The following is a 57,671-nucleotide window of genomic DNA, read 5'->3' on the forward strand; positions in this document are numbered from 1 at the left end:
TTTGTTGCAGAAAAATAGAAGAATGACGATTTTAAAGGAAGGAAGTGAAGAAGATGCAATGGTTAGAAGTCGCGAAAATCGCGAATACACACGGTCTAAAGGGAGAATTGAAATTACTTGCGAGTACAGATTTTCCGGAAGAACGCTTTAAAGTCGGAAATGACGTATTTCTCGAGACGGAGGGGACGTATGTACCGCTGACGGTGAGCAGTTACCGGAAACATAAACAATTCGTCATGGTGACCTTCAAAGGAATGCATCACATCAACGACGTCGAAAAGTATAAAGGGATGAAACTTTTCGTGCAGCCGGAAGTCTTACAAGAGCTTGCGGAAAATGAATATTACTACCACGAAATCATCGGTTGCGACGTCTATGACGGAGATGAGAAAATCGGGGTCGTCTCGGAAATCTTAGAGACCGGAGCAAACGATGTCTGGACGATTAAACGTCCGGGAAAAAAAGACGTCTTGATTCCGTACATCGAACAAGTCGTCGCGTCGATCGATGTGCAAGAAAAGCGGATTCAAATCACACCATTACCTGGATTGATTGAAGGATGAACATCAAAGTCTTGACGCTTTTTCCGGACATGTTCACAGCACTCGATCATTCAATCGTCGGACGGGCACAAGAAGATGCGCGGATACATCTCGAGTATATTAACTTCCGAGACTATTCGACGAATCGACATGGGCGTGTCGATGATTCTCCTTACGGGGGTGGTGCAGGGATGTTGTTGACGCCGCAACCTGTTTTTGACGCTGTTGCGGCCTTGCCGAAAGCGAATCGTCGCATCGTTGCGATGACACCGACAGGGCAGCGTTTTGATCAAGCAGTAGCAGAAGAATGGGCGCAGGAATCGGAACTTGTTTTCTTATGTGGACATTATGAAGGGTTTGATCAACGGATTCATGACGAACTGGTGACGGACGAGGTGTCGCTTGGAGACTTCGTTTTGACGGGAGGGGAATTAGCTGCGATGACGATGATTGATGCCGTCGTCCGTTTGTTACCTGATGTCCTCGGCAAGTCGGCCAGTCATGAAGACGATTCATTTTCGACCGGATTGCTCGAATACCCCCATTATACCCGTCCTGCCGACTATAACGGATCAAGGGTACCGGACGTCTTATTATCCGGGAATCATGCAAAAATCGAGCAGTGGCGAAGACAGCAAGCCTTGAAGCGGACGCTCGAGCGACGCCCTGATTTACTCGAGACAGCCGACTTGTCCGCAAGTGATTTAAAGTACCTCCAGTCAATTTCAGGATTGTCAAAAGAATGAAATTGTGATAAGTTAAAACATGTGGCAAAAGCCACCTATTAACGATGTTCCGCTGTTGGATGCAATAAGCAAATGAAGATAAGAACATTGGTGAAAAAAGGAGAAATCATTCATGAACACACAACAATTGTTCCGTGAAATTACACAAGAACAAATCAAGTCAGACGTCCCTTCGTTCCGTCCTGGGGATACAGTCCGTGTACACGTTAAAGTCGTCGAGGGTACGCGTGAGCGGATCCAGCTTTTCGAAGGCGTAGTCATCAAACGTCACGGTGGCGGCATCAGTGAAACTTTCACAGTCCGTAAGATTTCTTACGGAGTTGGCGTAGAGCGTGCTTTCCCGCTCCACTCACCACGTGTTGCACAAGTCGAAGTCGTTCGTTACGGTAAAGTCCGTCGTGCGAAACTTTACTACCTCCGTAACCTTCGTGGTAAAGCGGCGCGTATTAAAGAAGTTCGTCGTTAATCATGTGAAAAAGTGGCTTGTCCTCGGACAAGCTTCTTTTTTTTATCGTTTATGCGTATACTAAGTCTAGGTTAAAGATTTAATCAAAGGAGTGGAACGCGTGAAGGAGTTATTTAGTTGGGTAAAGGCGCTTGTCGTAGCGCTCGTGATTGCGTTCATCATCCGAACGTTTCTATTCGTCCCGGTCATCGTGGACGGCGAGTCGATGATGCCGACACTGCACAATTCAGACCGGATGGTCGTCAATAAGGTTCCCTATTACTTTAATGAACCAGAGCGTGGCGATATCGTCGTCTTCCATGCGACGGAAACACGTGACTATATTAAACGTGTCATCGCTGTCCCAGGCGATACGCTGTACTACAAGGATGATATGCTGTATATCAACGATAAAAAAGTGGAAGAACCATATTTAAAAGAATTTAAAGCGCAAATGAATGGTGTTCCTTTGACGGAAGACTTTACATTAGAAGAACGGACCGGCGAAACGAAAGTACCCGCCGGTAAAGTATTCGTCATGGGGGACAACCGTCAAAACTCGAAAGATAGCCGTGACATCGGGTTCGTCGATGAAGATCAAATCGTCGGAACGACAAATTTCGTCTTTTATCCGTTCGGTGATTTACGATCAGTTGATTAAAAAATCATGGGCGCGTAGTAAGGTGAGTCTAGCAGAAACAGCTCCATCAACCGTGCGTTTGATGGAACAAGGTCAGGAATTGAGTAGTGTCCGCACGACACTACTTCTTTTCTTGGCTTTTTTTGCGTATACTAAGGGATGGATCGTTTCTTGAGAACGAAGTGACGGTAACTGAAGCAGGTCTTACCGCGTCACACAACATGAAGTTAGCAGTCCAGTAATATGATGAGTTGAGGTGGAATATATGACGATACAATGGTTCCCTGGTCACATGGCGAAAGCACGTCGTGAAGTCCAGGAAAAATTAAAATTAATCGACGTCGTCATCGAATTGGTCGATGCACGTCTCCCGATGTCGAGTCGCAATCCGATGGTCGAGCAAATTACGGCAGGAAAACCGCGGTTAATCGTCTTGAACAAAGCCGATATGGCTGATGCGCGTTTGACGGAGCGCTGGATGAAGGCCCTTCGTAAGGACGGAGTCGATGTCATCGCTGTCGATGCGAAACACAATAAGGGTCTTGGACAAATTCATGAAGGTGCATTACGCCTGATGAAAGAAAAACATGATCGCATGCGTGAAAAGGGACGAAATCCGAGTGCGATTCGAGCGTTGATCATCGGCATCCCGAACGTCGGGAAATCAACATTAATCAATCGCCTTGCCGGACGAAACATTGCCATCACGGGTGACCGCCCGGGTGTGACGAAACGTCAGCAATGGATCAAAATGAAGACGGGTGAGATGGAGTTGCTCGATACACCAGGTATTCTCTGGCCGAAGTTTGACGATCAGTTGGTTGGCTATCGTCTAGCAGCAACAGGTGCAATCAAAGATGATATCTTAAACATCGATGACATCGCGCTGTTTGCCATCCGTGAGCTCAAATCGCGTTATCCGGAGCAATTGATGGAACGCTATCGCTTAGACGATGTGTCCGGTGAAGCCGTTGATGTACTAGAAGCAATCGGGAACAAACGAGGGTTCAATTCAGGTGGATACGTCGATTTCGAACGGACGAGCGAGATGTTGTTACATGAGCTACGGACGGAAAAAGTCGGACGTGTGACACTTGAAACAGTCGAAGAATGGGCAACAACAGCAGAATAAGACGAGCTTGGAACCTTCTCTAGAAGGTCCAAGCTTTTTTCGAAATAGGAGTGAATGTCAGATGAAGATTCAAGACTTAAGAGAACGTCTCAAAGGGATTTCACGCGAACAATTCGCAGCCATCGAACAGGATCTGATGCATGATGAACGAAAAGGGATCAGGCTGTTATTGAAACAAACAAGCCGTCGCCTCGATCTCGAAGAACAATTGCGCCTCAGTTTTATTGAACGCTCGCAGTTCGAAGAAGCTTACCGGGCACAGGGGTGGGAGAAGATTGCTGGTGTCGATGAGGTCGGGCGAGGTCCGCTTGCTGGACCTGTCGTCGCGGCAGCAGTCATCTTACCAAAAGATTTTTATCACCCCGCGTTGACGGACTCAAAACAAATGTCAAAAAAACAACGGCAACTGGCGTATCAGCATATTCGTAAAGTCGCAGAGGTCGCCATCGGCATCATCGAACCAGCAGAAATTGACCGGATCAATATTTACCAAGCCTCGAAACAGGCGATGTTACAAGCGGTGAATGGCGTGTCTGCCGAGGCATTGCTCGTCGATGCGATGGAGCTTGATCTCAATCTACCTCAAACGTCACTGATTAAAGGGGATGCGCGTAGCATCTCAATCGCAGCGGCGAGCGTCATTGCGAAGGAAACGCGTGATGCGATGATGGAGGACTATGCGAAACAGTATCCGGGATACGGGTTTGAGCAACATGCAGGGTACGGGACAGCACAGCATTTGCAGGCACTCGATACATACGGTGTGACACCGATTCATCGCAAAACGTTCAAACCGGTTCTTGATCGACTCTAGGAGGTGAATGCGTGTGCAAATCGAACATCGGGCCTTACTTCCCTTTAAGATTATTGATCAAGCCAACATGCCGTTACGCGAAGGGGCAAATGTCGTCGGGAAAGTATTGAAATTATTGCCGGACGGGTTAATGGAGTTGCAAGTCGGACAACGGGTCCTAACGGCTGGAACAACGGCTGATTTAAAAGAAGGAATGTCGTACCGATTCGTCGTGACGAGCACGGAAGGGCAACCGGTGCTGAAGATTTTATCGGAAGCTCCACAAACTGCGGCGAAACAAATCCTGCCTTCGATGCTTGAAAGTCTCTTGCGACCAGCGTCAGAGGGAGTACCGCAGACGACACGTGCGCTGTTACAACAACTTGGCCAACGCGCGATGGAAGGATCGGGTCAAGTACTCAAACAGACAATTGTTGAGCTCATTCAGTTAGCGCGTACTGCAGAGGCAGATGGGCAAGGGTCCCTTGACCGAAAGACGAGTGATCAAATCTTGACGCAACAACTCGTTCAAGCGACGAATGAACCGGGACGCGGCATCTTTATGTTGCAACTACCACAGTTTGGTCCCTTTGAAGATGTCGATGTGACGATGGAAGCACCGTTCGACAAAAAAGAATTCAATCCGGACCATGCCCGAATCGCTTTTTATCTCAAACTGCCTCAGTTGGGCGAAATTGCGATTGACTTATTAATCACTGATCGAAAGATGGCTGTTTCCGTCTTTCATCCGGATCAACGGATTAGCGCATTCATGGACGCTTATCAACCGATGATGGAACAACGCTTAAAGGAGCAGGGATATGAGTTGATTCGTTTTGAATTGGTCGAACAAACGAAAGAGCGGGTGCCTATCGATTTGACACGTCGGAGTGGAAGGGTGGATTATCAAGCATGAAAAAAGCGATTGCTTTATCTTATGAAGAACAAATGGCAGCTCCAAAAGTCGTCGCCAAAGGTTCCGAAATCGTCGCCGAGCGGATTTTAGAAGAAGCGATCCGACACAACATTCCGATTCGGCAAGATCAGACATTGGTAACATTACTTGATGCAATCGAGGTATCTGAGCAAGTTCCGCCGGAGTTATACGGGGTCATCGCCGAGCTGTTTGCCTTTTTGTATCAGCTCGATCATGAGGGAATCACGAAAAAATAAATGCTTTCGGTCGATAACGATAGACAGCGCTTCCAATTTTAACTACAATGAAAGAGCCGAAACTAAAGGGGTTAAGGGGGATTTTTTCATGAATGTACATGAATATCAGGCAAAAGAGTTACTTCGTTCATACGGTGTACCTGTACCGAACGGAATCGCAGCATTTACGGTCGAAGAGGCTGTCGATGCAGCAGAACAATTGTCAGGCCCAATTAAAGTTGTCAAAGCACAGATTCACGCAGGGGGACGCGGTAAAGCCGGTGGTGTCAAACTAGCAAAATCGCAAGAAGAAGTAAAAGAATTCGCGACGGAGTTACTCGGCAAAACGCTCGTCACGCATCAAACAGGACCAGAAGGTAAAGTCGTTCAACGTCTTCTCGTCGAAGAAGGTTGTGCGATCGATAAGGAATACTATCTCGGGATTGTCCTTGATCGTGTGACAGGTCGTGTCGTCATCATGGGTTCAAGTGAAGGCGGAATGGACATTGAAGAAGTGGCAGAAGCGACTCCTGAAAAAATCATCAAGGAAATCGTTGATCCAGCAGTCGGACTTCAAGCTTTCCAAGCACGTAAATTAGCGTTCGCAATGGGTGTACCCGTTAAACTCGTTAACAAATTCGTTGGTATGGTGACGAAACTCTACACGTTCTTCGTTGAAAAGGATTGCTCAATCGCTGAAATCAATCCACTCGTTACAACAAAAGACGGTGATGTCGTTGCACTTGACGCGAAGTTGAACTTCGATTCGAATGCGTTGTATCGTCATGCGGACATCGTCGCACTCCGTGATGAAACGGAAGAAGATCCACGTGAAGTCGAAGCTTCAAAAAGCGATTTGAACTACATCGCGCTTGATGGGAATATCGGCTGTCTCGTTAATGGCGCAGGTCTTGCGATGGCAACCATGGACATCATCAAACACTTCAGTGGCGATCCGGCCAACTTCCTCGATGTAGGTGGCGGCGCGACGAAAGAGAAAGTAACGGAAGCGTTCAAATTGATTCTCTCAGATGATAACGTCAAAGGAATTTTTGTCAACATCTTCGGCGGCATCATGAAGTGTGATGTCATCGCGGAAGGGATCGTTGCAGCAACAAAAGAAGTCGGCTTAGAGTTACCACTCGTCGTTCGTCTTGAAGGAACAAATGTTGACGCAGGGAAACAAATTCTCAAAGATTCAGGTCTAGCGATTACAGCAGCTACATCAATGGCAGACGGCGCAGAAAAAATCGCTGCGCTCGTGAAGTAAGGGGGAGCTAAGGATGAGTATTTGGGTAAACGAATCAACAAAAGTGATCATTCAAGGAATTACAGGTAATCAAGGGATGTTCCACGGTGAACAAATGATTGATTACGGAACGAACCTCGTCGGTGGTGTTACACCAGGTAAAGGCGGAACAGAAGTGCTCGGTGGCGTGCCTGTCTTTGATACGGTTGCGCAAGCAGTCGCTAAAACAGGGGCAAATGCATCGATTATCTATGTACCACCAGCATTCGCTGCGGATGCAATCATGGAAGCAGCGGATTCAGACATCGCTCTCATCATCTGTATCACAGAAGGAATTCCAGTTCTTGATATGGTAAAAGTAAAACGTTATCTTGACGGAAAACCAGTTCGTTTGATTGGTCCGAACTGTCCTGGCGTTATCACACCGGGTGTCGCGAAACTTGGCATCATGCCTGGTTACATCCACACACCAGGTCATGTCGGAATCGTTTCACGTTCTGGGACATTGACGTATGAAGCGGTGCACCAATTGACGACGGCTGGAATCGGTCAATCGACTGCTGTCGGTATCGGTGGTGATCCTGTCAATGGGACAGACTTCATCGACACGCTCAAAGCGTTCAATGAAGATCCTGAAACAAAAGCGGTCATCATGCTTGGTGAAATCGGTGGTACGGCAGAAGAAGAAGCGGCTGAGTGGGTCAAAGCCAACATGACGAAGCCGGTCATCGGATTCATCGGTGGACAAACTGCTCCTGAGGGAAAACGTATGGGTCATGCGGGTGCCATCATCTCAGGTGGTAAAGGTACGGCATCGGAAAAAATCAAGACACTTCGTGCAAATGGTATCGAAGTCGCAGACTCTCCGGCAGTCATTGGTGAAACGTTAATTCGTGTCATCAAAGATGCTGGTATCTACGATCAATGTGTCACGGGTTCAACGGTCAAATAAAAACGTCGAGAGCTGTCCTGAAGATTCAGGACGGCTTTCTTCTATATAAAAGGAGTGTATGTTAATGGAGCGAGAATGGTATGTCCGATTTGCAGCCTGTCGTGTTCCTTATCCAATCGTCGCCTTAGTAGAACAATACGGTATTTTATCGGTCGCTGATCTTCCGACAAATGCCGAGAGTAAAAAGCGATATCAAGCAGCTCTTTCGCTCGAACACCTCCCGTCTCAGTTACTTGTCCCGACCGATCCCGAGTTCCCGCAACAGTTACTACACATACCACGACCGATTTACGGTCTGTATTACGTAGGTGACCCGTCGCTTCTGCGTCACCCTTTAATCAGCATCATCGGTAGCCGAACCCCATCCCCGTCCCATAAAGAACGTCTATCGTTCTTACGCCCGTTTTTTAATTCCCCTTTCGTCACTGTCTCTGGTGGAGCTTACGGGATTGATTCCCTCGTCCATCGCCTTTCCTTGAAGTATGACCAACCAACCATCGCCGTCATGGCAACAGGACTCGATTCTCTTTATCCGAAGCAACACGCGGCCCTCTTTAATCGCATCGCACAAGCTGGTTTGTTGCTCTCCGAGTACCCTCCCGAGACCCCCATTCAAAAATTCCAATTTTTAGAACGTAATCGCATCATTGCTGGATTATCATCAGCCCTCGTCATCGTCGAAGCAGCGTTGAAAAGCGGAACGATGAACACGGCAGGACACGCTCTCGACCAAGGGAAAGACGTCTATTGCTTGCCGGGTTGTCCGACTGAAAAAATGTTTTGTGGAACGAATCAATTGATTGCGGAAGGGGCGATTCCGCTCCTGAATCCGGAAGAAGTTTCAAAAAGTATCTTGATGGACGTTGACAAATGGGAATCGAGACTACTATGATAAGTGAGATTAAAATACGAGTACGCCTCTAATAGGGAGCGATTGCAATGGCAAAATATTTAGTAATCGTCGAATCACCTGCAAAGGCAAAAACCATCAAACGTTATCTCGGTTCGAACTATACCGTGAAAGCATCGATGGGGCATGTCATCGATTTGCCAAAAAGCCAAATGGGTGTCGACGTCGAACATGACTATGAACCAAAATATATTACGATTCGTGGTAAAGGTCCGGTCTTGAAAGAATTGAAAACTGCTGCTAAAAAAGCACAAAAAATCTATCTCGCGGCCGACCCTGACCGTGAAGGGGAAGCGATCGCTTGGCATTTAGCGAAAGCCCTCGGTGTCGATGAATCGACAGAGTGTCGGGTCGTCTTCAATGAAATCACAAAAGACGCCATCAAGGATTCGTTCAAGAAACCCCGCAAGATCAACTATGATCTTGTCGACGCGCAACAAGCGCGGCGTATTTTGGACCGTCTTGTTGGGTACAGCATGAGTCCGTTACTTTGGAAGAAAATTAAAAAAGGATTGTCTGCGGGGCGTGTTCAATCGGTTGCCGTGAAGATGATTATTGATCGGGAACAAGAAATCAATGCCTTTTTACCAGAAGAGTACTGGACGATTAAACTTGAGCTTGATGCGAACGGTGAAAAACTCGAAGCAAACTTTTATGGCGTCGACGGTAAAAAACGTGAACTCCATTCTGAAGAAGATGTCAACGAGGTGTTGGCAAAACTTTCAGAATCCTTTACGGTCGACTCGGTAACGAAGAAAGAACGCAAACGTAATCCAGCGTTACCGTTTACAACAAGTTCGCTCCAGCAAGAAGCGGCACGTAAGCTTAATTTCCGGGCGAAGAAAACGATGATGATTGCCCAACAACTCTACGAGGGAATCGAGTTAGGGAAAGAAGGGACAATCGGTTTGATTACGTATATGCGTACCGATTCGACACGAACGTCTGAAACAGCGAACCTCGAAGCGCATGGTTTCATCGAAAATGCGTACGGAAAAGAATACATCGCCAGTGAAAAACGTAAAGAGAAAAAAGCGGCCAATTCACAGGATGCGCACGAAGCAGTTCGTCCGACGTCAACGATGCGTGACCCACAACTCGTTAAATCGTATTTGTCGCGAGACCAGTTCCGACTGTATAAACTCATTTGGGAACGATTCGTCGCCAGTCAAATGGCACCGGCGATTTTAGACACGGTCAAAGTTGATTTGAATTCGAATGATGTCATGTTCCGGGCGAACGGTTCGACCGTCAAGTTCCCTGGTTTCATGAAAGTCTACATCGAGGATACAGATGATGAAGCAGTGACGGACGTCAAAGAAGGACTCTTACCACCACTCGAAGACGGTGAAGTCTTGCAACAGGAATCGATTGACCCGAAACAACACTTCACGCAGCCACCGCCACGCTATACAGAGGCACGTTTAGTACGAGCGATGGAAGAACTCGGGATTGGTCGTCCGTCGACATACGCTCCAACACTCGACACGATTCAAAAACGAGGGTACGTGACGCTCGAAGAAAAGAAATTCTTACCGACTGAACTCGGAGAGCTCGTCATTGATATGATTAGTGATTATTTCCAAGAATTCATCACGGTTCAATTCACGGCAGACATGGAAGCGTTGCTTGATGCGATTGAAAAAGGCGACATGCAGTGGACGGAAGTCGTCGATCCGATTTATAAATCATTCGCGAAACGTTTGACGCGGGCGGAAGCAGAAATCGAGAAAATTGAAATCAAAGATGAACCAGCCGGAGAAGATTGCGAAGTATGCGGTCATGCGATGGTCATCAAGATGGGTCGGTACGGCAAGTTCATGGCGTGCTCAAACTTCCCGGAATGCCGAAACACGAAGCCGATCCAAGTCGAGATTGGGGTCAAGTGTCCGACATGTGGTACAGGGGACATCGTCGAACGTCGTAGTAAAAAAGGCCGGTTGTTCTATGGGTGTTCAAATTATCCAGAGTGCGAATTCGTCTCATGGGATAAGCCGGTCGAAGAGCCGTGTCCCGTCTGTAGCAGTATGATGGTACAAAAGAAAATCAAGAACGGTGTAAAAGTAGAATGTACATCTTGTGGACATCATGAAACGCGCATCGATCAAGAGCAAGAGGAGGAGTGACCGTTGAAACGAGTAACGGTAATTGGCGCCGGGCTCGCAGGTTCTGAAGCAGCATGGCAGCTTGCGAAGCGAGGCGTCCAAGTAGATTTATATGAAATGCGACCGGTGAAGCAGACCCCTGCCCACCATACCGATCAATTTGCAGAGCTCGTCTGTTCGAATTCCTTACGTGCGAATCAATTGACGAATGCAGTTGGTGTATTAAAAGAAGAGATGCGTCAATTAGACTCTCTCATCATGAAAGCGGCTGATTTAGCGAGTGTCCCTGCAGGGGGCGCACTCGCTGTCGATCGGCATGACTTCGCAGGCTATGTGACAGAAACACTGAAGAATCATCCGAACGTCACGGTCCATCATGAAGAGCTTGAAGCGATTCCGGGTGGTCCGACGATCGTTGCAACTGGACCACTTACGAGTGCTGCGTTATCTGAATCACTCAAACAGTTCACGGGAGAAGATTATCTGTATTTCTTCGATGCGGCAGCACCGATTCTCGATGGGGATACGATTGATCGAGACAAGGTCTACCTCAAGTCACGCTACGATAAAGGAGAAGCCGCGTACTTGAACTGTCCGATGACAAAAGAAGAGTTTACGCATTTCCATAATGAGCTGATTGCGGCAGAAGTCGTTCCGCTGAAAGAATTTGAAAAAGAAATTTACTTCGAGGGCTGTATGCCATTTGAAGTACTCGCTTCACGCGGACCAAAAACATTGTTGTTCGGACCAATGAAACCGGTCGGTCTTGAAGACCCGAAAACAGGCGAACGTCCTTACGCAGTCGTTCAGCTTCGTCAAGATAACTCGGCTGGAACACTCTTCAACCTCGTCGGTTTCCAAACGCACTTGAAGTGGGGCGAGCAAAAGCGGATCATCCGTTTGATTCCTGGTTTAGAAAATGCCGAAATCGTCCGATATGGTGTCATGCACCGGAATACGTTCGTCAATTCACCGAACTTATTGCAAGCGACGTATCAAACACGGACACGACATGATTTATTCTTTGCTGGTCAAATGACAGGGGTCGAAGGATATGTCGAGTCAGCAGCATCCGGTTTGACGGCAGGGATCAATGCGGCACGGTTAGTGAATGAAGTAGAACCAATCGCGTTCCCGAAAGAGACGATGATGGGGGCGATGGCGCACTACATCACGACGACGGAAGGAAAGAACTTCCAACCGATGAACGCGAACTTTGGACTTGTGCCAGGGCTCGTCGGTCATCCAGTCCGAATGAAGAAACCTGAGAAATATGCGCTCCTCGCAGAACGAGCGTTAGAAGCCATCAAAGACTTTACCGATATGTAAAGAGGATGGGGGAAAAGCCGCAGAAACAGCGGACTTTTCCCCCATTTCTTAATTTTTCATAAAAGCGTGATAATTTCGTCATTTTTTCGGTTTTTGGTCTATTGTCAGACTACTTGCGGTGTGCTATGCTAAGGTCGATTCGAGAACACATGGTCAGGAGGAGGCTCGGAAATGGGATTAGACTCAGAGTTTGAGCGGCTGCGGAAAGACTTTTTGCGGTACGTGCATATCGAACGTCAACTATCTCCGAATACGGGTCGCTCATATGATCAAACCCTTCGACAATACGCCGCTTTTTGCCTCGATCATCAACTACGATCGATTGAATTGGCAACTGCACGGCGTTATTTGTATGCACTCTACGAGCAACAAGCTTCAAAATCGACAATTGCCCAAAAAGTATCATGCTTGAAGCAATTTGGTCGCTTTTTGACGCGCGACACGGATGCAGTCAACCCGTTTGAAGGATTGAAAGCGCCCAAACGTGCCCAATCGTTACCGACCTTTTTAGTTCCATCTGAATACGAACGATTTTTAGAAGCCTTTCGAACGGAAGATACACTAGGCAACCGAAATGTCGCAATGATTGAACTGCTCTATGCGACCGGGATGCGTGTCAGTGAGTTGGCAGGACTAAATCTTCAAGATTTAGATCAAGACTTAGAGTATGTCCATGTATATGGAAAAGGTCGTAAGGAACGCATCACGCCGATTGGTTCTTTCGCTAGACGGACGTTGCAGGTTTACTTGCAAGAGCGTCGAGGAAAAGATGAAAAGGAACAGGCTGTGTTCGTTTCGAAATCGGGACGACGACTGACGACAGACGGTATTCGTAAAATCTTAAAAAAAGGCGATCATTTGCTTTCGAAACATGTGACGCCGCACGCACTTCGACATAGCTTCGCGACAGACCTGTTAGAGAGAGGGGCGGACCTTCGGGCGGTTCAGGAACTCTTAGGTCATGCCTCTCTATCGACGACGGGACAATATACTCATGTAACGACTGAGCGGTTGCGTCATGTTTATCAGCAAGCGCATCCGCGTGCCTAAGGGAGGAAACGGAATGTTTCATGCAACGACGATTTTTGCGATTCAACATAATGGTCAATCCGCGATGAGTGGAGATGGTCAGGTGACATTTGGTAATCAAGTCATCATGAAGAAAAGTGCAAAGAAAGTAAGACGCCTTTATGGGGGAAAAGTGATTGCAGGATTTGCTGGAAGTGTAGCAGATGCCTTTACGCTGTTTGAGAAGTTTGAAGCGAAGCTAGAGATGTATAATGGTAATCTCCAACGTGCCGCAGTCGAGCTAGCAAAAGAATGGCGCGGCGACAAAATGTTACGTCAACTCGAAGCATTGCTACTCGTCATGGACGGGACACATTTACTGCTCGTTTCCGGAAATGGTGAAGTCATCGAACCGGATGATGGAATTCTTGCAATCGGTTCAGGCGGTAATTACGCGCTTGCTGCTGGTCGAGCATTGGCACGTCACGCTGGACAGATGTCAGCAGAAGAAATCGCACGAGCCGCTCTTGAAACAGCCGGAGAGCTCTGCGTGTTCACGAATGATCAAATTGTTTTAGAGACGATTGGAGGAAGTGCAGATGCATGAATTGACACCAAAACAAATCGTAGCCAAATTAGATGAGCACGTCGTTGGACAATCGGATGCGAAACGCGCCGTCGCAATCGCACTTCGTAATCGGTACCGTCGCCAATTACTCGACCCGGCATTACGCGACGAAGTAACACCTAAAAATATTTTGATGATTGGACCGACTGGAGTCGGAAAGACGGAAATCGCAAGACGTCTAGCGAAACTCGTTCGCGCACCATTCGTTAAGATCGAAGCGACAAAATTCACAGAAGTCGGATACGTCGGTCGTGACGTTGAATCAATGGTTCGTGATTTAGTCGAAGCTTCACTCCGACTTGTCAAAGATGAGAAGAAAGAAGCCTTAAAAGATCGAGCAGAAGCCGTTGCGAACGAACGGATCGTGGATGCGTTAGTCGGGAAAAAATCGACGTCGGGTCTTGGTGGTGGAAGTAATCCATTCGAAATGTTGTTTGGTGGTAATCAAGCACAACCTGAACAAGAAACAGCGAATGATACGGCGGACCGCTCAGTCATTCGTCAACAATTAATCAGTGGTCAACTAGAAGACCGCATGATTGATGTCGACGTCGAAGAGCGCCAAATGGATTTATTTTCGGGACAACAAGGGATGGAAGGCTTATCAAACTTACAAGATATGCTAGGTCAAGTCATGCCGAAGAAAACGAAAAAAAGACAACTGACCGTCAAAGAAGCACGACCGATTTTGACTGCTGAAGAAGCGGAACGTTTACTTGACTTAAACGAAGTCCATGACGAAGCCGTTCGACGTGCGGAGCAGATGGGGATCATCTTCGTCGATGAAATCGATAAAATTGCAACGAAAGGTCAAGATAGCGCCGGCGTTTCACGCGAAGGTGTCCAGCGAGATATCTTACCAATCGTCGAAGGCTCGACCGTCGTGACGAAATACGGCTCGGTCAAAACGGACCATATGTTGTTTATCGCCGCAGGAGCGTTCCATATGGCGAAGCCGTCTGATCTCATTCCAGAGTTACAAGGACGTTTCCCGATTCGAGTCGAGTTGGATAGTTTAACGGAAGAAGACTTCGTCAAGATTTTGACAGAACCGAATCAAGCGTTACTGAAACAATACAAAGCGTTGCTTGGAGCAGAACAGGTCCACGTCACCTTTACCGAGGATGCGATTCGTCAAATCGCGCGGATTGCTGCTCAGGTCAATGATGAAACTGATAATATCGGTGCACGACGTTTATATACAATCATGGAACGGGTGTTAGAGGAACTATCCTTTGAAGCGGCAGATATGCCAGAGTCGGATGTTACGATCACACCACAATATGTAATGGACCGAGTTGGAAAAGTAGCAGATGATCGTGACTTAAGTCAGTTCATCTTATAAGTGGAGGAAGAAAATCATGAATTTATTGGCAAAAACACGAAAGCTTAATACGATGTTACAACAGGAAGCTAGTACACATGTAGACTTTAAAATTATGGCGGAACGGTTAAGTGAAGTCATGGAGTCGAATACATTCATCGTTAGCCGCCGTGGGAAATTACTCGGTATTGCCATCAAGCAACAAATTGAGAATGCACGAATCCGTGGATTCCTCGAAGAACGTCAATTCCCAGAAGACTACACAAAACGTTTATTTAACGTCATGGAAACGACAGCGAATATTACGATTGATAGTGAACATACGGCATTCCCGATTGATAATCGTGATACGTTCGAATCATCTAAAACAACAATCGTTCCAATCATCGGAGGCGGCGAACGCTTAGGGACACTCGTCCTCGGACGAATGGTCGATGATTTCGACGAAGAAGATCTCGTCCTAGCTGAATATGGAGCGACGGTAGTCGGTATGGAGATTCTTCGAGAGAAGGCACATGAAGCTGAGGATAAAGCACGTAAAAAAGCTGTCGTCCAAATGGCAATCAACTCGTTATCATATTCAGAGCTTGAAGCAATCGAGCATATTTTTGAAGAACTCGACGGCAATGAAGGATTACTCGTCGCATCAAAAATTGCAGACCGTGTCGGGATTACACGTTCCGTCATCGTCAATGCACTGCGCAAGCTTGAAAGTGCGGGTGTCATCGAATCGCGTTCACTCGGTATGAAAGGGACGTATATCAAAATCTTAAACGATAATTTCCTCTATGAATTAGAACGGATTAAATCAAACTAAACAACGAAAACTGGAATCGATCAAGAAGACCTAGTAAATACTAGGTCTTCTTTTCTTATATAGGTATTATTTATCATTTTTATAAGAAAAGGTAATAAAAAACAGGAATTTAACATCTCATTACCCTGATTTTCAAAAAAGTTCTTTCCAAACATTGACCTATTTGTTTCAATTATTTCAGAAGTGTTACTAATGATTACAAAAAAACTAAATACTCGATATAAAATCAAGTGGAGGTTAAGGGATGAATTGGTTAGGCTCAGATTATTCACTCATGACACAAGCCGTCAATCGGACGGTTGCAGCTCAAAAAGTAATCTCAACGAATATTGCGAATGTGGATACACCCGGATACAAAGCAAAACGCCTCGTTTTTGGTGATGTATTGAATTCAGAGATGAAAATGAGTTTACAACGACATGCGACGATTAATACTTCAGGAACGATCGTCGAACAAAGCACATCGATGCGAAATGATGGAAATGGCGTCGATATTGACCTTGAGATGTCTGAATTATCACGCAATCAAATTGAATATGAAGCGCTAGTCGAACAATTGAATCGTAAATTCTCTGGCATTCAATCTGTTATTCGAGGAGGGCGATAAAGATGACGATGTTCTCAGGATTTCATACATCCGCTACAGGATTAACAGCGCAGCGGCTCCGACTCGATACGGTATCAGCAAACATCGCCAATGCTCAAACGACACGAGGCGAACTCGTGAATGGAGAATGGCAACCGTATGCACGAAAATTAGCCGTATTAAAAGAAACAGGTAACGGCGTCACAGTCAGTGAAATCCGGAAGGATCAAGAGCCGTTTAAATTAGAGTACAATCCAAACCACCCAGATGCAGACGAACTTGGCTATGTAAAAATGCCGAACGTGGATTTATTGAAGGAAATGGTCGATATGATGGGCGCGACCCGCTCGTATGAAGCAAACGTCACGGCGCTGAATGCGACAAAGGCGATGTTAGTAAAAGCGATGGAAATCGGTAAATAACGAGGAGATGACATCATGGCAATTCAACCTATTCAAGGGATGCAACAAATGGTCTTACCATCACAATCAGTCGCTAAGGCGTCCCCAGGAGATTTTAGCGATGTGCTAAGCCAAGCTATTAACGGCTTGAACGACGCGCAACAAGCATCCTCACAAGCACGTGTGGACCTTGCGACAGGGAAGACAACAGATCTACATAACATCATGATTAAAACAGAAGAAGCATCGCTTTCTATGCAACTCGCCATTGAAGTCCGGAATAAGGGGATTGAGGCATACCAAGAAATGATGCGTATGCAACTGTGACTGCTAAGGAAAGCGTGGGAGATGTTTGATGAACGAACGGCTAAAGGCGCGTTTTAGCGCAATCAACACGACATGGAACGAATGGTCACTCACAAAAAAGGCGACCATCATCGGTATTACCTTAATCATTTTATCGGCTCTTATTGCTGCCATCATTTGGTTGTCGACACCGACAATGACGCCCTTGTATTCAAAACTATCACCGCAAGAGGCTGGACAAGTCACTGAAAAATTAAATGAAGATGGCGTTCGTTCGGAAGTTGTGACAGCTTCAGACGGAGTGACGATTCTTGTGCCGGAGGCGAATGCGGAAAATTTGAAAGTAGAGTTGGCTACTGCTGGCATACCGAAGTCCGGTCAAATCGATTATTCATTCTTTAGTGAAAATGCTGGATTTGGTACGACTGACAAGGAAATGAATATTTTAGAGCGCGATACGATGCAGACTGAACTTGAGAACTTGATTACTCAAGTAAACGGGATTGATGCAGCGAAGGTAATGATTACACTTCCTGAAAAAAGCGTCTTTTTATCAGACGCCGAAGAGACGTCAACCGTATCGGTTGTGTTAACGTCAAGCGCTGGGAGTGATTTGAATCAACAGACTGTACAAGGTCTTTACCACTTAATCGCAAAAAGTATTCCTAATTTGAAAGAAGAAAATATTACAATCATGGATCAGTACTTTACGTACTACGAACCGGGCCAGGGAACACAGACGGCTGGGGGCGCAGATCCGATGCAATTAAAGAAAACAACGGAAAATGATTTACGAAAACAAATCCAGCAAATGTTATCCGTCGTTCTCGGACCACAAAAAGCGCTTGTGTCAGTCACGGCAGACGTCGATGTCACACAGCGCCAAGAAGAACAAAAACTAGTCGAACCCGTTGACCCTGATAAAATCGAGGGGATTGTAACTTCGGCAGAAAAGGTTGCCGAAGCCTACACGGGTGCAGCGAATGAAGGAACAGCCGGTACTGGTGAAAATGAGACCATCAACTTCCCGGCCGGTACAGGAACGACAGGTGATACGAGTGAGAAAACGCACGATATCATCAATTATGAAGTAAACCGGATTACGAAACAGATTACGGGAGCACCTTATGAAATACGTGATTTAGGTATTCAAGTCATCGTTGAACCACCAAAAGGTCAAGCTCAAATCGATCCGCAACTTCAAACGGACCTTCAAACGATGCTCTACTCGATTATTCGGACGTCCATCACGAAAACGGATGCAAAAGCGACGTTGACGGATGCCGAATTGACGAACAAGGTCGTCGTCATGTCCCGACCGTTCGCTGAAACACCAACACAAAAAGCGACGACTACAGTCACGCCGATGTGGGTTTGGTTCGCGCTTGGTGCAGCAGCACTGATCGTCATCGGCGCCATCTTCATGATGATGCGACGACGTCGTACGACGGAAGTCGAAGAGTTAGAAGAATGGACACCAATCGAAACAGAGATTCCAGAACTATCGACAGAAGATACGAGTGGCGGAGCAGTCAAACGGAAACAGCTTGAAAAATTAGCATCCTCAAATCCAGATGAATTTGCGAAGTTATTACGCACATGGTTAGCGGAGGATTGATGAGATGAAGAAACTAGATATGAATAGTCGTGAGAAAGCAGCGATCTTGATGATTTCGTTAGGTCCAGAAGTGGCGGCGAACGTCTACAAACATTTGACTGAAGAAGAAATGGAATGGTTGACACTCCAAATTTCGAGCATGAAACGAATTGATCCTGAAGAAAAACTAGAAGTACTCGAAGAATTTCATGAGTTGGCAACGGCGCAAAACTACATTACGCAAGGTGGTATCGGCTTTGCGAAAAATGTGCTTGAAAAAGCATTAGGTGAAGAAAAAGCGATGGAATTGATTCATCGATTAACTTCGACCTTGCAAGTCCGGCCGTTCGAGTTTGCCCGTAAAGCAGATCCGAAGCAATTACTGAACTTCATTCAAAACGAACATCCACAGACGATTGCACTCGTCTTGGCACATCTCGACCCGGGAAAGTCCGGTCAGATTCTTTCGGAGCTTCCAGCTGAGGCGCAATCGGATGTAGCACGACGAATTGCAACGATGGACCGAATGAACCCGGAAATCATCAGCGAAGTCGAACAGATTCTTGAGCGGAACTTATCTCAAGCCGGTATGCAGGATTATGCGCAGTCTGGTGGTATCGAGGCAGTCGTTCAAGTATTGAACGGTGTCGATCGGACGACGGAACGGACAATCCTCGATACGCTCGAAATTCAGGATCCGGAACTCGCCGAAGAAATCAAAAAACGAATGTTTGTCTTCGAAGATATTGTCACACTCGATGCACGAGCAATCCAACGAATCATCCGCGAAGTTTCAAACGAAGATTTGTTGCTTGCGCTTAAAGTCTCGTCGGACGATGTCAAAGAAATGGTGTACCGAAACATGTCTCAGCGAATGGTCGAATCGTTCAAAGAAGATATGGAATTCATGGGACCCGTCAGATTGCGCGATGTCGAAGAAGCTCAAAGCCGAATCGTTGGAATCATTCGTCGCCTAGAGGATATGGGTGAAATCGTCGTCGCACGTGGTGGAGGAGATGATATCGTTGTCTAACGTCATTAAACGACAAATTGTCATCGAAGGTCATCAGCGCACAATTCTTCATCAAGAAGAGCGAGCGATTGAACGGGATGCCGAGCCGAGTATTTCTTATGAGGCGTTGATGGCAAAAGGTCAAAATGAGCTCGACGAGCAACTTCAGCTGATGCGTCAACAAGAAGAAGCGCGTCGACAGGCTTTTGAACAGGAACGTGAAATGGCTTTACAGGAAGCGAAGGAACAAGGCTATCAAGCGGGTTATGAGCGAGGGCAGCAAGACGGACTAGACGCTTATGCACGAAAACTCGAGGAAACGAATCAATTTGCAATGCGTCTTGAGCAGATGCAGACGGACCGCTTGTTAGCGATGGAAGATGAATTATGTGTATTGTCACTGCAAGTGACCCATCATTTTTTAGAAAAATTACATGATACAGATGAGGAAGCACTCTATCAATCGATTCACCAATTGATTATTCAGTTCCGTGACCGTGAAAAGATCATTGTTTACACGTCTGCAGAAGATTTTGAACGGGTTGTATTACTGAATGAACGTCTACATACGATTTTAGGTGGTGCTGCGACAATCAGCTTACGAATTGATCCGGAACTCGCGCCTCGCGATTTCCGTATCGATTCAGAAAATGGAGCGATTACGGGCGGGCTTACTTCTAGTTATGAGGCATTGATTAACCAGGTGACTGAGGTGCTACAAGATGTATAACGTGAAGCAGTTGCAAGCGGCCGTTCGAGATATTCGGACGGATGACTTAGTCCGGCATTCCGGTAAAGTCGTGCAAGTAATCGGTTTAATGATTGAATCACGAGGACCGACGGCAGTCGCAATCGGGGAACGGTGTTTGATTCAACTGCACCGAGGTCAAGAAATCGAAGCAGAGGTTGTCGGCTTCCGAGAAGGGCACGTCTTATTGATGCCTTACGGTGAAACGACAGCAATTGCACCAGGATCAATCGTCATCGCAACAGGAAAACCACTTCACGTACCCGTCGGTGAGGAACTGATCGGGAAAGTATTAGATGGATTAGGTCGAGCACTTGATGGTGAGGAGTTGACTCACCTCCGGACAACATCAATCGTGCGAAAACCACCGAGTCCACTTGAACGACCACGTATCAATGAAGTGTTGTCGACAGGTATCCGCGCCATTGATGGTCTGTTGACAGTCGGTCAAGGGCAACGCGTCGGTTTGTTTGCCGGGTCTGGTGTCGGGAAATCAACACTGCTCGGAATGATTGCAAAACGTTCGACTGCTGACATCAATGTGATCGCCTTGATTGGAGAGCGAGGGCGGGAAGTGAAAGAGTTCATCGAAGCGGAGTTGGGCGAAGAAGGGATGAAGCGTTCCATCATCGTCGTCGCGACGAGTGACCAACCACCGCTTGTCCGTTTAAAAGGAGCCTATACGGCGACAGCAATCGCAGAATACTTTCGGGATCAAGGTAAGAATGTCGTCTTGATGATGGACTCCGTTACGCGGTTCGCGATGGCGCAACGTGAAATCGGTCTAGCGACAGGAGAACCGCCTGCTTCAAAAGGATACACGCCGAGTGTATTCGCTCTACTACCTCAGTTACTCGAACGAAGCGGAAAGACGACAGCCGGGTCGATTACAGCTTTTTATACCGTACTCGTCGATGGAGACGACATGAACGAACCGATTGCGGATGCAGTCCGCGGGATTTTAGATGGTCACTTTGTCCTTGATCGAAGTTTGGCGAACAAAGGGCAGTATCCGGCGATTCATGTTTTACGTTCGATTAGCCGGGTTATGAATCAAATCACATCGACGGAACATAAAGACAGTGCGATCGTCTTTCGGCAATTGCTCTCGACATACTTAGATGCAGAAGACTTGATCAATATCGGTGCATATAAAAGTGGGACAAACCCTGAAATCGATCGTGCCGTCGAAAAATATCCGGAATTAATCGGCTTTTTGAAGCAACGTGTTGAAGAAGGAAGTCAATTTGAAGAAGCCATGAACCGTTTAATCACGACGATTCGCTAAGGAGGAAAAGGCATGAAAACAATATATGAGCGAATCATTCCTTTAGCCGAGGCGGAGAAAGATCGTGTATCGAAACAAACGGCTGAAAAAAAGAAACGCTACGAGATTGAAGTCGAAAAGTTGTATCACCTGCTCGTTCGTTACGAAACATTTTTGAAGGCACAAAATGAGACGGGTACCGTCGAATTACTTGCTTCTCAATACCGTGAACGTGCGCGTGACGTCGTCAAACAGCAAATCGAACGTCAACAATTATATGTCACTCAAGCAAAAAATCAGTATGAACGCGCACAAGTCGATTTAAAAGAAGCGATGATTGAGGAAAAGAAGTTCACGCGTCTTCAGGCGAATCAACTAGAAGAAGCACGGCAAATCAATGCACTACTCGAACAAAATCAATTAGATGAACTGGCACTGTTACAGTTTGGAAGAGGGCGGACATCATAAGTAATTCAAAATCATCGAAACAATGGATTTTACCGTTGTTGATCATTCCCTTGATCTTAATCTTAGGTACAGCCTATCTCGTGCTCAATTATGCTAACGGTCGTCCGATGCTTGCACTCCCGTTTTCGACAGAGGAAACGTCGAAACAAACGACGGGAACGCCTGGTAAGGAAACGTCTGATTTAGAAAGTCGATTAAAAATAGCGAATCAAGAAATTAAAAAATTGCGAAATGAAGCGACGGAACAAGCGGATACACTCAAAGTGAAAGAACAAGAGATTACGCGATTAATCGCGGAGCGCGATCAATTAAAACAAACGCCTTCCCCGGATAAAACAACCGAGGAAGACAAGAAGACAACAAAAACGGCAAGTGTGACCGATGTTTATGCAGAGATGTCGCCTAAGGAAGCAGCGACAATCTTAAATGAACTCAGTCCGACAGAGGTCGTTCCTATCATCGAGACTATCGATGCGGAACAACAAGCAGCCATCATCGCAAAAATGGATGCGAAAAAGGCTGCGGCATTGACGCAACTACTCGCGACGAAATAGAGGTGAGCGAACACGATGAATTTGACAGATGTGCAACAAAATCAAACAGTCAAAGGTACGGCGAAATCAGTCGGCCAAAGTGCTCCTTCGGCTGAAGGCATGGGGAGTTTTGCTTCTTTGCTACAACTGTTCACGACGCCAGAACCGAGTCTTCTGCCTGAGAACACCGTCCCTAGCACGACGATGCCACAATTAAATGAAGGTCAGCTGGTGAAGATGCTCACAGCACAACCCGAACAAGCCTTGCTTTTACTGGATCATCCGCAATTAGAAGCACTAGAGCAGGATCCAAAAGGAATGACGGAGCTCGTACAACTCGTAAAAACGATCCAAGAAGGAGATGCGGAACAAGCGACGGCGATGTTGCAACAATTACCGGCGTCCGTCGGTCAATTGATTACGGCGACAATCGTGTCGATTCTTGGTGTTACAAAACCGGTAGCAGGTCAACTGCAACCAGTAGAAGATATGCCCGTCGGAAAAGGTGTTAAGACAGCGGAAGGTGAATTGAAGACGGGGAGGGTCGTGCAGACGGTTCTTCCGGTGACACGACAAGTCGCCATGGCTCAAACCTTACCGGCTTCGATGAAGTTAGGCGAAGGCTTGACGCGTAGTGAGCCGTTGAAAGGAACAGTTGATTCGGAAGGGACGGCGTTACCGCTCGCCTTTTCATCGACACTGTTCGTGAAAAGCGATCGTACCGTTACGATGCCTCCCCTCGTTCCGCAAAGTAATGTCGATGAACAATTGGCAAAACGAATCGAAGCAGCACTCCAACAAGCCCCGTTCTTAAAAGGAGCAGACGGTTCGACACGAATGTCGATTCGTTTATACCCAGAACAGCTAGGTGAAGTCGTCGTTCAACTCGAGCGAAAAGAAGGTGTGTTGACAGTGAAGTTGTTTGCGGGCACCGAGCAGGCAAAACAACTGATTGAGCAACAGCTAGGTAAATTACAAGGTTCGCTGCAAAATCAAGCGCCGCTCGTTAAAATCGAGACGGGATTACTGGCCTCGACCGTAAAAGAGTTTGATACATCGACACCACAAGAGCGGCAAGAGACAGCGCAAGAGGAACAACCGAAACCTCAAGATGAGGAGTTAGAGGAGGAAGAAGATGACTGATTCCATTAATGCGGCATCGTCCTACCAGTTGCCGGATAAAACGACAGCTGTCCCGAATAATTCGATGGACAAAGACATGTTCATGAAAATCTTGATTGCCCAGTTATCGAATCAAGATCCGACTGCACCGATGGAAGATAAAGAGTTCATCTCACAAATGGCACAATTTTCTTCCCTTGAACAAATGCAAGCGATTGGAAAAGGGATGGACACGATGGTCTTGAATCAACATGCGAATTCCTTGCTGACATACAGTAATTTAATCGGGAAATCAGTTAGTTACGAAACAGATGGAACGGTTGAGGATGCGACGGGAACGGCGACGGGCGCGACGGTCAAGGAGACAGCGAATGTCATAAGCGTCAAGCGAGACGGAATTGACGTCATCGCGGAACTCTCGAACGGGAAGCAAGTCAGTGTCTATGAATTAACGGAGATTAAAACAAAGGAGGAAAAATAATGTTACGTTCAATGTATTCAGGAATCAGTGGGTTAAAGAACTTCCAGACAAAGCTTGACGTCGTCGGGAATAACATCGCAAACGTCAATACGTTCGGTTACAAAAAAGGGCGGGTTACCTTTAAAGATCTCGTTAACCAATCAGTCGGTTCAGCTTCAGGAGCAGGTGGCGGTGTCGGTGGTACAAACCCGAAACAAGTCGGACTCGGGGCATCAATGTCGACGGTCGATAACGTCTACAACCAAGGCGCACTTCAAAACACGGGACGGACACTCGATGTCGGGATTTCAGGCGAAGGGTTCTATCAAGTGCTTACAGCAGATGGCGTTCGTTACTCGCGTTCAGGAAACTTTTACACGGACTTGCAAGGGAATATCGTCACGGGAGACGGGAACTACCTCGTCGGACTATCTGATCCGCCACCAGCGAATCCAGGACAGCCACCAGCGAACCAAGCAAACTTACCGGCAAACCAGTACGATGCACAAGGACAAATTACGACAAAAGTGAATGATGGCTACATGAAACTCCAAATTCCGACTGGCGCGCAGAACTTAGCAATCGGAAAAGATGGATTGGTCACATTCGTTGATGCGACAGGTGCGTTGCAACGCGTCGGTTACGTCTCGATGGCAAACTTTGCGAACCCGGGTGGACTTGAAAAATCAGGGGTGAACCTCTTTTCAGCCTCACAGAACTCAGGGATTCCAGCAACAGGGACGCCAAGCACGAACGGACTTGGGCAACTGACGTCTGGGACGCTCGAAATGTCGAACGTCGACTTATCGGAAGAGTTTACGGAAATGATTATCGCGCAACGTGGATTCCAGGCAAATACACGGATTATTACGACATCCGACCAAATCTTAGAAGAACTCGTTAACTTGAAACGATGATTACACTGACGACGTTACGTCAAGCACCGCTCGTATTGAATGCTATATTAATCGAATCGATTCGATCGACACCAGATACGACGATTCAACTCGTTGGAGGGCAGACATACATCGTCAAAGAATCGTTAGAAGAGGTAAAAGCGGCAACAATCGATTTTTACCGACAAGTCGGACTAGCGGGCTTGAACAGCATTAGGAGGCTCGAAGATGGCAGAAGAAAAGAAGAAGAGTAAGTTAAAAATACCGTTGATCATGGTTATCGTGGCCCTCATGATGATCGGCGCAGGGTATATGCTCACGAAGTATTGGTTAGTCGGAGATGAGACGGAAGCAAAAGTTGAACAACCGACAGGTGCCGAGCTCGAAGAACGAAGTTTTCAAACAGATGACTTGACGACGAACATCGCAGACGAACGGTTTTTGAATGTTCAGTTTACGATTGTCACGGATGATGTGAAAACGAAGGAAGAGTTAGAACTACGTAAGTTTCAAATCAACAACATCATTCTTGGTGATTTAGCATCGATGAAAAAGCAAGACTTGGATTCAAAACAAGATATGGCAAAGCTTGAAGAAAAATTACGTGGTCAATTCAAAAAACTTCTTCAAGAAGGCGATGTTCAACGCGTCTATACGACGAAAAAAATCATCCAGTGAGGTGGCAGCATGAGCGAAGTATTATCACAACATGAAATTGACGCCTTGCTATCAGCCATTTCGAGCGGAGATATGGAAGTCGAGGAGATACGAAGTCAAGAAGAGGAACGGCGTGTCAAAGTGTATGATTTCAAACGGGCACTTCGTTTCTCAAAAGATCAAATGCGGAACTTGACTCGAATTCATGAGCAATTCGCACGTGTACTGACAACACACTTTTCAGCGCAGCTGAGAACGTACGTCCAGTTCACGGTCAATACGGTCGAACAGTTGCCATACGATGAATTCATCCATTCCATTCCGAACATGACCTTAATCAATCTAGTTAACCTGAAACCGCTCGATGGTAAAGTTATCTTTGAAGTCAACCCGAACATCGCCTATGCAATGCTCGATCGTCTCCTCGGTGGTCCTGGCGAAGGGATGAATAAGATTGAAAATTTGACTGAAATCGAGACACGCATTTTGACACAATTGTTTAAGCGGGCATTCGTACAATATGGCGAAGCTTGGGAGTCAATCACAGAACTAGAAGCAGAGTATGACGATTTAGAAATCAATCCGCAATTCCTTCAACTCGTTTCGCCGAATGAGACGGTAATCCTCGTCTCGATTTATGTGACGGTTGGAGAAGTCAGTGGGACGCTCAATGTCTGTCTTCCGTTCGTCACACTCGAACCGATCATTCCGAAGCTATCGAGTCATTTTTGGATGCAACAAGAAAAACGTAAAGCGGTCGATAACCAAGAATCTGAACAGATGCAAACTCAGTTGATGGGGTCAATCGTCGATTTAAAAGCTGTGCTCGGCCAAACGGAATTGTCGTTTGGAGAATTGTTACACCTCGAGGTAGGCGACTGCCTGTCCCTGAAGACACGTACATCCGACCCGGTTGAATTGTTTGTTGATGATCGGAAAATGTTCAAAGCGCGACCTGGTCTGAATGGGAAGCATCTCGCTTTACAAGTCATACAACGAATTGAGGAGGAATAACATGAGCGATATGCTTTCGCAAGATGAAATCGATGCGTTATTACGCGGGACCCCGTCGGATGATGAGCCGACTGATACAAGTTCGGATGATGGATTAGAAGAATTAGACGAGATGGAAATTGATGCCTTAGGTGAAGTAGGGAATATTTCACTCGGGAATTCAGCAACAGCGTTATCTGCATTACTCAACCAAAAGGTCGAGATCACGACGCCACATGTGCGGATGATCACGATGGACGAATTACGCAGTCGCTATCCGATTCCGCACGTTGCTTTGCGCGTCGGGTACACAGAAGGCTTCAAAGGTGAAAACGTCTTAATCTTGACGCAACGTGACGCATCTGTCATCGCGAACTTGATGATGGGCGGCGACGGGATGGTCGAGGAAAACCATGAAATGGAGCCAATCGCCCTTTCTGCCGTTCAAGAAGCGATGAACCAAATGATGGGAGCAGCGGCGACGTCGATGTCAACGGTCTTCTCGATGCGAATTGATATTTCGCCACCAGCCGTTGAAATTTTCGACTTTTCGCAAGAGAAAAGTATTGTCGACAGCTTTTCTTTATGGGAAAGCATGGTCATCATCGAATTCGATTTAAAAATCGGGACGTTGATCGATTCGAAAATCGTTCAGCTTGCACCACTCGAATTTTCAAAGCAGTTGATTCAGAAATTATTCAGCGCAAGTACGACGACGACTGAAGAAGCAAAAGGTGCGACGCATGAACCGGTTCAACCGTCGCCACAAGTAGCACCGCAACAAACGCAACAAACGCAACAAATGCCACAGCAGGAACAACGTTATGAAACGCCTGTTGCACCGAAGAAGGAACCGGTAGGTGTCAGCCCGGTCCAGTTTGGTCAATTTGAAGAAGTGCAACAAGAAGGCGTACCGGGTAACATCGGGATGTTGTATGATGTACCACTGAATGTAACCGTCGAACTTGGCAGAACACGTCGCTCTGTACGCGACATATTGGAATTGACACAAGGTTCAATCATCGAACTCGATAAGTTGGCTGGAGAGCCGGTTGATGTTTTTGTCAACAATACATTGATTGCGACAGGTGAAGTCGTAGTCATTGAAGAAAACTTTGGAGTACGAATTACAGAAATCGTAAATACAAAAGAACGTCTTCGGATGTTCTAAGGAGGAAATAAGATGAGTGCAAAAGTATTGATCGTAGATGATGCAGCTTTCATGCGAATGATGATTAAGGAAATTTTATCGAAGAATGGATATGACGTCGTCGGTGAAGCAGAAAATGGTCGCGAAGCCGTAGCGAAATACAAAGAATTAACACCGGATCTCGTAACGCTCGATATCACGATGCCAGAAATGGACGGCATTTCAGCACTAAAAGAAATCAAAGCCTTTAACCCAGCAGCAAAAGTCATCATGTGTTCGGCAATGGGACAACAGTCGATGGTTATCGATGCGATTCAAGCCGGTGCAAAAGACTTCATCGTTAAACCGTTCCAAGCAGACCGTGTGCTTGAAGCCGTTTCGAAAACTGTTTCGTCATGAAAAGACTGACCTTTTTGACCTGTCTCCTGTTGTTTCTGCTCTCAGCACAAGTTGGGGCAGAAACAGTGGAAGAGAATTTGAATCCATCTAAGAAGAGTGAACCAACAACTCAACAGGTCGATGGGTCGTCGACGATTGTGACGGTCATTAAAGTCATCGTCACGCTCGTGGTCTTAATCGGGGGATTTCTCCTGGCTGTCCGATTGATCAATGATCGGACGCGAGGTGTCCGCCAATCCAATCAACTTTCCCATCTCGGAGGTGTGCCGCTCGGAAAAGATCGATCGGTGCAACTCGTACGCGTCCACGATAAAGTTTACGTCGTCGGTGTCGGGCAAAACATTGAGCTACTCGACACGCTCGAAGCGGATACGGAATGGTCGACTGAAGAGATGCATGATATGAAACAGTCGACGAGCGAATCGCCTTTCTTGGAGTCGTTCAAGCAACAACTTGATCAATTCCAGAAGAAACGAGGTCGTTCATGACAACGATTGAAAGTCTGATTTCTTTAGACACACCATCAGGAACAGCGACATCAGTTAAGTTACTTGTCTTGTTGACATTATTATCCTTAGCACCCTCGTTATTGATTTTGATGACATGTTTTACGCGCGTTGTCGTCGTCTTATCCTTTGTACGTTCGGCGCTCGGGACGCAACAGACACCACCGAACCAGTTGCTAGTCGGTCTTGCCTTATTCATTACATTATTCGTCATGTCACCGGTGCTGACGGAACTCAACACGACGGCACTTCAACCATACATGGGTGAAAAAATTAGTCAGGACGAAGCGTTTGATCGAGCAGGTGGAACGATGAAACGTTTTATGTCAAAACATACACGTACCAATGACTTAGAATTATTTTTGAAGTATGGAAATTACGATAAGCCGGAAAAAGTCGAAGACATCCCGCTTGTCGCGTTAGTTCCTGCTTATGCCATCAGTGAGTTGAAAACGGCTTTTCAGATTGGGTTCATGATTTTCATTCCATTTCTCGTCATCGACATGGTCGTCTCAAGTGTGTTGATGTCGATGGGGATGATGATGTTACCGCCTGTCATGATTGCTTTACCGTTTAAATTATTACTATTCATCCTCGTCGATGGTTGGCATTTAATTGTCGAGTCATTGCTTGTCAGCATGAAGTAGGGAGGAACGATATGACGCAGGAAATGATTATTCAACTAGCGAGTTCGGCCGTCTGGACCTTGTTAAAGGTATCGGCACCGCTCTTGCTCGTCTCACTCGTTGTTGGTCTGCTCGTCAGTATTTTACAAGCGACGACACAAATTCAAGAGCAGACCCTCTCGTTCGTCCCGAAAATCGTTGCTGTATTTTTAGCACTCGTCTTTTTCGGACCATGGATCATGGAAGAATTAAAAACGTTTACGATTGAAATCTTTAAACAGATTGCTGAGGTTTCAAGGAAATGACGTTATTGTCTTTTGTCAGCGTATTTTTACTCGTATTTGGTCGCATCGTCGGATTTTTGGTCGCGGCACCGTTGTTTTCATCAAAACAACTGCCGGCCCAACATAAATTAGCATTAGCTGCCGGTCTTGCCTATTTTGCGAGCTATGCCGTCAAAACGACCGTTGAAGTCGATGATTTCAATTTTTTCTTTCGGATGGGTACGGAAGTCATTGTTGGATTATCGCTTGGCTTGTTAGCTAGCTTCCTTTTATTTGCCCCACAAATCGCCGGTTCCATCATCGATTTACAGATGGGACTCGCAATGGCATCAGCTTATGATCCGATGTTCGGTGGTCAATCACCAATCATTGGCCGGTTTTATTACATGTTGACACTACTCGTGTTACTTGCCTCTGACATGCATTTGATTTTACTCGATGGCATTTACACCAGTTTTCAAATCTTTCCACCCGGCAGTTCGATTGCAGTTTCAGGCGAGGCGGGTATGAGTCTTGTCGTTCGAGTCGTCGGTCTGGCGATGTTAACGGCACTTCAAATGGCGATGCCGCTCATCGTGTCCTTGTTCCTGGTCGATCTTGCACTTGGATTTTTAGCAAAGACAGCACCGCAATTCAATATTTTTGCGATTGGTTTTTCAGTCAAATTACTAATGGGCTATGCGATTTTATTTTTACTTGCCGGTTCGACGATTACCGGGATTTCAAAGTTCATTCCGCTACTGCAAGACGTTTTAGCGGATGCCATTCGATTACTGGGAGGTTGAGATGAATACATATCGTTTAAAACTCGACCTCCAGTACTTCGCTGGTGAAAAAACAGAGAAAGCCTCACCGCGTAAGCGGGATGATTCGAGAAAAAAAGGGCAAGTCGCAAAATCTGCTGATTTAACGAGTAGTTTAATGTTATTCGCGATGTTCCTCGTCTTGTTTTTCTTTGGACCGTTTCTCGGCAAACGTTTCGTCTTGGTTTTAGAAAATGGATTGAGTGCAAGGACCGTCCTTGTTTCAGTAGAGGAAGGGCGTGTCGAGCAGATATTAATTGAGATGTTAGGGCAAATGGCGATTCTCGTCGCCCCGTTTTTTTTAACGGCTGTCACCATCGGGATTTTAGGAAACTTCGTCCAGATTGGTGCTTTACTCAGTGCAGAATCGATTCAACCAAAGTTAGATCGAATCAATCCACTCCAAGGGGTCAAGCGCATCGTCAGTATGAAAGCACTGATCGAATTTTTAAAGTCTGTTTTTAAGTTACTTGTCATCGGAATGACGAGCGGGACGATCTTATGGAACAACAAGGTCGAAATCTCACGGTTGACGTCTGAGCCGATTGGAGATGCGTTAGCCATCATTGGTCATTTGACCTTTTTACTGGGTCTCTCGGTCAGCATCGCGTTGATTGCACTTGCCGTTTTAGACTTTGCCTATCAAAAGTTTGATTTTGAAAAATCGATTCGGATGAGTAAACAGGACTTAAAAGACGAACATAAGAACACGGAGGGTGACCCTCAAATCAAAGGTAAAATCAAACAGCAACAACGGGAGATGGCGATGCGGCGGATGATGCAAGAAATACCGAATGCAGACGTCGTCATTACGAACCCGACCCACTATGCAGTTGCTATTCAATACGATGATGGAAAACACGCGGCACCAATCGTCGTCGCAAAAGGTGTGGATGCTGTCGCATTCCGTATTCGGGAGAAGGCGACAGCAGCTGACATCCCGATCATCGAAAATCGTCCGCTCGCGCGGGCCTTGTTCGCAAAATCAGAGATAGGTATGGCAGTGGATGAATCATTTTATCAGGCACTCGCTGAAACACTCGCCTTTGTCTACCAAATGAAACAAGCAAAATGAAAGGATGAAGCATCATGACTATTTCAACAAGAGATCTTTCCGTACTGCTAGGCGTCATCATGATCGTCTTCATGCTGGTCATTCCACTGCCAGGCTTTTTACTCGACTTTTTAATCATCATCAACATCTTGATTGCTTTGATGGTCTTACTCGTTTCGATGAATGCCAAAGAAGCATTGGAATTTTCAGTTTTCCCAACTTTATTGTTAATCGTCACCCTGTTTCGTCTCGCATTAAATGTCTCGACGACCCGCTCGATTCTCTCGAACGGGAACGGGGGCGAAGTGATTGAAGCATTTGGGAGCTTCGTCGTCGGCGGGAACGCACTCGTCGGGTTCGTCGTCTTCTTGATTCTCGTCTTGATCCAGTTTCTCGTCATTACAAAGGGGTCGGAACGGGTTTCGGAAGTATCGGCCCGATTTACACTGGATGCGATGCCAGGGAAACAGATGGCGATTGATGCCGATTTGAACTCCGGCATGATTGATGAACTCCAGGCACGGACACGCCGGCAAAAAATTCAATCCGAAGCCGACTTTTACGGGGCGATGGATGGGGCGTCAAAGTTTGTAAAAGGAGACGCAATCGCCGGCATCATCATCGTCATCATTAACTTGATTTTCGGGATGGTCATCGGAGTCGTCCAACAAGGGTTACCGATGACAGAATCAATCAACTTATATACGCTCTTGACAGTCGGAGATGGATTAGTCAGTCAGATTCCAGCGCTGTTGATTTCTGTCGCAACCGGGATTATCGTCACACGCTCGACGTCGGACGGCAATCTAGGTGAAGACATCATCGGTCAGTTAACGCGGACGCCATTGCTCGTCATGATTGGTGCAGGCGCGATTTTCTTACTCGGTCTGTTCACGGCGATTCCAGACTATGTGACAATTCCTGTCGCAGCAGCAGCCGGCTTCTTTGCTTGGCAACTGAGACGGACGCCAAAAGCGACCACGGAAGAAGTCGCCGTCGAAGAAGAATCGACGGAAAACCTACGCTCAAGTGAATCGGTCATTTCGCTTTTAAATGTCGATACGATTGAGTTTGAATTCGGTTATGGATTGATTCCACTTGCTGACGAAGCACAAGGTGGCGATTTACTCGACCGTGTCGTCATGATTCGTCGCCAGTTAGCATTGGAACTTGGTTTCGTCCTCCCGACCGTTCGGATTCGCGACCACTTACAACTCCCGCCGAATCATTATCGGATTAAGATTCGCGGCAGTGAGATGGCGACGGGAGAACTCTTGCTCGATCATTATTTAGCAATGAGTCCCGGAGTCGATGATCCTGAAATCCAAGGCATCGAAACGGTCGAACCGGCATTTGGAATGCCGGCGCTTTGGATTGATGAAAAGACGAGAAGTCGGGCAGAAATGTCTGGTTATACAGTCGTCGATCCACCATCGGTCGTCGCAACGCATTTAACGGAGCTGCTTAAAAAACATGCTGCAGACTTGCTGGGACGAGAAGAGACGAAGCAACTCGTTGATCACTTGAAAGAAACACATCCAATTTTAGTCGATGAAGTCACGCCGCAACTCTTAACGATTGGAGAACTGCAAAAAGTCTTCGTTCAATTACTAAAAGAAAAAATATCGATTCGCAATTTGCCATTGATTTTTGAAACACTAGCTGATTATGCGGCCGTGACGAAAGATAGCGAATTGCTTGCTGAATACGTCCGCCAAGCCTTATCACGGCAAATTACGGAACAGGTGCTGCAAGGGGATGTCTTACACGTCGTGACGGTATCGAGTGAAATGGAAATCGATATTCAGTCCGCGATTCAAAAAACAGAGTTCGGAAATTATCTTGCGCTTGACCCGGAAAAAGCGACACGGTTCATCGAGTCGTTTAATGAACTGTCGTCAGAGTTCGAACGTTATGGAGTACAACCGATCATCTTGGCCTCACCAAGCATTCGGATGTTTGTTCGTCAGTTGACGGAGCGCTATTTCCCAGATGTACCTGTCCTGTCATACAACGAATTAATTCCGACGATTGAAGTCAAGAGCATTGGGGTGATTTAACACATGATGGTTAAAAAAATTATTGCAAATTCAGTCAGTGAAGCAATGGAACTTGTCAAACGTGATTTAGGCGAAGAGGCGATTATTTTAAACACACGACATATCAAAGTGGGTGGACTCTTCGGATTGTTTGCACAAAAAAAGGTCGAACTCGTTGCTTCTGTTGACGAACATCCAATCATTCATGAAAAAGATGTCCAGCAACCGGCTCCTAAACGGACCCCGCAGCTTAAGAAAACGATTGAAATGCCAGTCCCGAAAATCATTTCGTTTTCCTCTCGACGTTTACCGGAAGAGTTAGGGGCATATGAAGCGATTTTGTCCGAACCGGCTTTACAGGCACGGGTGGAGCAATTGCACGACGTTTTGTTATCGACGTATTACAAAACAGACGATCTTGAACAAGTTCAACAAGCGTTCGCCAAAACGATTGAACATGAGTTACAAGTAACGACCGTGACATCACGTTACGTGATGTTGACAGGACCGACAGGGGTCGGCAAGACGACGACAATCGCTAAACTTGCTGCTTACTACCGATTGACGGAAGGTAAGACGGTTGGATTGATTACAACGGATACGTACCGGATTTCGGCAATCGAACAGTTGCAAACCTATGCTGAAATCATCGATGTTCCGCTACATATCGCCTACGATTTAGCAGAGTTTGAACGAGCGAAAGAACAATTAGCAGATTGTGACATCGTTTTGATCGATACAGCTGGACGGAACTTCTTGGACGCAGGTTATATCACACAGCTTGAATCACGTCATGATTTTTCAAATACGGATGTTTTTCTTGTTTTAAGCTTAACGGCAAAATACCGGGACTTAGAGCAGATTAGACGACGTTTTGAACAAGTTCCACTCAACGGGTTTATCTTTACGAAAGCAGATGAAACGACGGAGTTTTGGTCCATCTACGGTCTAGCCGTCGAAGCGAAGCTGCCGGTGCTCTGCATCACGACGGGTCAAGAAGTACCAGAAGATATCACGTGGGTCGATCAATCCGACATGTCTCGAATGATTGTAGAAAGAGGGGGCAGGTGATGCGAGATGATCAAGCGCGTGTCTTACGTTCAAAAGTGTCAGTCAAAGAAACAAAAACGATTGCGATCGTCAGTGGTAAAGGGGGCGTTGGAAAAACGAACGTCGCCGTAAACCTGGGTGTCGCCTTATCGCTTCAAGAAAAACGTGTCCTCATCATCGATCTTGATATCGGGATGGCGAACGTCGGGGTGCTGTTAGGAAAATCATCGAAGACGTCGCTCATGGATTGTGTCAAGCGTCGTGAATCCTTGGCAGATGCAGTGGTTGAAGTTTCACCAACCTTACATTTCATCCATGGTGGAAGTGGTTTTACTGAATTAACGAATTTAACGGATCCGGATGTTGCGTTCATGATGAAAGAATTTCGTTTTTTCTATGAATACGACTTTGTCATCCTCGACCTGGGTGCTGGAGCAACACACCAGACATTCGATTTCATTAGTAGTGCCGATGAAGCCTGGCTCGTTGTTACACCAGAGCCAACATCGATCATGGATGGTTATGCGTTCGTTAAATTGTCGCACCATCATGCAACGGAGTTACCGATCGGTGTCATCGTCAATCGTGCGATGAACGGTGAAGAGGCACTCGAAACATTTGATCGTCTCGAACTGGTCAGTAAACAATTTTTGAACAAACCTTTACGATTCGCTGGGTTTTTACCAGATGACCCAACAGTCGTCAGAGCCGTCAAAGCACAAAAACCGTTCTATCTTTTTGATCGGACGAGTGATGTTAGCTGGCGACTCGATCATATTACCACCGCATTAACAGGTCTTCGCGTGCAGGAACGGAAATTTTTAGATCGATTGGTAAGTCGCTTGAAAAATCGAAACAATCGTGTGCGCTAATCATGAAGGAGGGTATCACCAATGGATTTAAATGAATATTTAGGATTGTTTCTAGACGAATCGATTGAACATTTGCAAGCTATCAATTCAAGTCTGCTCATTTTTGAACAGCGTCTCGATGATGAAGCCGTCATCGATCAGATTTTCCGCTCTGCCCATACATTAAAAGGAATGTCCGGTACGATGGGGTACGATGCCATCGCGGATTTAACACACGAAATGGAGAGTGCGCTTGACTTAGTGCGCTCAAAGACGCAACCTGCTACACAAGAGCTGATTGATGTTTTGTTCATCGCGGCGGAACAACTCGAAACGATGGTTGAGGACATCAGTCAAGGTGGAACCGGAAAGCTCGACGTGAAAGAAACGGTCGTACGATTAAAACGATTCATTCAAGCAGAAGAAACTGCTGTAGAGACGACTGAAGAAGCGACGGCTGTGGCGACGAAACGTAATTTTGAATGTGATGTCTATTCAGAGTCTGTCGTTAAACAATCGATTGCGTCCGGTTACCATGCATACGTCATCACGGTCGAACTATCGGCAGATGTCATTTTAAAAGCGGCGCGTGTCTACATGGTGTTCGACCGTCTTCAAAGTCTAGGCGATGTCATCCTTTCGAATCCGACTTCAGATGAATTAGAGCAAGAACAATTTGAAACAAGCTTCGATGTCTTGTTCGTCACGATGAAATCAGAGGAAGAAGTGACTGAAGGCATCCAGTCAGTGTCGGAAGTGGCACACGTCTCGATTCAGCCTTTTGAAACAACGATAGAAGCCGAAGTTGCGACATCCACGTTAGTTGAACCTAAATCAACAGTCGAGTCAGAAACGAAAGTCGTCAGCGAAACAACAGACGTAACAGCACCAGTCGCCTCGAAAACGATTCGTGTCAACTTGGAACGAATTGACCGTTTGATGAACTTATTCGAAGAATTCATCATTGATCGTGGTCGTTTAGAACGAATTGCTGCCGAAGTCGGTTCATCTGAATTGACGGAAACCGTCGAACGCATTAAACGCGGCACGAATGAATTACAATCGCTGGTCTTGACGTTACGCATGATGCCGATTGAACAGGTTTTCAATCGTTTCCCACGGATGGTCCGATCGGTTTCAAAAGATGTCGGTAAAAATATTAAATTGCATATCACGGGTGCAGAGACGGAGCTTGATCGAACAGTGATTGACGAGATTGGTGATCCCCTCGTTCACTTAATCCGTAATGCCGTCGATCATGGCATTGAAAGCAAGACGGATCGAATTTTAGCCGGGAAACCAGTCGAAGGCAATCTGTCGTTACGTGCTTATCATTCTGGAAACCGGGTCTTCATTGAGATTGAAGATGACGGGGCAGGAATCAACCATGAGCGGGTCACACGGATTGCGATTGAGAAAGAGTTGCTAACGGAAGAAGAAGCTGCTGTTTTAACACCGGAAGAAGCGTCGATGCTACTATTTGCACCAGGCTTCTCAACGGCAGAAACAGTAACCGACTTGTCGGGACGTGGCGTAGGTCTTGACGTCGTCAAATCGAAGATTGAGTCGCTCGGTGGCGAAGTTTTCGTCGAGACGAAACGTGGCGAAGGGACAATCTTTAGAATCAGTCTTCCATTGACGCTCTCAATCATTTCCGCGATGCTTGTTGAGCTCGGTCAAGAAACGTATGCGATTCCGCTGACGGCAATCATCGAAACGACATCGCTTCGACAAGATGCCATCTTACAAGCGCATCGTGAAAAGGTGTTTGATTTCCGTGGACAACTCGTTCCATTGATTTCGTTGAATGAAGTGTATGGTCTTCCACAAGTAGAAGCAGAAGCCTACTCAGTTGTCGTCGTTCGAAGTGGTGAAAAATTAGCCGGATTGATGGTCACTGAATTAATTGGTCAACAGGAAATCGTCATGAAGCCGCTCGGAAGTTATTTGGAAGGAATTCGCGCGATTTCTGGCGCAACGATTCTTGGGGACGGTCAAGTCGCGTTAATCATCGATAGCAATGCACTGCTACGAAAGTGAGGGAATAGATAATGGAACAAAAATGGGTCGTTTTTCAACTGGAACAAAATGCTTACGGGATTGATGTTCAATCGGTCCGCTCCATCGAACGCGTGATTCCGATTACACGAATCCCGAACGCTGCACCTTACGTAAAAGGCGTCATCAATTTGCGCGGGGTCGTGACACCGGTGATTGACTTACGGACACGTCTTGGTTTTGAGGAAATCGAAGGAACGGAAGAAACACGAATCATCATCGCGACGCTCGAACATGGAGATGCCGGGTTCATCGTCGATCGGGCGAATGAAGTCGTTGAAGCAATCGATGTCCGGATTGAACCGTTGACTGATCAAAAACAAGAAGAAACCAATTATTTGACAGCAATCGCTAAAGGGGAAGATCAATTGTTCTCCTTACTTGAGCCGAACCGTTTATTCGAGGACATCGTTCATGCTTAATCGGATGGAACAGGACATTTTCAAGGAAGTCGGAAACATCGGGGCAGCGCATGCAGCTACGGCATTATCGACACTTCTTGGACAGCCTGTTGAAATTGAAGTACCGTCAGCAGAACTCGAACACTTTTCGACGATTATTGATCGTGTAGGCGGAGCGGAAGCTTACACTGCTGGAGCCTTACTTCGCTTTACAGGAGATATCAAGGCGTCTCTACTCTTTTTGATGCCGCTCCAAGATGCGGAAAAACTGATTTCTCAGTTGATGCAACAGCCGTTTCAGTTTTTTTCGGAACATCATGCAATCGGTGTTTCCGCTTGGGAAGAAATCGGCAATATTTTAATCGGCGCTTACGCTCGCGCGATTTCTGACTGGCTGGATTTATCCGTTCATGTGACGGTTCCTGCCTCCGCTTTTGATATGGTTGGAGCAATTTTGGAAGTTGCCTTACTTGAGTCGACAAAATTTGGTAACATGGCAGTATACATCGATACGCGTCTTTCAAGTTTAGGCAACGACTTAAACGGTCATTTATTATTATTGCCAGAAGCAGATGCTTTTGCAGCGGTCTTTCAACGATTGGGTGTGGAAGTTGATGGATGAAGTCATTCGGATTGGAATAGCGGAATATGCCGTTAGTCGAAAACCGGTCGTCCTTCGTACTGCAGGATTAGGTTCCTGTGTCGGCGTCATCATTTATGATCAAGAACGTGGTCTATCGAGCATGGCACATGTCATGCTTCCAGACTCGGCAATCAGTCGCGATATCACCGTTGAAGTCGGGAAATTCGCAGATACTGCAGTAACTGAGCTTGTAAAGCGCTTACGACAAGGTGGCGCGATTCGGTTACGGGCAAAGATTGCCGGGGGAGCGCAAATGTTTCAATTCAAATATGAACATGAATCGATGCGTATCGGTGAACGGAACATCGCTGCTGTTAAAGCAGCATTGCAACAAGCGAAAATCCCACTCGTCGCGGAAGATGTTGGTGGAACGAACGGTCGGACGATCGAGTTCCATTCAAGCTCTGGTCGTCTCGTCATTCGGACGGTCAACGTCGGAACGCTGGAAATTTAGAGGAGGAATGGTCATGCGTGAGGAACTACAACAACTTTGGGATAAATGGCTATCGACGCGCGATATAGCGGTAGCTGACCTATTACTTCTGAATTATGAACCTCTAGTTCAATACCACGTTCAACGTCTTAGTGCGACACTTCCGAAAAGTGTCGATCGTGATGAGTTAAAAAGTCTTGGTATGATGGGTCTTTACGACGCACTGCAAAAGTTCGATCAAAATCATAACAATAAATTCGATACATACGCAGCCTTTCGAATTCGTGGAGCCATTTTAGATGGATTAAGAAAAATTGACTGGCTGCCACGCTCTTTGCGTGAAAAATCAAAACGTGTCGAGGCGGCCGTCGAAATTCTCGAGCAGAGCTTACAACGGACGCCGACGCTTGATGAAGTATCGTCTATCGTCGAAATGAGTCCGGACGAAGTCAAGACGGCGCTTGCAGAAAGTTACTTTGCGAATGTCCTCTCGATCGACGAGGCGGTGACGCTCCAAGATGAGGGAAAAGCAATGGCTGTATCGTATCTCGACCCGGAAGCAGCGACGCCGGAAGATACGTTACTGATGCGTGAATTGATTTCGAAGCTTGCAGAAGAAGTCGAGCAACTATCGGAAAAAGAGCAATATGTTGTGTCCCTTTTCTACTTTGAAGAACTGACGTTAACGGAAATCGGAGAAGTGCTAGGATTGTCGACTTCACGGATCTCACAAATCCACTCGAAGGCGTTACGTAAATTAAAGCAAGCGCTAGGAAGTGCCTATTTGTCTGATCGTGTCGCGATGTGAAAGGAACTACTATGACAATTTTTTATATTTTACTGGCCGCGGTCGTTAGTTATGGTCTGTTGCTTCTATTTAAACAACAAGCATTGTTAAAAGATCGTGTGACCGATCTTGAACGTCAAAAACAAGAGACGGAAGAAATCTTGCTTCGCTTCATGGAACAAGTGAACGGATTGGCAGAACGCGAGGAGCAACCGACTGCTGATGCGCCTGCCCAGTCCTCATATGAAACGGTCGTCAGTCCTGATGTAACAGAACTCCCACAGTTCGAACAGGCGCAGGAAGAATCGGCTGAATCCGTTCAGCCAGTACTGACAGATGTGAAAGATCAACTTGCTGCAGGGGCCGATCTGGATCAACTCGCGCGTTCTTTAAATCGAGGAACGGGTGAAGTGGCATTGATTGCGAAACTTTCTTCAAAAACGAAGGTTGCCCGACGGTAAAGTTTATGCTATATTAGTCTACGGTGTTAATTACGCACGCATGTATCGCCGGCTGCGGTGCCTTTAATAGGTTAGCTGGGACAACGATCATCGCGGAGGACATCCAAAACCCAAAAGGAGGAATTCATCATGGCAGTAATCTCGATGAAACAATTGTTAGAAGCTGGTGTACACTTCGGTCACCAAACACGCCGTTGGAACCCAAAAATGGCAAAATACATCTTCACAGAACGTAACGGAATCTACATCATTGACCTACAAAAAACGGTTAAAAAAGTAGACGAAGCTTACAACTTCATCCGTGAAGTAGCGTCTGAAGGCGGAAACGTTCTTTTCGTTGGTACGAAAAAACAAGCTCAAGACACTGTGAAAGAAGAAGCGATCCGTGCTGGTCAATACTTCATCAACGAACGTTGGTTAGGTGGAACACTCACGAACTTCTCTACAATCAAAAAACGGATTAACCGTTTGAAACAACTCGAAAAAATGGAAGAGAACGGTACGTTCGAAGTTCTTCCTAAAAAAGAAGTCATCATTCTTAAAAAAGAAATGACTCGTCTTGAGAAATTCCTCGGCGGTATCAAAGATATGCCAGGCGTTCCAGATGCACTCTTCATCGTTGACCCACGCAAAGAGCGTATCGCGATTGCAGAAGCACACAAACTCAACATCCCAATCGTTGCGATCGTTGATACTAACTGTGATCCAGACGAAATCGACTACGTCATCCCAGCGAACGACGATGCGATCCGTGCAGTCAAATTGCTCACTGGTAAAATGGCTGACGCAATCCTCGAAGTTAAACAAGGCGAAGATAACGTAGCACCTGAAACTACTGAAGAAGTAGTAGCAGACGCTGAGTAATTCGTGATGCCAGGTGATAAAGGGAATTGACCTTTTATCACCTTTTTTTTGAAAATAAGGACGTTATAAGGAGGAATATCGAATGGCTATTACAGCAGCAATGGTAAAAGAACTTCGTGAAAAAACAGGTGCAGGTATGCTCGACTGCAAAAAAGCGCTCGTTGAAACGGATGGGGATATGAACGCGGCAGTTGATTTCTTGCGTGAAAAAGGGATCGCAAAAGCAGCAGCTAAAGGCGATCGTATCGCAGCAGAAGGTTTGACAGCAGTCGCAGTTGACGGAAACAAAGCAGCACTCGTCGAAATCAACTCAGAAACAGACTTCGTTGCAAAAAACGAACGTTTCCAATCACTCGTTCAAAACATCGCGGATGCAGTTCTCCGTAACGGTTCTGAAACGGCTGAAGCAGCTCTCGCTTCTGAATACGAAGCGGGTAAAACAATCGAAACGTATATTTCTGAAGAAGCTTCTACAATCGGAGAGAAAATTTCACTCCGCCGTGTAGCACTCTTCACGAAAGAAGACAACGCAGCGTTCGGTTCTTACCTCCACATGGGTGGACGTATCGGTTCTGTCGTCGTCATCGAAGGAACAACAGACGAAGCAGTTGCAAAAGATGTTTCGATGCACATCGCAGCGGCACGCCCACTTTACGTCGATCGTTCTTCTGTAACAGAAGAAGAAAAAGCACGTGAAGAAAAAGTCTTGACAGAGCAAGCAATCAACGAAGGCAAACCTGCTAACATCGTTGAAAAAATGATTGCTGGACGTATGAACAAGTACTTCGAGGAAATTTGCCTCGTCGACCAAACATTCGTTAAAGACCCAGACTTCAAAGTTGGTAAATACGTAGAATCTAAAGGCGGAAAAGTCGTTTCATTCGTACGCTTCGAAGTTGGAGAAGGTATGGAAAAACGTGAAGAAAACTTCGCTGAAGAAGTTATGAACCAACTTAAAAAATAAGAATCAGGATTTCCTGATGACAAGAGAAGGAACACGTATGCTTCAATCCACTTTCGTGTGGAAGTGGTTCGTGTTCCTTTTTTACGGAATTTAGCAAGGAGGACGTAGTCATGCAACCGAAATATAACCGGATTGTGTTAAAATTGAGCGGAGAAGCGCTCGCAGGTGATCAAGGGTTCGGAATCAACCCCGCAATCGTCAATTCAATTTCTCAACAGATTCGCGAATTGGTAGAATTGAATGTACAAGTTGCCGTTGTTGTAGGTGCAGGTAACATTTGGCGTGGTAAAACAGGGGCAGAACTTGGAATGGACCGGGCAAATGCCGATTATATGGGGATGCTTGCGACGGTCATGAACTCGCTCGCATTACAAGATAGCTTAGAGTCAGTAGGCGTTGAAACGCGCGTTCAGACTTCAATCGAAATGCGACAAGTTGCTGAACCGTACATTCGTCGTCGTGCGATGCGTCACTTAGAAAAAGGTCGGGTCGTCATTTTTGCGGCCGGAACGGGAAATCCGTACTTCTCGACAGATACGACAGCAGCGCTTCGTGCCGCTGAAATTGAAGCTGAAGTCATCTTGATGGCGAAAAACAATGTCGATGGTGTGTATTCGGCCGATCCGAACGTAGATCCGGATGCGAAAAAATTCGAGACATTGTCTTACCTCGATGTATTAAAAGACGGCTTGCAAGTCATGGATTCGACTGCAACGTCACTCTGCATGGATAATGATATTCCGCTCATCGTTTTCTCATTGATGGAAGAAGGAAATATTAAACGCGTCGTCGTTGGCGACGAAATTGGAACACTCGTAAGGGGGAAATAATATGTCACAGCAAATCATGAAACAAGCCGAAGATCGGATGGAAAAAGCGCATCTTTCACTTAAAAAAGAACTTGCGACACTCCGTGCGGGTCGTGCGAACGTTGCAATCCTTGACCCTGTTCATGTCGATTACTACGGTTCACCGACACCACTTAATCAAGTCGCGAACGTGAATACACCGGAAGCGCGCCTCATCTTAATCACACCTTGGGATAAATCGATGGTTACAGAAATCGAAAAAGCAATCCAGCGTGCAGATTTAGGATTAGCCCCATCTTCAGATGGTACGGTCATTCGCTTAGCGATTCCGCCACTTACGGAAGATCGCCGAAAAGAACTTGTTAAGCTCGTCAAGAAGTATACGGAAGAAGGAAAAGTTGCATTACGTAACATTCGCCGTGATACGAACGAGCAACTGAAGAAAGAAGAAAAAGATGGAGCGTTAACAGAGGATGACTTACGTGGTTATACGGAAGATGTCCAAACATTGACGGATAAATTCGTCAAAGCGCTTGATCAAACAGCGACGGATAAAGAAAAAGAAATTATGGAAGTATGACGCGAATCGTCGTCATGTTGGGGACTCTTTGTCACACGAAGAGTCCCCTTCTTCTTATAAATGAATGAGGGGAGGAAGAAGTACATGTTTCAATGGTTAAACCAGACAAAAGAAGTGATCGAACAACACGTACCTGATCACATCGCGATCATCATGGATGGAAATGGACGTTGGGCAAAAAAACGAGGACTTCCCCGCATCATGGGGCATCGTGAAGGGATGAAATCAGTTCGCGAAGTCGTCCGTGTCGCTAATGAGTTAGGGGTAAAGAGTCTGACCTTATACGCTTTCTCGACTGAAAACTGGACGCGTCCTGAAGAAGAAGTCAGTTTCTTGATGAAGTTACCGGCTCAATTTTTAGAGTCGGATTTAAAAGACTTGAATGAACGCAATGTCAAAGTAGAAGTCGCTGGTGAAATATCGCGTTTACCCGTCTATACACGGGAGGCAGTTCAACAAGCGAAACAGGATACAGTTGACAATACTGGACTACGGTTAATTTTTGCATTAAATTATGGCGGGCGAGATGAAATCGTTCAAGTCATGCAAAAGATTGCTGAAAAAGTACAAGCCGGACAACTGCTTCCGACTGAGATTACAAATGAGGTCATCGAACACGAATTGATGACGGGTTCCATGACAGATGTCGATCTCGTCATACGAACGAGCGGAGAACAGCGGTTATCGAATTTCTTGTTATGGCAAGCAGCCTATGCGGAGTTTTACTTCACCGATGTCTTGTGGCCGGAATTTCGACGGGAACAATTTTTGACAGCAATCGAGGATTACAATCAACGGACACGCCGATTCGGCGGCGTCTGACTAAACGAGGACATAGCTTATGAAAACGCGTATTATTACAGGGATTTGGGCAGGTGCCATCTTTTTAGGGTTACTTTACTTGGGTGGTCTTCCATTTCTTGCCTTCATGGCAATCTTAACAGTGATCGGTTATACAGAACTCGTCAAGATGAGACAACTGAGCTTTTCGTCGATTCCCGTTCTCTTGTTCGGGATTGGGACATTGCTTCCCTTCATTCGTGTCTATGAATTAACGAGTGAACAAACAGTGGTAAGCGGATTATCTCCACTTGCTTGGGGAATGCTGATTATTTTAGTCGGTCTATTTTGGACTGTATTTTCAAAAAATGTGTTCACGTTTGACGACGTGGCTTTTTTGCTACTAACGAGTGTTTATGTCGGTGTTGGTTTTGCATCGTTCGCGTTCATCCGTTTACTGGATAATGGCCTGACGCTATCGCTGTTAATCATTCTTTTGATTTGGTTCACAGATTCAGGTGCCTATTTTGTCGGGAAACGTTTCGGCAAAACAAAACTATGGCCGGCAATCAGTCCAAATAAGACGATTGAAGGGGCGGCAGGCGGAATTTTACTCGCGGTACTTCTTGGTGTGATTTTTGAAGCGATTACACCGACAATCGGGTATGCGGAAGTCGTTTTATTAGCACTGATCGTGGCTGTCGTCGGTCAACTGGGTGATCTCGTACAATCAGCATACAAACGACATTATGGCGTGAAAGATGCCGGAAGTTTACTTCCGGGGCACGGTGGGATTCTTGATCGTTTTGATAGCATGTTAATCGTCTTTACGGTATTGATCACACTCGGCATCTTCAGTTGAGGAGGAAGTTACATGAAGAAAGTCAGTATTATTGGGGGAACAGGTTCAATCGGGACACAGACGCTGGACGTCATTGCCGCCAATCCTGAACAGTTTCAACTCGTCAGTTTTGCGTTCGGGAAAAATATTGACGTTGCAGTTCCATGGTTGAATCGTTTACGTCCGATGCTTGTCTCCGTCATGGACGAAGTGACGCGCGGACAGTTGCAAAAGCTACTCGACTATCGTCCGACAATTTTGACGGGCGATCAAGGCTTGATTGACGTCGCAACAATGGAAGAAGCAGATATTGTCATCACGGCAGTCGTCGGTGCAGTCGGTCTCCGTCCGACGCTCGCAGCGATTGAAGCAGGAAAAACGATTGGTCTCGCGAATAAAGAAACCTTGGTTACTGCTGGACATCTTGTCATGAAAAAAGCACGTGAAAAAGGTGTTGCTATCTTACCTGTCGATAGTGAGCATGCAGCGATTTTCCAATGTTTGAATGGAGAACGACGTGAAGATGTCCGTCAAATTATTTTAACGGCATCTGGCGGTAGTTTCCGTGACATGACGCGCGATCAATTGGCGGATGTTACGGTCGAGCAAGCGCTGAATCATCCGAACTGGTCGATGGGGGCGAAAATTACGATTGATTCTGCAACGATGATGAATAAAGGGTTCGAAGTCATTGAAGCCCACTGGTTGTTTGATGTTGCGTATGAAGAAATCGATGTCGTCATTCACCGAGAGTCAATCATTCACTCGATGGTCGAGTTCAATGATGGTGCCGTCATGGCACAGCTCGGTATGCCGGATATGCGTGAACCGATTCAATATGCCCTTACATATCCGTCCCGCCTTGAAATCAAAGGGGGAGAACGGTTAAACTTAAAAGAAATCGGACGCTTGAACTTTGCTGAAGCTTCATTTGAACGCTATCCCTTATTACGCCTCGCTTTTGAAGCGGGTAGTGCGGGGGGTTCGATGCCTTCAGTACTTAATGCCGCGAACGAACAAGCCGTTGACCGCTTTTTAAAAGGGGAAATCAGCTTTTTAGAAATCGAAGTGAGTGTTGAAGCTGCGTTACGGGCGCATGAACTGATCAACGATCCGTCTTTGGATCAAATTTTAGAGGCGGATCGCTGGGCACGTGCGTTTGTCGCGTCACTTTCACTCGCTAACTAAGGATGGGATAGCAATGACGACCTTTATTTCGATCGTATTGATGTTCGGTGTACTTGTTGCCGTACATGAATGGGGTCATCTCGTAATGGCGAAGCGCGCTGGAATCCTTTGCCGGGAGTTCGCGATCGGCTTTGGACCGAAAATCTTCTCGTTTTTCAAAAATGAGACATTGTATACGGTTCGCCTCTTGCCAATTGGCGGATATGTTAAGATGGCTGGCGAAGAACCAGAGTTCGTTGAAGTCAAACCTGGTCAGGCTGTTGGCTTAGGCATGAACGAGGGCCTTGTCGACGCGATCTATTTAGATGCAAGCCATCCGAAGGCAGACCAAGTCGTGACGGTCGAACGGATTGATTTATTGCACAAGTTAGAGCTCGTTGGGTTACAAGACGAAGTCTCGACACGATACGATATTTCAAAAACCGCCTTCCTCGTCGAAGGGCAGACACGAACACAAATTGCGCCGTACGACCGGACATTTGGTTCGAAATCCGTTTTTAAACGGGTACTTGCGATTGCTGCCGGACCAGCGATGAACTTTGTTCTCGCCTTCATCATCTTATTTGGATTAGCGTTGTACAACGGTTCTCCAACGGGTGAAAGTGTCATCGGGACCGTCCAAAAAGATTCGCCGGCGGACCAAGCAGGGCTCGTCGAAGGCGACCGGATCGTTTCCGTCAACGGAGACGAGACGACAAAATGGGAAGACCTTCGTGCTGGCTTCCAAGATGAAGCTGGAAAAGAAACGACCGTCGTCTATGAGCGGGATGGTCAAGAAACAACAACACAAATTACGCCGAAAATTCAACAACAAGGCGATCAAAAAGTCGGAATCATCGGTGTGACGAACGAGACGGAAAAGTCGTTCGGGACGGCACTCGAAACGGGTGTAACGGAAACATGGCGGATGTCGACGTTAATTGTCGGCGCAGTCGGTGACTTAGTGACAGGGGTCGTTGGTGTCGATCAACTATCAGGTCCTGTCGGAATCGTCAAGATGACGGACCAGGTAGCGGACAGCGGATTTTCGATGCTCTTGACGTGGACAGCTCTATTGTCCGTCAACTTAGCGGTCTTTAACCTATTACCACTACCCGCGCTTGACGGTGGTCGATTACTCTTCCTCTTCCTCGAAGCGTTACGCGGCAAACCGGTCGACCCGCAAAAAGAAGGGCTCGTGCACTTCGTTGGATTTGCACTGCTCATGCTCTTGATGCTCGTCGTCACATGGAATGACATCCAGAAGTTCTTTTAATCTTTCAATCAAAGGGGTTCACGACTCATTATGAAACAATCGAAAATGTTTATGCCAACATTGCGTGAAGTACCATCAGACGCAGATGCTATTAGCCATCAACTATTATTACGTGCGGGTTTTGTCCGTCAAAATGCAGCAGGAATTTACTCATACTTGCCACTTGCGAAACGTGTCTTAGCGAAGATTGAGACGATCATTCGTGAAGAGATGGATGCGGCTGGGGCACAAGAGCTATTGATGCCAGCTATTCAACCGGCAGAGCTATGGGAAGAAACCGGGCGCTGGGACATTTACGGACCTGAATTGATGCGCTTGACAGACCGTCATGATCGACGGTTCGCGCTCGGTGCGACACATGAAGAATTAATTACGTCAATCGTTCGGGATGAGTTGAACTCGTACAAAAAATTACCGGTCAATCTGTTTCAGATTCAAATGAAGTATCGTGACGAACGTCGCCCACGGTTCGGTCTCTTGCGCGGACGTGAGTTCATCATGAAAGATGCGTATTCGTTCCATGCGACACAAGAAAGCCTGGATGACGAATACCAAAACATGTTTGAAACATACAATAAAATCTTTACGCGTGTCGGATTAGAGTTCCGCCCTGTCGTTGCCGATTCGGGTGCGATTGGTGGAAGTGGCACACATGAATTCCATGCACTTGCAGCAATCGGTGAAGATACGATTGTTTATTCCGATCAGTCGGATTACGCAGCAAACCTGGAGATGGCAGAAGCTGTTGACGCGTACGACGTACAAGGCAAAGCACCGGAAGCACTGGAAACCGTTAATACAGGAGAAGCGAAAACGATTGAAGCGGTAGGCGAGTTCCTGCAGGTACCGGCAACCGAATCAATCAAGACGGTCGTCTTCAAGACGGAACAAGGTCTCGTCATGGCCCTCGTCCGGGGTGATCACGAAGTCAATGACATTAAATTGAAAAACTACCTTGGTGCGCTTGATATCACGATGGCTTCTGATGAGGAAATCGAACAAGCACTGCATTCGAAACCGGGCACGCTCGGTCCGATTGGAGCAGACATGCAGGTCGTGGCGGATTATGCTGTCCGCGCTTTGACGAACGCAGTTTGTGGAGCGAATAAAGCGGAAACGCATTACATCCATGTAAATCCAAGTCGTGATTTCGAAGCGGAATATACAGATTTGCGCTTCGTCGAAGAAGGCGATGCTTCACCAGACGGCGAGGGGCACGTCAAGTTCGCCCGCGGTATCGAAGTCGGACAAGTCTTCAAACTCGGGACACGCTACTCGCAAGGAATGGGTGCGACGTTCCTTGATGAAGGTGGAAAAGCGCAACCCCTTATCATGGGTTGTTACGGCATCGGTGTTTCACGGACACTTTCTGCCGTCGTCGAACAGCATTATGATGAGCGTGGTATCATTTGGCCGAAAGCGATTGCTCCGTATGATGTGCATTTGATTGCCGTCAATGGGAAAAACGCTGAGCAAATGGAAGTGGCAGAAAACGTCTACCGTCAACTGACGGCTGCTGGATTCTCTGTTCTGTTTGACGATCGGAAAGAACGGGCTGGCGTGAAATTCGCAGATGCTGATTTAGTTGGCTTACCTGTTCGAATCAACGTCGGGAAAAAAGCGGCAGACGGAATCGTTGAGCTGAAAGCACGCCGCGGCGGCGAAGCAGAAGAAATTGAACAAGGAAATCTCGTTCAGGCTGTTCGTTCGCTGTATGAAGGTTTAGAATAAGTAATGGGAACGGTCACTTAAAACGTTTAAGTGACTGTTTTCTTGTCTCACACCCATTCGCCCCTTGGGCAATCTGCAAGAGGAGGAGGAGTTGCTGTCACGGTGTGATGCGATAGGACAGCACAATTGCGAGTGGATACACAACAACGCATGTCGCTTTTAATGAGTGATTTAGATTTACCGACAGGAATTACTGAAGAATATTTTACGGGGGCTACCCTTGAGAAGCTCCGTGTCAATAAAAGCAATTCAACGTGGACGTTCCAAATTCGAATTCCGAAGATTTTGCCGCAAAACGTCCATCAGATGTTTTTCAGTCGTTTGACGAGTCGTTATCAACAATTTGCGGAAGTCAAATTAAACCTCGTTTCGGACGATCGTCCGGAAAGCAAACTTTTCATCGACTACTGGCCGTACGTCGTTCAGGATTTAGCTGATGCGTCTGCAGCAATGCGGACCCAGCTCAGTCGTGTTTTGCCAGAGTTTAGGGAAAATAAACTCTTCATCCCTGTTCGGAGTGAACCGGAAGCTGGTTTTTTAAAGAATGATCTGTGTGGAGAGATGCAATTATTATACGGTGCCTATGGATTTCCAAAGTTTGTTTGTGAACCGATTGTCCAGATGGATCAATCGACGCAAGAGGCATTACGCAATCAAGTCAAACAAGAGGACATCGAGGAAGCGAAACGGATGCTCGAGCTTCAATTCAAACGTGAGCAGTCGCGCGATGATGATGAGGGACCGGTCGACATTCGGATCGGAAAACCGATTCAAGATGAAATCGTGCCGATTAAGACGATTCAAGATGAAGAACGTCGGATTGCGATTCGGGGACTTGTCTTCTCAGCAGAGAGCCGGGAATTACGAAGTGGAAAAACGATCTTTACGTTTAAATTGACCGACTATACCGATTCGCTTGTCGTCAAGATGTTTGCACGAGATGAAACGGACGTCAAAGTCCTAGCAGCAATTAAAAAAGGCATGTGGATTCAAGTGGCTGGACGAGTCGAGTTCGACACCTTCCTCCGCGATCTCTGTATGATGATTGCACAATTGTCTGAAGTGAAGGTTGAACTTCCGGGTGACCCTTGGACAGGTGAGAAGCGTGTCGAATTGCACGCGCACTCGCAAATGAGTCAGATGGATGCTGTCATGAACGTGACGAAGTACGTCGAACGTGCTGCTGCTTGGGGACACCCGGCCGTCGCCATCACAGATCACGCGGGAGCGCAAAGCTTCCCGGATGCCTATTATGCCGGAAAGAAAAATGACATTAAGGTATTGTATGGAATCGAAGCGAACGTCGTCAATGATGGTGTCCAAGTTGCCTATAACCCGGTCGATCGCAGTCTTGAGGACGCGACGTTCGTCGTCTTTGACGTCGAGACAACCGGATTATCAGCGATGTATAACAAAATCATCGAATTAGCTGCCGTGAAAATTTATGACGGAGACGTGATTGATAAATTCGAAGCATTCGCTGATCCGAAACACTTATTATCTGCGACGACGATCGATTTGACGGGCATCACCGATGACATGGTCCGTGGGAAACCGGATCCGGAACAAGTCGTCAAGGAATTCATGGACTGGGCGGGGGATTCGATTCTTGTCGCCCATAATGCGGCCTTTGACATCGGGTTTTTGAATGCGACGCTTCGTTCTGGTGAACATGACGAATCGACATTGCCCGTTATCGATACGCTTGAACTGGCACGTGTCTTGATGCCGACACTGAAGAATCACCGTTTGAATACGCTCGCGAAACGGTTTGATATCGAACTGACACAACATCACCGTGCGATTTATGATGCGGAAGCAACCGGCTACTTGATGTTGAAGTTATTGCAAATGGCAGATGAGATGTTCAACATGACAACGCACTTGTCGCTCAACCGGGAAATGGGAAAAGACATTTCTCGGACGCGTCCATATCATGCGACCGTCTATGCTAAAAATCGGACGGGGCTAAAAAATCTCTACCAGCTCATCTCGCTTGCGCATACGAAACACGTCCATCGTGTCGTTCGGACGCCACGTTCGCAGCTCGTTGCGCACCGGGAAGGTTTAATCATCGGCTCTGCGTGTGACAATGGAGAAGTGTTTGATGCGGCGCTCAATAAATCGGATGAAGATTTAGCGAAGGTCATGCAGTTTTATGATTTCATCGAAATTCAGCCGCCGGCGATGTACGGTCATTTAATCGAGCGGGAAATCGTTCAAAATGAACTCGAACTTCGTGAGTTGATCAAAAAAGTCATCCGGGTCGCAGAAGAAAACGACATCCTGCCGGTCGCGACAGGGAACGTACATTATCTCGATCGCCATGACGCGACGTACCGTGAAGTTTTGATTCGGACGCAAGGTGGGGCAAATATGCTCAACATGCGGAAACAGCTTCCCCCGGCTCATTTCCGGACAACGCAGGAAATGATGGAAGACTTCCGGTTCCTTGCACCGGATCTTGCAGAACGTCTTGTCGTCACGAATAGTCAGAAAGTCGCTGAGATGTTCGAAAACATCGATATCATCCCGAAAGATCTCTTTACTCCTAAAATTGACGGTGCTGATGATGAGGTTCGCAATCTGTCCTACGACATGGCACATAAAATTTATGGGGAGACGTTACCGGAAATCGTCGAAGCCCGACTCGAAAAAGAATTGAAATCAATCATCGGCCATGGTTTTGCCGTCATCTATTTGATTTCGCATAAACTCGTAAAAAAATCGCTTGATGATGGGTACCTTGTCGGATCGCGTGGTTCTGTCGGATCGAGTCTCGTCGCGACGATGACGGAAATCACGGAAGTTAATCCACTACCGCCGCATTACGTCTGTCCGAACTGTCAAGAATCCGAGTTCTTCGATGATGGGTCGGTCGGATCCGGATTCGATTTACCGGATAAACAATGTAAGACGTGCCAAATTCCATTGACGAAAGACGGACATGACATTCCGTTCGAAACGTTCCTTGGGTTCAAGGGGGATAAAGTACCGGATATTGATTTGAACTTTAGTGGGGAGTACCAGCCGAAAGCCCATGCCTATACGAAAGTCTTGTTCGGGGATGATTATGTCTACCGTGCAGGGACGATCGGGACGATCGCCGAAAAAACAGCCTATGGGTATGTGAAGGGGTATCAATCGGAAAATGATTTAAATTACCGTAACGCGGAAGTCGACCGGCTCGTCAGCGGGGTGACAGGTGTCAAGCGAACGACAGGACAGCACCCCGGCGGTATCATCGTTGTCCCGGACTACATGGACATCTATGATATCAGTCCGATCCAGTTCCCGGCGGACGATATGGGATCGGAATGGAAAACGACACACTTTGACTTCCACTCGATTCACGATAATCTGCTGAAACTTGATATTCTCGGACACGATGACCCGACGATGATTCGGATGCTGCAAGATTTATCCGGGCGTGATCCGAAAACGATTCCCGTCGATGACGCCGAGGTCATGAAAATTTTCAGTTCGACGGAATCGATTGGTGTCACACCGGAACAGATTGATTCGAAAACCGGAACGCTCGGGATTCCAGAGTTCGGGACGAAGTTCGTTCGACAGATGCTTGAAGAAACGAAACCGACGACGTTCTCGGAACTCGTCCAGATTTCCGGTCTGTCGCACGGAACGGACGTTTGGCTCGGGAATGCCAGTGAGTTGATTTATAACGGAACCTGTGAACTGAAAGACGTCATCGGCTGCCGGGATGACATCATGGTCTACTTGATTTATGCTGGGCTCGAACCGTCGCTTGCTTTTAAAATCATGGAGTCCGTCCGTAAAGGAAAAGGGCTCTCGATTGAGATGGAAGAAGCGATGATTGAAAACAGTGTACCCCTTTGGTACATCGACTCGTGTAAAAAAATCAAGTACATGTTCCCGAAAGCCCACGCTGCAGCTTACGTTTTGATGGCGGTCCGGATTGCCTATTACAAAGTCCACCATCCGATGTACTACTACGCATCGTACTTCACGGTCCGGGCAGGAGATTTTGACATCGGCGCGATGAACAAAGGAACAGCCGCCGTCCGAAAAGTTTTACAAGATATCAAAGATAAAGGATTCGAGGCGACGGCGAAGGATAAAGGACTTTATACGGTTCTTGAAATTGCGCTTGAGATGATTGAACGCGGCTTTACGTTCCAAAAAGTCGATTTGTATAAGTCGAGCGCCAGTGAATTCTTAATCGAAGGTGATTCGCTGTTACCACCGTTCGACGCCGTGACCGGGCTCGGAACAAATGCGGCAAAACAAATCGTCGAGGCCCGAAAAGGTGGCGAGTTCCTGTCGAAAGAAGATTTACAGAAACGTGCCAAATTATCGAAAACGATTATCGAAACGCTCGACAATCTTGGTTGTCTCGAAGGTCTTCCGGACGAGAACCAGCTTTCGTTATTTGACCTGTAAAGCCAGGCGGAGACTTGCTTAGAGCGGTTCATTATGCTATATTGAGTGAGGAAATGTTTTTTATACTACGACTTGGAAGGAGTAGGGGGACCTGCTCCTTTCTTGTTTGTTTTTTGAAGGAGGATGAAGATGACGAACGTAACTGAGAAGGTCGAGGCGCTCGCAAAACCAATCGTGGAACGAGAGGGGATGGAGCTTGTCGACGTCGAATTCGTCAAAGAGGGGGCGGATTGGTTCCTACGTGTCTCCATCGATAAGGAAGGTGGCGTTGACCTTGAAGATTGTGTCAACATCAACGAACAGTTATCGGAAGCATTGAATAATGATGATCCGATTGACGAACCCTATTATCTAGATGTTGCCAGTCCAGGTGCAGAACGACCACTCAAAAAAGCGGAAGATTTCGAAAAGGCGATTGGTAAACATATCTACGTCAAAACGAATGATCCGGTTAAAGATGCTACCGAATTTGAAGGAACGTTACTTGCGTATAACGACGAAATGCTTGAAATCGAAGTCCGCGTAAAAACACGAAAATTGAAAATTGAAATACCGGTGACCAAGATCGCGATGGCGCGACTTGCGGTACTGTTCTAAGGAAAGGAAGAGAACGATGGGACCACAGTTACTCGAAGCAATCGAGCAAATTGCAAAAGAAAAAGAAATCGATAAGAACATCATCATCGATGCGTTAGAACAAGCATTGATTTCAGCTTACCGCCGGAACTTCGGTAAAGAGTCGGAGGCAGTCAAGGTTGAGTTCGACCAAAAAACAGGAGAGATTCGTGTCTTTGCACTGAAGGAAGTCGTCGAACGGTTGACACAACCGGAAGAGCAACTTTCGCTAGAAGAAGCGCATGAAATCGATCCGACCTATGAACTAGGAGACTTCCATAAAGTTGAAGTCACACCGGGAGATTTCGGACGTGTCGCGGCACAGACGGCAAAACAAATCGTCACACAAAAAATGCGTGAAGCAGAGCGCGAGCGCATCTACAATCACTTTGCGGATCGTGAAGATGAAATCATGACGGGGATGGTCGAACGCCAAGACGCACGTAACCTCTATGTTAATCTCGAGGGAATCGAAGCGGTTCTATCAACACATGAACAAATGCCGAATGAACGGTTCGGTATTCGGGAATACATCAAAGTATATGTGACGAAAGTCGACCCAATGGTGAAAGGGTCTGGCGCATCGATTCTTGTATCACGGACACACCCTGGCTTACTCAAACGCTTGTTTGAGATTGAAGTGCCGGAAATCGCTGATGGCGAAGTCGAAGTGAAATCTGTTGCGCGTGAAGCCGGAGATCGCTCAAAAATCGCGGTCGCGTCAGATGATATCGACCCGGTTGGTGCGTGTGTCGGTCAAAAAGGGGCACGTGTTCAAAACATCGTCAACGAATTGAACGGTGAAAAAATTGACATCGTTCGCTATTCCGATGATCCGAAAGAATATGTGGCCAATGCCTTGAGTCCTGCTCAAGTCGTCGGCGTGTATGTCAACGAACCGGCGAAGGCGACAATCGTCGTCGTGCCTGATTTCCAATTGTCACTCGCAATCGGGAAACGCGGACAAAATGCACGTCTTGCGGCGAAACTGACGGGATGGAAAATTGATATCAAGAGTGAGTCAGAAGCAGAATCGATGGGTCTTCGTGATGTGTTCCTTAAAGATGAAGCAGTTGACGTGGAAGCGGTCCAAGTCGAAGGCGAGGAATAATTCGTGCAAAAGAAGGTACCTTTACGTAAATGCGTCATCACACAAGAAATGAAAACCAAAAAAGAGCTAATTCGCGTCGTTCGAACACCTGACAGTGAGGTTGTCATCGATCTTAATGGTAAGATGAATGGGCGAGGTGCCTATTTAACGAAAGATGTAGCTGTCATTACTAAGGCGAAAAAGAAGCGAACGCTCGATCATCATTTAAAAGTCAAGACGACAGATGAATTATATGATCAATTGCTTGAGATCGCGGGAGGTATACATGAGTAAATGGGAATCGCTACTTGGTCTCGCGAACCGAGCGCGGAAAGTGACGACTGGAGAAGAACTCGTGCTGAAAGAAGTACGGGGAGGACAAGCGAAGCTTGTCCTCTTAGCAGCAGATGCGGGGGCTGCCACGCGTAAAAAGGTTACGGATAAATGTACAAGTTATCATGTCCCATATCTTGAAGTCGGGGATCGTTCGATTCTTGGCCATGCACTAGGGAAAGATGCGCGTGTTGTCGTGTCAGTCAATGAAGCCGGATTTGCGAAAAAGCTAACTGAACTCCTCTCGAACGACTAATTGGAGGTGGATCCTTTGGGTAAACGTGTATACGAATTCGCTAAGGAACAAAACGTAACAAGTAAGCAGGTCATCGCACAGCTTGAAAAGCTTGAGAAACCCGTCAAGAATCATATGGCAGTATTAGATGAACAGACAGTACAGCAACTCGACAAAGTATTTAATCCCGAGAAACATCGGGCTCAAAAAACGGAGGCTCCAAAACAAGTGAAATCAGACAATAAACCGAACAGACCAGGAACTACTACTAATAAACCAGCAGGCAATCAATCACGTAATACAAAAGGCGGACGTCCAGAATTCGGAAACCGCAACAACCGCGGTGGAAAACGTCGTCCGAACCAGAAAAAAGCAGAACCACGCAAGTTAGAAGTCGCTGACCCGAACTCGAAATCAAGTCAACGGAAAGCAGCACGCCGTGCACAAGAAGAAGCGATGGCGAACGTCGTTCAATACGCGGATAACTTGACGGTCGGTGAACTTGCTGAAAAAATGGCGAAAAAACCAAACGAACTCATCATGAAATTGATGGGCATGGGCGTCATGGCGACAATCAACCAAGATCTCGACGATGAGACGGTTGAATTGTTAGCATCAGACTTCGGTTTCGAAGTTGAAAAATCAGTCCAAGTCGACGAAACGGATTTCGATGCGTATGAACTCGACCTTGATAACTACGAACTCTCGGAACGTCCTCCTGTCGTTACGATCATGGGTCACGTTGACCATGGTAAAACAACACTTCTTGACTCGATCCGTAATACGAAAGTAACAGCGGGCGAAGCAGGTGGGATTACGCAGCACATCGGAGCATATCAAGTTGAAATCGATAACAAAAAAATCACATTCCTCGATACACCAGGTCACGCAGCGTTTACAACGATGCGGGCACGTGGTGCAGATGTGACGGATATCGCAATCATCGTCGTTGCAGCAGATGATGGTGTCATGCCACAGACGGAAGAAGCGATTAGTCACGCTAAAGCAGCAGGCGTACCAATCATCGTTGCCGTCAACAAGATGGATAAAGAAGGAGCGAATCCGGACCGCGTCAAGCAAGAATTGACAGAGTTCGAACTCGTTGCGGAAGATTGGGGCGGCGATACGATTTTCGTACCGGTTTCTGCTCTTAAAGGCGAAGGAATCGATGAGTTACTCGAAATGATTCTTCTCGTCTCAGAAGTTCAAGAATACAAATCAACACCAGAAATGCACGGGCGTGGTACGGTCATCGAGGCGAAACTCGATAAAGGTCGTGGACCGGTTGCGACGTTACTCGTCCAGCACGGGACACTTCGCGTTGGAGATCCAGTCGTCGTCGGTCATACGTTCGGTCGTATCCGGGCAATGGTCAACGATATCGGTCGCCGTGTGAAAGAAGTCGGTCCATCAACACCAATCGAAATTACAGGCTTAAACGATGTACCAAAAGCCGGTGATCAATTCTTCGCGTTTGAAGATGAGAAAAAAGCGCGTCAAATCGGTGAAGCACGTTACCAACGTGAAATCGAAGCACAACGTCGCGATTCGGCGAAAGTCAGCCTCGAAGATCTCTTTGATCGTATCAAAGAAGGCGAAGT

The 57,671-nt window shown here is 46.6% G+C and carries 63 protein-coding genes (1 of these 63 cut by a window edge); all 63 read left to right on the forward strand.

From position 1 onward, the window contains the following. The first annotated feature begins 53 nt into the window (after nt 1-53). A complete protein-coding gene (gene rimM, locus KNQ05_RS03625) occupies nt 54-563 on the forward strand; it encodes a ribosome maturation factor RimM (protein ID WP_214765161.1) in 510 nt (169 codons plus the stop codon). After that, a complete protein-coding gene (gene trmD / locus KNQ05_RS03630; protein ID WP_088837382.1) occupies nt 560-1,288 on the forward strand; it encodes a tRNA (guanosine(37)-N1)-methyltransferase TrmD in 729 nt (242 codons plus the stop codon). The genes rimM and trmD overlap by 4 nt, the downstream gene beginning before the upstream one ends. Nucleotides 1,289-1,400: 112 nt before the next feature. Continuing rightward, nucleotides 1,401-1,754: a 50S ribosomal protein L19 gene (rplS, locus tag KNQ05_RS03635; RefSeq protein WP_088837381.1), complete on the forward strand. Its 354-nt coding sequence runs from the start codon at nt 1,401-1,403 to the stop codon at nt 1,752-1,754. 100 nt (nt 1,755-1,854) lie between these two features. Beyond that, nucleotides 1,855-2,394, forward strand: coding sequence for a signal peptidase I (gene lepB / locus KNQ05_RS03640; protein ID WP_088837380.1), 540 nt, complete (start codon nt 1,855-1,857; stop codon nt 2,392-2,394). 244 nt (nt 2,395-2,638) lie between these two features. Then, the gene (gene ylqF, locus KNQ05_RS03645; protein WP_088837379.1) at nt 2,639-3,505 is read left to right on the forward strand and encodes a ribosome biogenesis GTPase YlqF; all 867 of its coding nucleotides are present in this window, start codon (nt 2,639-2,641) and stop codon (nt 3,503-3,505) included. Nucleotides 3,506-3,566: 61 nt separating this feature from the next. Further along, nucleotides 3,567-4,319 (forward strand): ribonuclease HII, encoded by a 753-nt coding sequence (locus KNQ05_RS03650; RefSeq protein WP_088837378.1) that lies wholly within the window; start codon nt 3,567-3,569, stop codon nt 4,317-4,319. A gap of 13 nt (nt 4,320-4,332) precedes the next feature. Next, the gene (locus tag KNQ05_RS03655; protein WP_214765157.1) at nt 4,333-5,214 is read left to right on the forward strand and encodes a flagellar hook-length control protein FliK; all 882 of its coding nucleotides are present in this window, start codon (nt 4,333-4,335) and stop codon (nt 5,212-5,214) included. Next, a complete protein-coding gene (locus KNQ05_RS03660) occupies nt 5,211-5,471 on the forward strand; it encodes an EscU/YscU/HrcU family type III secretion system export apparatus switch protein (protein WP_088837376.1) in 261 nt (86 codons plus the stop codon). Before KNQ05_RS03655 ends, KNQ05_RS03660 begins: the two co-directional genes overlap by 4 nt. Before the next feature lie 88 nt (nt 5,472-5,559). After that, the gene (sucC, locus tag KNQ05_RS03665) at nt 5,560-6,720 is read left to right on the forward strand and encodes an ADP-forming succinate--CoA ligase subunit beta (protein WP_029330843.1); all 1,161 of its coding nucleotides are present in this window, start codon (nt 5,560-5,562) and stop codon (nt 6,718-6,720) included. 13 nt (nt 6,721-6,733) lie between these two features. Continuing rightward, the gene (gene sucD / locus KNQ05_RS03670; RefSeq protein ID WP_088837375.1) at nt 6,734-7,651 is read left to right on the forward strand and encodes a succinate--CoA ligase subunit alpha; all 918 of its coding nucleotides are present in this window, start codon (nt 6,734-6,736) and stop codon (nt 7,649-7,651) included. Nucleotides 7,652-7,715: 64 nt separating this feature from the next. Next, complete coding sequence (dprA, locus tag KNQ05_RS03675; RefSeq protein WP_214768595.1) at nt 7,716-8,543, forward strand: DNA-processing protein DprA; 828 nt, start codon at nt 7,716-7,718, stop codon at nt 8,541-8,543. 47 nt (nt 8,544-8,590) lie between these two features. Then, nucleotides 8,591-10,687, forward strand: coding sequence for a type I DNA topoisomerase (gene topA / locus KNQ05_RS03680; RefSeq protein ID WP_088837373.1), 2,097 nt, complete (start codon nt 8,591-8,593; stop codon nt 10,685-10,687). A 3-nt stretch (nt 10,688-10,690) separates the two neighbouring features. Continuing rightward, nucleotides 10,691-11,995: an FADH(2)-oxidizing methylenetetrahydrofolate--tRNA-(uracil(54)-C(5))-methyltransferase TrmFO gene (gene trmFO / locus KNQ05_RS03685; protein WP_214804415.1), complete on the forward strand. Its 1,305-nt coding sequence runs from the start codon at nt 10,691-10,693 to the stop codon at nt 11,993-11,995. Nucleotides 11,996-12,166: 171 nt separating this feature from the next. Further along, complete coding sequence (locus KNQ05_RS03690) at nt 12,167-13,045, forward strand: tyrosine recombinase XerC (RefSeq protein ID WP_214765153.1); 879 nt, start codon at nt 12,167-12,169, stop codon at nt 13,043-13,045. Nucleotides 13,046-13,058: 13 nt separating this feature from the next. Further along, nucleotides 13,059-13,610 carry an ATP-dependent protease subunit HslV gene (gene hslV / locus KNQ05_RS03695; protein WP_029330826.1) on the forward strand — a complete coding sequence of 184 codons (552 nt, stop codon included), beginning with the start codon at nt 13,059-13,061 and terminating at the stop codon, nt 13,608-13,610. Then, nucleotides 13,597-14,976 carry an ATP-dependent protease ATPase subunit HslU gene (hslU, locus tag KNQ05_RS03700; RefSeq protein ID WP_029330824.1) on the forward strand — a complete coding sequence of 460 codons (1,380 nt, stop codon included), beginning with the start codon at nt 13,597-13,599 and terminating at the stop codon, nt 14,974-14,976. Before hslV ends, hslU begins: the two co-directional genes overlap by 14 nt. A gap of 16 nt (nt 14,977-14,992) precedes the next feature. After that, on the forward strand, nt 14,993-15,772 hold the full coding sequence (gene codY / locus KNQ05_RS03705) for a GTP-sensing pleiotropic transcriptional regulator CodY (RefSeq protein ID WP_029330822.1): 780 nt from the start codon (nt 14,993-14,995) through the stop codon (nt 15,770-15,772). A 244-nt stretch (nt 15,773-16,016) separates the two neighbouring features. Beyond that, entirely contained in the window at nt 16,017-16,379 is a 363-nt protein-coding gene (gene flgB / locus KNQ05_RS03710) for a flagellar basal body rod protein FlgB (protein WP_214804417.1), read from the forward strand. Between the two features lie 2 nt (nt 16,380-16,381). Continuing rightward, a complete protein-coding gene (flgC, locus tag KNQ05_RS03715) occupies nt 16,382-16,780 on the forward strand; it encodes a flagellar basal body rod protein FlgC (RefSeq protein WP_029330818.1) in 399 nt (132 codons plus the stop codon). A gap of 15 nt (nt 16,781-16,795) precedes the next feature. After that, complete coding sequence (gene fliE / locus KNQ05_RS03720; RefSeq protein ID WP_088837367.1) at nt 16,796-17,086, forward strand: flagellar hook-basal body complex protein FliE; 291 nt, start codon at nt 16,796-16,798, stop codon at nt 17,084-17,086. Between the two features lie 28 nt (nt 17,087-17,114). Further along, nucleotides 17,115-18,683: a flagellar basal-body MS-ring/collar protein FliF gene (gene fliF / locus KNQ05_RS03725; protein WP_088837366.1), complete on the forward strand. Its 1,569-nt coding sequence runs from the start codon at nt 17,115-17,117 to the stop codon at nt 18,681-18,683. A gap of 4 nt (nt 18,684-18,687) precedes the next feature. Beyond that, complete coding sequence (gene fliG, locus KNQ05_RS03730) at nt 18,688-19,695, forward strand: flagellar motor switch protein FliG (protein ID WP_029330812.1); 1,008 nt, start codon at nt 18,688-18,690, stop codon at nt 19,693-19,695. After that, the gene (locus KNQ05_RS03735) at nt 19,679-20,404 is read left to right on the forward strand and encodes a FliH/SctL family protein (protein ID WP_214804419.1); all 726 of its coding nucleotides are present in this window, start codon (nt 19,679-19,681) and stop codon (nt 20,402-20,404) included. Before fliG ends, KNQ05_RS03735 begins: the two co-directional genes overlap by 17 nt. Continuing rightward, nucleotides 20,397-21,710, forward strand: coding sequence for a flagellar protein export ATPase FliI (gene fliI / locus KNQ05_RS03740; RefSeq protein WP_088837364.1), 1,314 nt, complete (start codon nt 20,397-20,399; stop codon nt 21,708-21,710). The genes KNQ05_RS03735 and fliI overlap by 8 nt, the downstream gene beginning before the upstream one ends. A gap of 12 nt (nt 21,711-21,722) precedes the next feature. Beyond that, on the forward strand, nt 21,723-22,157 hold the full coding sequence (locus KNQ05_RS03745; protein WP_088837363.1) for a flagellar export protein FliJ: 435 nt from the start codon (nt 21,723-21,725) through the stop codon (nt 22,155-22,157). Between the two features lie 35 nt (nt 22,158-22,192). Beyond that, nucleotides 22,193-22,711, forward strand: a complete 519-nt coding sequence (locus KNQ05_RS03750; protein ID WP_251132447.1) for a MotE family protein — start codon at nt 22,193-22,195, stop codon at nt 22,709-22,711. Between the two features lie 15 nt (nt 22,712-22,726). After that, nucleotides 22,727-23,833: a flagellar hook-length control protein FliK gene (locus KNQ05_RS03755; protein ID WP_214804421.1), complete on the forward strand. Its 1,107-nt coding sequence runs from the start codon at nt 22,727-22,729 to the stop codon at nt 23,831-23,833. Then, complete coding sequence (locus tag KNQ05_RS03760) at nt 23,826-24,293, forward strand: flagellar hook capping FlgD N-terminal domain-containing protein (RefSeq protein ID WP_029330801.1); 468 nt, start codon at nt 23,826-23,828, stop codon at nt 24,291-24,293. The genes KNQ05_RS03755 and KNQ05_RS03760 overlap by 8 nt, the downstream gene beginning before the upstream one ends. Next, nucleotides 24,293-25,189, forward strand: a complete 897-nt coding sequence (gene flgG / locus KNQ05_RS03765) for a flagellar basal body rod protein FlgG (RefSeq protein ID WP_088837360.1) — start codon at nt 24,293-24,295, stop codon at nt 25,187-25,189. The genes KNQ05_RS03760 and flgG overlap by 1 nt, the downstream gene beginning before the upstream one ends. After that, on the forward strand, nt 25,186-25,422 hold the full coding sequence (locus KNQ05_RS03770) for a flagellar FlbD family protein (protein WP_088837359.1): 237 nt from the start codon (nt 25,186-25,188) through the stop codon (nt 25,420-25,422). Before flgG ends, KNQ05_RS03770 begins: the two co-directional genes overlap by 4 nt. Continuing rightward, nucleotides 25,397-25,846, forward strand: coding sequence for a flagellar basal body-associated FliL family protein (locus KNQ05_RS03775; protein WP_029330792.1), 450 nt, complete (start codon nt 25,397-25,399; stop codon nt 25,844-25,846). The genes KNQ05_RS03770 and KNQ05_RS03775 overlap by 26 nt, the downstream gene beginning before the upstream one ends. Before the next feature lie 9 nt (nt 25,847-25,855). Next, on the forward strand, nt 25,856-26,839 hold the full coding sequence (fliM, locus tag KNQ05_RS03780) for a flagellar motor switch protein FliM (protein ID WP_088837358.1): 984 nt from the start codon (nt 25,856-25,858) through the stop codon (nt 26,837-26,839). A gap of 1 nt (nt 26,840) precedes the next feature. Beyond that, entirely contained in the window at nt 26,841-27,989 is a 1,149-nt protein-coding gene (gene fliY, locus KNQ05_RS03785) for a flagellar motor switch phosphatase FliY (protein WP_214768591.1), read from the forward strand. 12 nt (nt 27,990-28,001) lie between these two features. Continuing rightward, nucleotides 28,002-28,367: a response regulator gene (locus tag KNQ05_RS03790; protein ID WP_029330789.1), complete on the forward strand. Its 366-nt coding sequence runs from the start codon at nt 28,002-28,004 to the stop codon at nt 28,365-28,367. Nucleotides 28,368-28,432: 65 nt separating this feature from the next. Then, a complete protein-coding gene (locus tag KNQ05_RS03795) occupies nt 28,433-28,855 on the forward strand; it encodes a flagellar biosynthetic protein FliO (protein ID WP_239456731.1) in 423 nt (140 codons plus the stop codon). Continuing rightward, a complete protein-coding gene (gene fliP / locus KNQ05_RS03800) occupies nt 28,852-29,520 on the forward strand; it encodes a flagellar type III secretion system pore protein FliP (protein ID WP_029330785.1) in 669 nt (222 codons plus the stop codon). The genes KNQ05_RS03795 and fliP overlap by 4 nt, the downstream gene beginning before the upstream one ends. Nucleotides 29,521-29,531: 11 nt before the next feature. After that, nucleotides 29,532-29,804, forward strand: coding sequence for a flagellar biosynthesis protein FliQ (gene fliQ, locus KNQ05_RS03805; RefSeq protein WP_012370733.1), 273 nt, complete (start codon nt 29,532-29,534; stop codon nt 29,802-29,804). Next, on the forward strand, nt 29,801-30,568 hold the full coding sequence (fliR, locus tag KNQ05_RS03810) for a flagellar biosynthetic protein FliR (RefSeq protein ID WP_029330783.1): 768 nt from the start codon (nt 29,801-29,803) through the stop codon (nt 30,566-30,568). Before fliQ ends, fliR begins: the two co-directional genes overlap by 4 nt. A gap of 1 nt (nt 30,569) precedes the next feature. Then, a complete protein-coding gene (gene flhB, locus KNQ05_RS03815; RefSeq protein ID WP_214804423.1) occupies nt 30,570-31,661 on the forward strand; it encodes a flagellar biosynthesis protein FlhB in 1,092 nt (363 codons plus the stop codon). Between the two features lie 14 nt (nt 31,662-31,675). Next, nucleotides 31,676-33,700 carry a flagellar biosynthesis protein FlhA gene (gene flhA, locus KNQ05_RS03820; protein ID WP_029330780.1) on the forward strand — a complete coding sequence of 675 codons (2,025 nt, stop codon included), beginning with the start codon at nt 31,676-31,678 and terminating at the stop codon, nt 33,698-33,700. A 3-nt stretch (nt 33,701-33,703) separates the two neighbouring features. Further along, nucleotides 33,704-34,750: a flagellar biosynthesis protein FlhF gene (locus KNQ05_RS03825; RefSeq protein WP_214765138.1), complete on the forward strand. Its 1,047-nt coding sequence runs from the start codon at nt 33,704-33,706 to the stop codon at nt 34,748-34,750. Next, the gene (locus tag KNQ05_RS03830) at nt 34,750-35,601 is read left to right on the forward strand and encodes a MinD/ParA family protein (RefSeq protein WP_034800809.1); all 852 of its coding nucleotides are present in this window, start codon (nt 34,750-34,752) and stop codon (nt 35,599-35,601) included. The genes KNQ05_RS03825 and KNQ05_RS03830 overlap by 1 nt, the downstream gene beginning before the upstream one ends. Before the next feature lie 21 nt (nt 35,602-35,622). Beyond that, nucleotides 35,623-37,620, forward strand: coding sequence for a chemotaxis protein CheA (locus KNQ05_RS03835; protein ID WP_088837354.1), 1,998 nt, complete (start codon nt 35,623-35,625; stop codon nt 37,618-37,620). Between the two features lie 11 nt (nt 37,621-37,631). After that, complete coding sequence (locus KNQ05_RS03840) at nt 37,632-38,060, forward strand: chemotaxis protein CheW (protein WP_029330774.1); 429 nt, start codon at nt 37,632-37,634, stop codon at nt 38,058-38,060. Then, nucleotides 38,053-38,661, forward strand: a complete 609-nt coding sequence (locus KNQ05_RS03845) for a chemotaxis protein CheC (protein WP_029330772.1) — start codon at nt 38,053-38,055, stop codon at nt 38,659-38,661. Before KNQ05_RS03840 ends, KNQ05_RS03845 begins: the two co-directional genes overlap by 8 nt. Next, on the forward strand, nt 38,654-39,136 hold the full coding sequence (locus tag KNQ05_RS03850) for a chemotaxis protein CheD (protein WP_029330771.1): 483 nt from the start codon (nt 38,654-38,656) through the stop codon (nt 39,134-39,136). The genes KNQ05_RS03845 and KNQ05_RS03850 overlap by 8 nt, the downstream gene beginning before the upstream one ends. A 13-nt stretch (nt 39,137-39,149) precedes the next feature. Further along, nucleotides 39,150-39,923, forward strand: a complete 774-nt coding sequence (locus KNQ05_RS03855; protein ID WP_029330769.1) for a FliA/WhiG family RNA polymerase sigma factor — start codon at nt 39,150-39,152, stop codon at nt 39,921-39,923. 11 nt (nt 39,924-39,934) lie between these two features. After that, a complete protein-coding gene (locus tag KNQ05_RS03860) occupies nt 39,935-40,363 on the forward strand; it encodes a hypothetical protein (RefSeq protein ID WP_214804425.1) in 429 nt (142 codons plus the stop codon). A gap of 129 nt (nt 40,364-40,492) precedes the next feature. Continuing rightward, complete coding sequence (rpsB, locus tag KNQ05_RS03865) at nt 40,493-41,227, forward strand: 30S ribosomal protein S2 (RefSeq protein ID WP_012370721.1); 735 nt, start codon at nt 40,493-40,495, stop codon at nt 41,225-41,227. 82 nt (nt 41,228-41,309) lie between these two features. Next, nucleotides 41,310-42,191, forward strand: a complete 882-nt coding sequence (gene tsf, locus KNQ05_RS03870) for a translation elongation factor Ts (RefSeq protein ID WP_214765130.1) — start codon at nt 41,310-41,312, stop codon at nt 42,189-42,191. Between the two features lie 110 nt (nt 42,192-42,301). Then, nucleotides 42,302-43,021 (forward strand): UMP kinase, encoded by a 720-nt coding sequence (pyrH, locus tag KNQ05_RS03875; RefSeq protein ID WP_088837351.1) that lies wholly within the window; start codon nt 42,302-42,304, stop codon nt 43,019-43,021. A 1-nt stretch (nt 43,022) separates the two neighbouring features. Beyond that, on the forward strand, nt 43,023-43,580 hold the full coding sequence (gene frr, locus KNQ05_RS03880) for a ribosome recycling factor (RefSeq protein ID WP_029330759.1): 558 nt from the start codon (nt 43,023-43,025) through the stop codon (nt 43,578-43,580). 84 nt (nt 43,581-43,664) lie between these two features. After that, nucleotides 43,665-44,402: an undecaprenyl pyrophosphate synthase gene (locus KNQ05_RS03885; protein WP_029330752.1), complete on the forward strand. Its 738-nt coding sequence runs from the start codon at nt 43,665-43,667 to the stop codon at nt 44,400-44,402. A gap of 19 nt (nt 44,403-44,421) precedes the next feature. Beyond that, nucleotides 44,422-45,222, forward strand: a complete 801-nt coding sequence (locus KNQ05_RS03890) for a phosphatidate cytidylyltransferase (protein WP_088837350.1) — start codon at nt 44,422-44,424, stop codon at nt 45,220-45,222. A gap of 12 nt (nt 45,223-45,234) precedes the next feature. After that, nucleotides 45,235-46,389, forward strand: coding sequence for a 1-deoxy-D-xylulose-5-phosphate reductoisomerase (locus KNQ05_RS03895; protein WP_214765126.1), 1,155 nt, complete (start codon nt 45,235-45,237; stop codon nt 46,387-46,389). A 13-nt stretch (nt 46,390-46,402) separates the two neighbouring features. Then, entirely contained in the window at nt 46,403-47,644 is a 1,242-nt protein-coding gene (gene rseP / locus KNQ05_RS03900) for an RIP metalloprotease RseP (protein ID WP_088837348.1), read from the forward strand. Nucleotides 47,645-47,674: 30 nt separating this feature from the next. Then, nucleotides 47,675-49,375, forward strand: coding sequence for a proline--tRNA ligase (locus KNQ05_RS03905; protein ID WP_088837347.1), 1,701 nt, complete (start codon nt 47,675-47,677; stop codon nt 49,373-49,375). Nucleotides 49,376-49,525: 150 nt separating this feature from the next. After that, nucleotides 49,526-53,797, forward strand: a complete 4,272-nt coding sequence (locus KNQ05_RS03910) for a PolC-type DNA polymerase III (RefSeq protein ID WP_483297398.1) — start codon at nt 49,526-49,528, stop codon at nt 53,795-53,797. A 129-nt stretch (nt 53,798-53,926) separates the two neighbouring features. Further along, nucleotides 53,927-54,394 carry a ribosome maturation factor RimP gene (gene rimP, locus KNQ05_RS03915; protein ID WP_088837345.1) on the forward strand — a complete coding sequence of 156 codons (468 nt, stop codon included), beginning with the start codon at nt 53,927-53,929 and terminating at the stop codon, nt 54,392-54,394. Between the two features lie 16 nt (nt 54,395-54,410). After that, nucleotides 54,411-55,523, forward strand: a complete 1,113-nt coding sequence (nusA, locus tag KNQ05_RS03920; protein ID WP_029330738.1) for a transcription termination factor NusA — start codon at nt 54,411-54,413, stop codon at nt 55,521-55,523. A 3-nt stretch (nt 55,524-55,526) separates the two neighbouring features. Further along, nucleotides 55,527-55,796: an RNase P modulator RnpM gene (rnpM, locus tag KNQ05_RS03925; protein WP_029330736.1), complete on the forward strand. Its 270-nt coding sequence runs from the start codon at nt 55,527-55,529 to the stop codon at nt 55,794-55,796. Further along, on the forward strand, nt 55,789-56,091 hold the full coding sequence (locus KNQ05_RS03930) for a YlxQ family RNA-binding protein (protein ID WP_029330734.1): 303 nt from the start codon (nt 55,789-55,791) through the stop codon (nt 56,089-56,091). Before rnpM ends, KNQ05_RS03930 begins: the two co-directional genes overlap by 8 nt. A gap of 15 nt (nt 56,092-56,106) precedes the next feature. Further along, nucleotides 56,107-57,671, forward strand: partial view of a translation initiation factor IF-2 gene (gene infB, locus KNQ05_RS03940; RefSeq protein WP_029330732.1) — the 5' portion only. It continues 610 nt past the right edge of the window; the window shows 1,565 of its 2,175 coding nt (coding positions 1-1,565); its start codon is at nt 56,107-56,109; the stop codon falls past the right edge of the window.

The sequence above is a fragment of the Exiguobacterium sp. s125 genome (assembly GCF_018618605.1).
GTDB classification, from domain to species: Bacteria; Bacillota; Bacilli; order Exiguobacteriales; family Exiguobacteriaceae; genus Exiguobacterium_A; species Exiguobacterium_A oxidotolerans.

What these genes read in the sequence shown, in the direction of transcription:
- rimM (WP_214765161.1), top strand. Translation starts at nt 54, where the DNA reads ATGCAATGGTTAGAAGTCGCGAAAATCGCGAATACACACGGTCTAAAG.
- trmD (WP_088837382.1), top strand. Translation starts at nt 560, where the DNA reads ATGAACATCAAAGTCTTGACGCTTTTTCCGGACATGTTCACAGCACTC.
- rplS (WP_088837381.1), top strand. Translation starts at nt 1,401, where the DNA reads ATGAACACACAACAATTGTTCCGTGAAATTACACAAGAACAAATCAAG.
- ylqF (WP_088837379.1), top strand. Translation starts at nt 2,639, where the DNA reads ATGACGATACAATGGTTCCCTGGTCACATGGCGAAAGCACGTCGTGAA.
- KNQ05_RS03650 (WP_088837378.1), top strand. Translation starts at nt 3,567, where the DNA reads ATGAAGATTCAAGACTTAAGAGAACGTCTCAAAGGGATTTCACGCGAA.
- KNQ05_RS03660 (WP_088837376.1), top strand. Translation starts at nt 5,211, where the DNA reads ATGAAAAAAGCGATTGCTTTATCTTATGAAGAACAAATGGCAGCTCCA.
- sucC (WP_029330843.1), top strand. Translation starts at nt 5,560, where the DNA reads ATGAATGTACATGAATATCAGGCAAAAGAGTTACTTCGTTCATACGGT.
- sucD (WP_088837375.1), top strand. Translation starts at nt 6,734, where the DNA reads ATGAGTATTTGGGTAAACGAATCAACAAAAGTGATCATTCAAGGAATT.
- dprA (WP_214768595.1), top strand. Translation starts at nt 7,716, where the DNA reads ATGGAGCGAGAATGGTATGTCCGATTTGCAGCCTGTCGTGTTCCTTAT.
- topA (WP_088837373.1), top strand. Translation starts at nt 8,591, where the DNA reads ATGGCAAAATATTTAGTAATCGTCGAATCACCTGCAAAGGCAAAAACC.
- KNQ05_RS03690 (WP_214765153.1), top strand. Translation starts at nt 12,167, where the DNA reads ATGGGATTAGACTCAGAGTTTGAGCGGCTGCGGAAAGACTTTTTGCGG.
- hslV (WP_029330826.1), top strand. Translation starts at nt 13,059, where the DNA reads ATGTTTCATGCAACGACGATTTTTGCGATTCAACATAATGGTCAATCC.
- codY (WP_029330822.1), top strand. Translation starts at nt 14,993, where the DNA reads ATGAATTTATTGGCAAAAACACGAAAGCTTAATACGATGTTACAACAG.
- flgB (WP_214804417.1), top strand. Translation starts at nt 16,017, where the DNA reads ATGAATTGGTTAGGCTCAGATTATTCACTCATGACACAAGCCGTCAAT.
- flgC (WP_029330818.1), top strand. Translation starts at nt 16,382, where the DNA reads ATGACGATGTTCTCAGGATTTCATACATCCGCTACAGGATTAACAGCG.
- fliE (WP_088837367.1), top strand. Translation starts at nt 16,796, where the DNA reads ATGGCAATTCAACCTATTCAAGGGATGCAACAAATGGTCTTACCATCA.
- fliF (WP_088837366.1), top strand. Translation starts at nt 17,115, where the DNA reads ATGAACGAACGGCTAAAGGCGCGTTTTAGCGCAATCAACACGACATGG.
- fliG (WP_029330812.1), top strand. Translation starts at nt 18,688, where the DNA reads ATGAAGAAACTAGATATGAATAGTCGTGAGAAAGCAGCGATCTTGATG.
- KNQ05_RS03735 (WP_214804419.1), top strand. Translation starts at nt 19,679, where the DNA reads ATGATATCGTTGTCTAACGTCATTAAACGACAAATTGTCATCGAAGGT.
- fliI (WP_088837364.1), top strand. Translation starts at nt 20,397, where the DNA reads ATGTATAACGTGAAGCAGTTGCAAGCGGCCGTTCGAGATATTCGGACG.
- KNQ05_RS03745 (WP_088837363.1), top strand. Translation starts at nt 21,723, where the DNA reads ATGAAAACAATATATGAGCGAATCATTCCTTTAGCCGAGGCGGAGAAA.
- KNQ05_RS03755 (WP_214804421.1), top strand. Translation starts at nt 22,727, where the DNA reads ATGAATTTGACAGATGTGCAACAAAATCAAACAGTCAAAGGTACGGCG.
- KNQ05_RS03760 (WP_029330801.1), top strand. Translation starts at nt 23,826, where the DNA reads ATGACTGATTCCATTAATGCGGCATCGTCCTACCAGTTGCCGGATAAA.
- flgG (WP_088837360.1), top strand. Translation starts at nt 24,293, where the DNA reads ATGTTACGTTCAATGTATTCAGGAATCAGTGGGTTAAAGAACTTCCAG.
- KNQ05_RS03770 (WP_088837359.1), top strand. Translation starts at nt 25,186, where the DNA reads ATGATTACACTGACGACGTTACGTCAAGCACCGCTCGTATTGAATGCT.
- KNQ05_RS03775 (WP_029330792.1), top strand. Translation starts at nt 25,397, where the DNA reads ATGGCAGAAGAAAAGAAGAAGAGTAAGTTAAAAATACCGTTGATCATG.
- fliM (WP_088837358.1), top strand. Translation starts at nt 25,856, where the DNA reads ATGAGCGAAGTATTATCACAACATGAAATTGACGCCTTGCTATCAGCC.
- fliY (WP_214768591.1), top strand. Translation starts at nt 26,841, where the DNA reads ATGAGCGATATGCTTTCGCAAGATGAAATCGATGCGTTATTACGCGGG.
- KNQ05_RS03790 (WP_029330789.1), top strand. Translation starts at nt 28,002, where the DNA reads ATGAGTGCAAAAGTATTGATCGTAGATGATGCAGCTTTCATGCGAATG.
- fliP (WP_029330785.1), top strand. Translation starts at nt 28,852, where the DNA reads ATGACAACGATTGAAAGTCTGATTTCTTTAGACACACCATCAGGAACA.
- fliQ (WP_012370733.1), top strand. Translation starts at nt 29,532, where the DNA reads ATGACGCAGGAAATGATTATTCAACTAGCGAGTTCGGCCGTCTGGACC.
- fliR (WP_029330783.1), top strand. Translation starts at nt 29,801, where the DNA reads ATGACGTTATTGTCTTTTGTCAGCGTATTTTTACTCGTATTTGGTCGC.
- flhB (WP_214804423.1), top strand. Translation starts at nt 30,570, where the DNA reads ATGAATACATATCGTTTAAAACTCGACCTCCAGTACTTCGCTGGTGAA.
- flhA (WP_029330780.1), top strand. Translation starts at nt 31,676, where the DNA reads ATGACTATTTCAACAAGAGATCTTTCCGTACTGCTAGGCGTCATCATG.
- KNQ05_RS03825 (WP_214765138.1), top strand. Translation starts at nt 33,704, where the DNA reads ATGATGGTTAAAAAAATTATTGCAAATTCAGTCAGTGAAGCAATGGAA.
- KNQ05_RS03830 (WP_034800809.1), top strand. Translation starts at nt 34,750, where the DNA reads ATGCGAGATGATCAAGCGCGTGTCTTACGTTCAAAAGTGTCAGTCAAA.
- KNQ05_RS03835 (WP_088837354.1), top strand. Translation starts at nt 35,623, where the DNA reads ATGGATTTAAATGAATATTTAGGATTGTTTCTAGACGAATCGATTGAA.
- KNQ05_RS03840 (WP_029330774.1), top strand. Translation starts at nt 37,632, where the DNA reads ATGGAACAAAAATGGGTCGTTTTTCAACTGGAACAAAATGCTTACGGG.
- KNQ05_RS03845 (WP_029330772.1), top strand. Translation starts at nt 38,053, where the DNA reads ATGCTTAATCGGATGGAACAGGACATTTTCAAGGAAGTCGGAAACATC.
- KNQ05_RS03850 (WP_029330771.1), top strand. Translation starts at nt 38,654, where the DNA reads ATGGATGAAGTCATTCGGATTGGAATAGCGGAATATGCCGTTAGTCGA.
- KNQ05_RS03855 (WP_029330769.1), top strand. Translation starts at nt 39,150, where the DNA reads ATGCGTGAGGAACTACAACAACTTTGGGATAAATGGCTATCGACGCGC.
- KNQ05_RS03860 (WP_214804425.1), top strand. Translation starts at nt 39,935, where the DNA reads ATGACAATTTTTTATATTTTACTGGCCGCGGTCGTTAGTTATGGTCTG.
- rpsB (WP_012370721.1), top strand. Translation starts at nt 40,493, where the DNA reads ATGGCAGTAATCTCGATGAAACAATTGTTAGAAGCTGGTGTACACTTC.
- tsf (WP_214765130.1), top strand. Translation starts at nt 41,310, where the DNA reads ATGGCTATTACAGCAGCAATGGTAAAAGAACTTCGTGAAAAAACAGGT.
- pyrH (WP_088837351.1), top strand. Translation starts at nt 42,302, where the DNA reads ATGCAACCGAAATATAACCGGATTGTGTTAAAATTGAGCGGAGAAGCG.
- frr (WP_029330759.1), top strand. Translation starts at nt 43,023, where the DNA reads ATGTCACAGCAAATCATGAAACAAGCCGAAGATCGGATGGAAAAAGCG.
- KNQ05_RS03885 (WP_029330752.1), top strand. Translation starts at nt 43,665, where the DNA reads ATGTTTCAATGGTTAAACCAGACAAAAGAAGTGATCGAACAACACGTA.
- KNQ05_RS03890 (WP_088837350.1), top strand. Translation starts at nt 44,422, where the DNA reads ATGAAAACGCGTATTATTACAGGGATTTGGGCAGGTGCCATCTTTTTA.
- KNQ05_RS03895 (WP_214765126.1), top strand. Translation starts at nt 45,235, where the DNA reads ATGAAGAAAGTCAGTATTATTGGGGGAACAGGTTCAATCGGGACACAG.
- rseP (WP_088837348.1), top strand. Translation starts at nt 46,403, where the DNA reads ATGACGACCTTTATTTCGATCGTATTGATGTTCGGTGTACTTGTTGCC.
- KNQ05_RS03905 (WP_088837347.1), top strand. Translation starts at nt 47,675, where the DNA reads ATGAAACAATCGAAAATGTTTATGCCAACATTGCGTGAAGTACCATCA.
- KNQ05_RS03910 (WP_483297398.1), top strand. Translation starts at nt 49,526, where the DNA reads ATGTCGCTTTTAATGAGTGATTTAGATTTACCGACAGGAATTACTGAA.
- rimP (WP_088837345.1), top strand. Translation starts at nt 53,927, where the DNA reads ATGACGAACGTAACTGAGAAGGTCGAGGCGCTCGCAAAACCAATCGTG.
- nusA (WP_029330738.1), top strand. Translation starts at nt 54,411, where the DNA reads ATGGGACCACAGTTACTCGAAGCAATCGAGCAAATTGCAAAAGAAAAA.
- KNQ05_RS03930 (WP_029330734.1), top strand. Translation starts at nt 55,789, where the DNA reads ATGAGTAAATGGGAATCGCTACTTGGTCTCGCGAACCGAGCGCGGAAA.